The sequence below is a fragment of the Streptacidiphilus sp. MAP12-16 genome, assembly GCF_041262165.1.
Lineage (GTDB): Bacteria > Actinomycetota > Actinomycetes > Streptomycetales > Streptomycetaceae > Streptacidiphilus.
This window is the reverse complement of sequence record NZ_JBGCBY010000032.1, coordinates 55,710-99,184: the sequence shown is the minus strand read 5'-3', so window position 1 is coordinate 99,184 and position 43,475 is coordinate 55,710. Positions and strand designations below refer to the sequence as shown.

Annotated in this window: 34 protein-coding genes and 2 pseudogenes (1 of these 36 only partly in view); 22 read left to right on the top strand and 14 right to left on the bottom strand. The window is 69.9% G+C overall.

What is annotated here, in order from left to right; genetic code table 11:
• From ABIA33_RS31965 to ABIA33_RS31955, 3 genes and pseudogenes are all read right to left on the bottom strand, one after another.
• A pseudogene (locus ABIA33_RS31965) lies at window positions 1–419 on the bottom strand (hypothetical protein); the annotation flags it as partial.
• Between the two features lie 279 nt (window positions 420–698).
• Window positions 699–1,502 (bottom strand): maleylpyruvate isomerase family mycothiol-dependent enzyme, encoded by an 804-nt coding sequence (locus ABIA33_RS31960; protein WP_370086431.1) that lies wholly within the window; start codon window positions 1,500–1,502, stop codon window positions 699–701.
• 482 nt (window positions 1,503–1,984) lie between these two features.
• Window positions 1,985–2,281 (bottom strand): hypothetical protein, encoded by a 297-nt coding sequence (locus tag ABIA33_RS31955; protein WP_370086428.1) that lies wholly within the window; start codon window positions 2,279–2,281, stop codon window positions 1,985–1,987.
• Between the two features lie 597 nt (window positions 2,282–2,878).
• Here ABIA33_RS31955 and ABIA33_RS31950 point away from each other — a divergent pair.
• Both ABIA33_RS31950 and ABIA33_RS31945 read left to right on the top strand, forming a co-directional pair.
• Window positions 2,879–3,040, top strand: coding sequence for a hypothetical protein (locus ABIA33_RS31950; RefSeq protein WP_370086426.1), 162 nt, complete (start codon window positions 2,879–2,881; stop codon window positions 3,038–3,040).
• Window positions 3,037–4,161: a hypothetical protein gene (locus ABIA33_RS31945; RefSeq protein ID WP_370086424.1), complete on the top strand. Its 1,125-nt coding sequence runs from the start codon at window positions 3,037–3,039 to the stop codon at window positions 4,159–4,161. Before ABIA33_RS31950 ends, ABIA33_RS31945 begins: the two co-directional genes overlap by 4 nt.
• Before the next feature lie 514 nt (window positions 4,162–4,675).
• Here ABIA33_RS31945 and ABIA33_RS31940 read toward each other — a convergent pair.
• The 4 genes and pseudogenes from ABIA33_RS31940 to ABIA33_RS31925 all read right to left on the bottom strand — a co-directional run bounded on the left by ABIA33_RS31940 (window position 4,676) and on the right by ABIA33_RS31925 (window position 10,054).
• Window positions 4,676–5,500: an SDR family NAD(P)-dependent oxidoreductase gene (locus ABIA33_RS31940; RefSeq protein WP_370086422.1), complete on the bottom strand. Its 825-nt coding sequence runs from the start codon at window positions 5,498–5,500 to the stop codon at window positions 4,676–4,678.
• 240 nt (window positions 5,501–5,740) lie between these two features.
• The gene (locus ABIA33_RS31935; protein ID WP_370086420.1) at window positions 5,741–6,640 is read right to left on the bottom strand and encodes an alpha/beta hydrolase; all 900 of its coding nucleotides are present in this window, start codon (window positions 6,638–6,640) and stop codon (window positions 5,741–5,743) included.
• Between the two features lie 244 nt (window positions 6,641–6,884).
• Window positions 6,885–9,104 (bottom strand): annotated as a pseudogene (locus ABIA33_RS31930) (sulfatase-like hydrolase/transferase).
• Between the two features lie 278 nt (window positions 9,105–9,382).
• Window positions 9,383–10,054 carry a TetR/AcrR family transcriptional regulator gene (locus ABIA33_RS31925; RefSeq protein ID WP_370086418.1) on the bottom strand — a complete coding sequence of 224 codons (672 nt, stop codon included), beginning with the start codon at window positions 10,052–10,054 and terminating at the stop codon, window positions 9,383–9,385.
• Between the two features lie 51 nt (window positions 10,055–10,105).
• Between ABIA33_RS31925 and ABIA33_RS31920 the strand changes: the two genes are divergently transcribed.
• From ABIA33_RS31920 to ABIA33_RS31895, 6 genes are all read left to right on the top strand, one after another.
• The gene (locus ABIA33_RS31920; RefSeq protein ID WP_370086416.1) at window positions 10,106–11,602 is read left to right on the top strand and encodes a flavin-containing monooxygenase; all 1,497 of its coding nucleotides are present in this window, start codon (window positions 10,106–10,108) and stop codon (window positions 11,600–11,602) included.
• Window positions 11,603–11,645: 43 nt separating this feature from the next.
• Window positions 11,646–13,145 (top strand): long-chain fatty acid--CoA ligase, encoded by a 1,500-nt coding sequence (locus ABIA33_RS31915; protein ID WP_370086414.1) that lies wholly within the window; start codon window positions 11,646–11,648, stop codon window positions 13,143–13,145.
• Window positions 13,146–13,277: 132 nt separating this feature from the next.
• On the top strand, window positions 13,278–14,624 hold the full coding sequence (locus ABIA33_RS31910; protein WP_370086412.1) for an MFS transporter: 1,347 nt from the start codon (window positions 13,278–13,280) through the stop codon (window positions 14,622–14,624).
• Window positions 14,621–16,336, top strand: coding sequence for an aldehyde dehydrogenase family protein (locus ABIA33_RS31905; protein ID WP_370086410.1), 1,716 nt, complete (start codon window positions 14,621–14,623; stop codon window positions 16,334–16,336). The genes ABIA33_RS31910 and ABIA33_RS31905 overlap by 4 nt, the downstream gene beginning before the upstream one ends.
• Before the next feature lie 62 nt (window positions 16,337–16,398).
• Window positions 16,399–17,445 (top strand): formylglycine-generating enzyme family protein, encoded by a 1,047-nt coding sequence (locus ABIA33_RS31900; protein ID WP_370086408.1) that lies wholly within the window; start codon window positions 16,399–16,401, stop codon window positions 17,443–17,445.
• A gap of 154 nt (window positions 17,446–17,599) precedes the next feature.
• On the top strand, window positions 17,600–18,772 hold the full coding sequence (locus tag ABIA33_RS31895; RefSeq protein ID WP_370086406.1) for an NRAMP family divalent metal transporter: 1,173 nt from the start codon (window positions 17,600–17,602) through the stop codon (window positions 18,770–18,772).
• 95 nt (window positions 18,773–18,867) lie between these two features.
• Here ABIA33_RS31895 and ABIA33_RS31890 read toward each other — a convergent pair whose 3' ends face one another.
• The gene (locus ABIA33_RS31890; RefSeq protein ID WP_370086404.1) at window positions 18,868–20,949 is read right to left on the bottom strand and encodes a SpoIIE family protein phosphatase; all 2,082 of its coding nucleotides are present in this window, start codon (window positions 20,947–20,949) and stop codon (window positions 18,868–18,870) included.
• Window positions 20,950–22,139: 1,190 nt separating this feature from the next.
• Between ABIA33_RS31890 and ABIA33_RS31885 the strand changes: the two genes are divergently transcribed.
• From ABIA33_RS31885 to ABIA33_RS31875, 3 genes are all read left to right on the top strand, one after another.
• Window positions 22,140–23,522, top strand: a complete 1,383-nt coding sequence (locus ABIA33_RS31885; protein WP_370086402.1) for a helix-turn-helix domain-containing protein — start codon at window positions 22,140–22,142, stop codon at window positions 23,520–23,522.
• Entirely contained in the window at window positions 23,519–24,199 is a 681-nt protein-coding gene (locus tag ABIA33_RS31880) for a helix-turn-helix domain containing protein (protein ID WP_370086399.1), read from the top strand. Before ABIA33_RS31885 ends, ABIA33_RS31880 begins: the two co-directional genes overlap by 4 nt.
• A 181-nt stretch (window positions 24,200–24,380) precedes the next feature.
• On the top strand, window positions 24,381–24,785 hold the full coding sequence (locus ABIA33_RS31875) for a hypothetical protein (RefSeq protein ID WP_370086397.1): 405 nt from the start codon (window positions 24,381–24,383) through the stop codon (window positions 24,783–24,785).
• Between the two features lie 997 nt (window positions 24,786–25,782).
• Here ABIA33_RS31875 and ABIA33_RS31870 read toward each other — a convergent pair.
• Both ABIA33_RS31870 and ABIA33_RS31865 read right to left on the bottom strand, forming a co-directional pair.
• A complete protein-coding gene (locus tag ABIA33_RS31870) occupies window positions 25,783–26,169 on the bottom strand; it encodes a DUF742 domain-containing protein (RefSeq protein WP_370086395.1) in 387 nt (128 codons plus the stop codon).
• On the bottom strand, window positions 26,166–28,133 hold the full coding sequence (locus tag ABIA33_RS31865) for a nitrate- and nitrite sensing domain-containing protein (protein ID WP_370086393.1): 1,968 nt from the start codon (window positions 28,131–28,133) through the stop codon (window positions 26,166–26,168). Before ABIA33_RS31865 ends, ABIA33_RS31870 begins: the two co-directional genes overlap by 4 nt.
• Before the next feature lie 1,433 nt (window positions 28,134–29,566).
• Here ABIA33_RS31865 and ABIA33_RS31860 point away from each other — a divergent pair.
• From ABIA33_RS31860 to ABIA33_RS31840, 5 genes are all read left to right on the top strand, one after another.
• Window positions 29,567–30,847 carry a hypothetical protein gene (locus ABIA33_RS31860; protein ID WP_370086391.1) on the top strand — a complete coding sequence of 427 codons (1,281 nt, stop codon included), beginning with the start codon at window positions 29,567–29,569 and terminating at the stop codon, window positions 30,845–30,847.
• Between the two features lie 863 nt (window positions 30,848–31,710).
• Window positions 31,711–32,565 carry a hypothetical protein gene (locus ABIA33_RS31855; RefSeq protein WP_370086389.1) on the top strand — a complete coding sequence of 285 codons (855 nt, stop codon included), beginning with the start codon at window positions 31,711–31,713 and terminating at the stop codon, window positions 32,563–32,565.
• Between the two features lie 742 nt (window positions 32,566–33,307).
• Entirely contained in the window at window positions 33,308–35,983 is a 2,676-nt protein-coding gene (locus ABIA33_RS31850; protein ID WP_370086387.1) for a hypothetical protein, read from the top strand.
• A 142-nt stretch (window positions 35,984–36,125) separates the two neighbouring features.
• Window positions 36,126–36,464, top strand: a complete 339-nt coding sequence (locus tag ABIA33_RS31845; RefSeq protein WP_370086385.1) for a hypothetical protein — start codon at window positions 36,126–36,128, stop codon at window positions 36,462–36,464.
• Window positions 36,465–36,668: 204 nt separating this feature from the next.
• On the top strand, window positions 36,669–37,478 hold the full coding sequence (locus ABIA33_RS31840) for an aminoglycoside N(3)-acetyltransferase (protein ID WP_370086383.1): 810 nt from the start codon (window positions 36,669–36,671) through the stop codon (window positions 37,476–37,478).
• A 446-nt stretch (window positions 37,479–37,924) separates the two neighbouring features.
• On the opposite strand, the gene ABIA33_RS31835 is transcribed toward ABIA33_RS31840, so the two are convergent.
• Window positions 37,925–38,308: a hypothetical protein gene (locus ABIA33_RS31835; RefSeq protein ID WP_370086381.1), complete on the bottom strand. Its 384-nt coding sequence runs from the start codon at window positions 38,306–38,308 to the stop codon at window positions 37,925–37,927.
• 145 nt (window positions 38,309–38,453) lie between these two features.
• Between ABIA33_RS31835 and ABIA33_RS31830 the strand changes: the two genes are divergently transcribed.
• The 5 genes from ABIA33_RS31830 (at window position 38,454) to ABIA33_RS31810 (ending at window position 41,761) form a co-directional block, all read left to right on the top strand.
• Entirely contained in the window at window positions 38,454–38,705 is a 252-nt protein-coding gene (locus ABIA33_RS31830; protein ID WP_370086379.1) for a GntR family transcriptional regulator, read from the top strand.
• A gap of 1,099 nt (window positions 38,706–39,804) precedes the next feature.
• Window positions 39,805–40,581, top strand: a complete 777-nt coding sequence (locus ABIA33_RS31825; protein WP_370086377.1) for a conjugal transfer protein — start codon at window positions 39,805–39,807, stop codon at window positions 40,579–40,581.
• 103 nt (window positions 40,582–40,684) lie between these two features.
• Window positions 40,685–40,996: a hypothetical protein gene (locus tag ABIA33_RS31820; protein ID WP_370086375.1), complete on the top strand. Its 312-nt coding sequence runs from the start codon at window positions 40,685–40,687 to the stop codon at window positions 40,994–40,996.
• Window positions 40,996–41,619: a hypothetical protein gene (locus ABIA33_RS31815; RefSeq protein WP_370086373.1), complete on the top strand. Its 624-nt coding sequence runs from the start codon at window positions 40,996–40,998 to the stop codon at window positions 41,617–41,619. The genes ABIA33_RS31820 and ABIA33_RS31815 overlap by 1 nt, the downstream gene beginning before the upstream one ends.
• A complete protein-coding gene (locus tag ABIA33_RS31810) occupies window positions 41,531–41,761 on the top strand; it encodes a hypothetical protein (RefSeq protein ID WP_370086371.1) in 231 nt (76 codons plus the stop codon). The genes ABIA33_RS31815 and ABIA33_RS31810 overlap by 89 nt, the downstream gene beginning before the upstream one ends.
• A gap of 320 nt (window positions 41,762–42,081) precedes the next feature.
• Here ABIA33_RS31810 and ABIA33_RS31805 read toward each other — a convergent pair whose 3' ends face one another.
• Window positions 42,082–42,513, bottom strand: a complete 432-nt coding sequence (locus tag ABIA33_RS31805) for a hypothetical protein (RefSeq protein ID WP_370086369.1) — start codon at window positions 42,511–42,513, stop codon at window positions 42,082–42,084.
• A 126-nt stretch (window positions 42,514–42,639) separates the two neighbouring features.
• On the opposite strand from ABIA33_RS31805, the gene ABIA33_RS31800 reads away from it, so the two are divergent.
• Entirely contained in the window at window positions 42,640–42,822 is a 183-nt protein-coding gene (locus ABIA33_RS31800; protein WP_370086367.1) for a hypothetical protein, read from the top strand.
• 134 nt (window positions 42,823–42,956) lie between these two features.
• On the opposite strand, the gene ABIA33_RS31795 is transcribed toward ABIA33_RS31800, so the two are convergent.
• On the bottom strand, window positions 42,957–43,292 hold the full coding sequence (locus ABIA33_RS31795; protein ID WP_370086365.1) for a hypothetical protein: 336 nt from the start codon (window positions 43,290–43,292) through the stop codon (window positions 42,957–42,959).
• 73 nt (window positions 43,293–43,365) lie between these two features.
• On the bottom strand, window positions 43,366–43,475 hold the 3' portion of the coding sequence (locus ABIA33_RS31790; RefSeq protein ID WP_370086363.1) for a hypothetical protein. 64 nt of this gene lie beyond the right edge of the window; 110 of the gene's 174 nt are visible here — the last part of the coding sequence; the start codon falls outside the window, past its right edge; it ends in the stop codon at window positions 43,366–43,368.

Sequence of the window (43,475 nt, the reverse complement as noted above, 5' to 3'; positions counted from 1 at the left end):
CCGTTGGCCCCGACGAACCAGAGCTCCATGCTGGTGGGAATGCGCGACACCGCGGCGATACCGCCATTGGTTGACGCGCTTCCGGCGGGCGCAAGCTCATAGCGCCCCCACGGCTGCCCGTCGTACCAGAACGCACCCTGTACTGACCCGTCCGTGGCGATCCACCAGAACTCCATGCTTCCAGGGATCCGAGAGACGGCGGCGATCCGGCTTGACGGCGACGCGCTGCCGTCAGGCGACAGCGGGAATTGATTCCAAGTCATTTTTACTCTCCGGTAACTTGTGGTCAGAACGCTTAGGTGGATCTCGTCCCGAGCGAGCGAGCCCAGGATCGCCCCGCTGGGAATCCCCTTATCCGTTTCCGGATCGATCGTGGCCTGAGGCGCCCCGACCTCCGTGCTGGGGTGCGGGTTCTGCACTCCGACAGCACATCCCGCTTGCCGTGCACCCGCGACCCGTACTGACCCATACGGGTCACTGATCCCGCGGCGTGGAAGGTCGCGCGCGGGCAGTGGTCAACCCAGAATTCCAGTCGCGCTGTATACCGCGACCGAGGACCACACCGTCCACTTTCACCAGCTGCAGCGCGGCACCGCCGACCGGGTCCGCAACCTTGACGTTTAAGTGTTTGTGACGGTTCGTCGGGGTTTAGCGCGGAGGCGATGTTTTCGCGTCAGTACAGGCCGAAACCGCGAGGGTCAGAACAGGACCCGGGCCGCTGTGAGAGCCGCCGCGGCCTCCTCCTCGCCCTCGAACGTCAGCTCACCCAGCGGCGGCCGACCCGAGAGGTGCCGGGCGAAGACGACGGCATCGGCCCGCAGCGTGAGCACCGGTGGACCGCTGCCGAGCCGGTATCGGCCACCGGCCGGGCCCGAAAGCTCCAGCAGACAGGACGGGCCGGTCCAGCCGAGCGCCAGATCCAGCAGCACCTGGTTCATGATCTCGCGGTCGTGCGCGTCCAGGGCCAGCTCGGTACCGGTGGCGTCACTGATGTCGATGCGGTGCATCCAGGTGTCGCGGGCGAGGAGAACACTGTTCATGTACTCCATGGAGTCCTCGGGCAGCGACTTCGCCTCCGGGAAGATCATGCTCGTGCGTATCCGCCGGCGTACCGGAGCCGGCATACGAGCCAATGAGCGTGCTCCCCTCGGGGCGATCCGAGCGAATTCCTCGACCAGCCGCTCTCCTGGCGCTTCTCCGCGATCTTCGACCTGACTCGCGTTGTGGCCGTCGAGCGCGCCCAACTCAGGATGCGTACGCCGGGCGCGTCGAATTCGCGTGATCATGAGCCAGGGCTTGGGCAGCTCCTCGAACTGGCCGACCTCGTGGGCGGCCATGTCCCGGACGGTCCAGCCGGTGCACGCGGTCGGCCTCGACCACGCCTCGGTGTCCAACGAGCCCAGCATCGCGAGCGAGGCTCGTATCTCCGCCTCGTTGACCATGCGCGCCCGAGCTGCGGAAGTCCGGGGAATGTCCTGTGCGGAGACAGTAGGCGTGGCCATACCGCACCTCCTTGACCTCTCGGTTCAAGGCTACAAGGTCAAGTCGAGTTCGGGACCGGCTCCGGCTACTTCGGCGCCCTGCTCGCCGAGCTCGTCGGCACCAAGGGCACGGTCACCAGCCTGGACATCGACCGGTACCTGACGGAAGGGGTCAACCTGCCCTGCTCAACCCCGCCCGGGTCGCCGCGACGTTCGAGAACTGGGCGCGCGCGGGCGGCCCCGAGTTGAACCGAGTCCGCAGAGCCGACGACGTCACGGGCCAGGCCGGTTCGGTGGCGGCAGATCCTGCTGTGGCCGAGGATGGATAGTGATGCCGCGAACGGTTGCCGCCCCTGGGGGGCCTGGAGTGACCGCCTACGAGCAAGCCCGCGGGCGCTGAGGGCAAGCCCTGTCGGAGCAGGTCGCCGCGTCGTCCCTCTCCCACCTTCCGCCACTCGGCGGGGCCCGGCGGCCGAGCCGGTCGAGGAACCTTCTAGTCACGTCTAGTCGGTCACCACATTGAACGCCTGGTAGACGGTCGGTTCGCCCTGTGCCATTCCGGCCGCCTGCATCAGCGGCGCGAGCTTCTCCCCGAACTTCTGGAACGCCTCTTCGGACTCCCAGACGTCTGTCACAAACCACCCCGTGGGGCTGGGCCCGGCGGCGTGGGAGATCAGGCCGGGGACTGGCCAGTCCTTTCGGTTCCGCACCACGCCGTGTCCGCCGGTCATCTCATTGGTGACCTGCTCGTACTGGGCCTGTGTCGCGCCCGGGATGTCGAAGACAGTGATGATCGCCATGATGGACCTGCTCTCGTTTGGTTGCCGTGACTGACTGTTCTCAGCGGATCAGGGTGGGAAGCGGGTCGCTCGGGCGATGCGGCCATTCGGGCCCGTCAGTACAGCGTGTGGGCCGGTTCGGCCGTTCGGGTGACGGGCAGGGTGCAACGCCGGGGCGGTGGTGGCGGTCTCCCACGAACGTCACCGGTTCCTCATGGTCGCCAGCAGAGATGGGCTTCCCGGCGAGTGCCCTGGATCCGCCGCAGGCGAAGACGCGCATTCAGTGCTCGGCGTCGTCCACACCCGGCCGCGCCAGGCCCGGATCCGGCACCTCGGCGAGCAGTACACCGCCGACACCGGAGGCTCCACCCCCGCGGTCCACACCGTCCCGCAGACCGGACAGCGCACCACCACGTCAGCCCGGATCGCCGCCACCTGCACCCGAATCCGCTCAAGCCCGCGACGGTGGCGCGACCGGCACACCGACGAGCAGAACCGCGCCGACGCCCGAGCCCGCGCCGACAACGGCTCACCGCACTCCAGACACAACCGCGGACCTTCCGGCGGCCCGCGGTCCCAATCGCCCCGCACGAGCCTAAGCCGAGGGTCCGCCGCGCAGTGTTCGGGTGGAACGTCTTCACCACCACCATCCCCGGCCGGCAGCTCTATGCCCAGTCAATGCTCCACCCGGTCACCGCGGCAAAGGGCTCCGCCTACGACGAACTCGTCACCGAAATAACCGACCGCGGCCTCCTGCCCACGATCGGAGACCAGCGATGAGCCCCACCCCGGACCGCAGCGCAGCCCTGCGCAACCGCAACGCCGGGCAGACAGATACGGCAGTCTCCCGCGAGGGGGTGCGGTCGGGTCGGCCTGCCGACCTGGTGGTCACCTCCGAGATGGTCCCCGCCCCGGCGGTGACCGGTGCGAGCGGACCGCTCAGCCAGGTCGAGCAGCACGAACTGGGACTGTGCGAACGGGCGGTTGAGAACATGGCCACCGCCACCTGGCTCGCGGGCAAGGCCCTGCAGACCATCCGCGACGCCAAGCTCTACCGCCACACCCACACCCGCTTCGAGGACTACATCGAGGAACGCTGGGACATCAGCGAACGCACCGCCTACCTCATGATCGAGGAATGGGCCCTGGCCGAACGCCTCAACCAAGTCCTCGGCAAACCCGCCACCACCTCCCACATCCGGGCCCTGCTGCCCGTCGGCGACCGCTTCGGCCTGGACGCCGCCACCGAGATGTACCAGCAGCTCCAAACCGGCGCCCAAGCCGAGCAGGTGCGCCTGACCGCCGCGATAACCGCCCAGGTCGTCAAGGCCATCCTCAAGAACACCGGACGCCGAGCCGAGGAAGTCCAGTTCAAGCAAGCCGCCCACAAGCCGATCACCGTGGAAGCACTGCCCCTGGCACCACCGCCAGCCCCGGCCGCACCGTCCCGGGCCCGGCAGGTCGAAGCACCCGCACCCGCACCGGCACCGGCACCGGCACCGGCTGTTGATACTCCCGTCGCTCCAGCAGCCAGCGCGGGATCGGTGACGCCAGATCCGGACCAGGACATCCGGCTCCAGGCGGTCAGCGCGCCAGCGCCTGCCCTGCAAAATTTTGCAGGAAGTCACGAGCAGGTAACGGTGGTAGTTGCTGCCACAGCACCCCTCGCCTCCTCCGCTCAGGTGGCCGGGGAAGCCGCGGCGCTGGACACCAGCCCACAACCACGAGCCGTTGCCCTCTTCCGCGAAATTCTCAGCCATGTCAGCGCCATCGAGCGATGCCTCCGGTCCGAAGCCATCGGGCCGACAACCGCAGACGAGGAAGCCGAGTTCAACCACCTCGCGGACGACATCGTCAAACGGCTTCACGGCGCGGCCCACTCCTTGGAACACGACTCCTGATCCACCGCCCGCCAACCTCGCGGTGGCCGGGCTCGTCAACCGCAGAACCCTGCCACCACTCCCCCGTACCTTCGACGGGCGATGGCAGCGTCCCCGGGAGAACGGCGCCTGATCAACGAGGGCTGCGGTCGCCATGCTGCTCGGCGACGAAGGCGTGGTTGTCGCGCCCCCATTGCAGTGCACGGGCCGACGGGTAAACGACCGCGTCGTAGTCGGCGAACCGCCGCGCCAGCGGCACTGCCCCGCACCGGTAGCCAGAGTTGAAACGCGTCTGTCCGCAGCAGGTCTGCTGCGCGGGGAACAGCCGTCCACGCAGTGACGTTGGCGTCTGGGCGCACCTCCTTGTCGGCCCCTCCTGCGACACAGGACACGATGTCCAGCGAAGGGGAAGCGTGCCTACGCGGGCCTGGAGGTCCGCGTAGGTGAGCGGCAGGTTCTCGGGTACACCCGACAGGCCGCGCATCCAGGATCTCGAGCGCGAAATCGTCGAAATTCGGCGTCGCGTTCGGTGTGATCAGCTGAACATGAAGGCCATGCGGGCGGCGACCCAGCGCGCCAGGGGCGGCGCCACACGGGTCATCACGTACATGAGGTGGGCCTCAGGCGAGACCGGTGCGACAGCGCGGTTGCGTCCCGCCGCACGCAGAATGTTCTCTGCGGCGCGTTCGGGCGTGTAGTTGTGGCGCTCGTAGCGCTCGCTGATCCGGGCGGTGCGCGCGTCGGCATCGGCACCGCGGGCTACGGAGGTGCGCGTGATCGGCGTGTTGATGCGACCTGGGCAGATGTTGGTGACGCCGATCTTGTGCGGTCGCATCTCCATGCGCAGTCCTTCGCTGAAGCCGAACGCTGCGAACTTCGTGACGGAGTACGCGAACATGGCCGGCAGGAACAGGTATCCGCAGGAGGACGAGACGTTGACGACCTGTCCTCCGGCACCGCGCTCGATCATCCGGGGGATGAAGCGCTCGCAACTGTGCACCATCCCCTTGATGTTGACCGCGATCTGCCGGTCCCAGTCCTCGGGCTTGCTCTTGAGGAACTCCGCCAGGACGGCGATGCCGGCGTTGTTGATGAGCAGGTCGACCGCGGCGTACCGGGCGTGCACCGCGTCGGCGAAGGTGTCCATCGAGGCGGGGTCGGACACGTCGGCGGTCTTCGCGAGCACGTCGCAGCCGAGGGCACGGGCAGCCGCGGCGGTCTCGTTGAGTCCGGTCTCGTCGCGGTCGCAGAGGACGAGCGTCGCTCCGCGGCGGGCGCAGAGCATCGCCGTGGCGCGGCCGATGCCGCTGCCGGCGCCGGTGATGAGGACGACACGGTTTCTGAGGTCCTTGACCTTCATGGGTGACTCCGTTCTGGTGGTGAACGCGGTGCGGTGTGATGCGCCGGGTGATTGGGGGGTGGATATCGAGCTGATCGGCTGTGATTCGTCTGTTCGTGCTTGTCCGCGTCGGTCGTGCGCGAGCGCGCTGCGTGGGCACGGAGACCTGAGTGTCTCCGTGTTGTGTGTCGACGGCGGTGGAGTTCAGTTGCGGCGTGGTCGGGCTTGGGACTGCGACACTCGCGGTTGCTGCGGAGCCGCTCAGAGGGTGCGGCGCAGGAAGTCGAGCTGGTCGGCCAGGGCCTGCTCCTGCCCGGGGCTGAGGTAGACGTCCAGGTGGTCGAAGGGGTATTCCCGCAGCTCGGCTTTGGCTCCCGCCTTCATGACGGCGCGGCGGCCGGTGTGGGGCGGGGTGATGCTGTCGATCGACCCGATCTGTACGAGCCAGGGGCAGGTGACCCGGGAGGCTGACGTGATCGGTCGGTTGAACCCCGCCCCGAGGGCCGCGCGCGCACACACGTCGTTGCTCCAGGTCGGGCCTGCGATGACGCGGTACAACTCCAGCCCGCCCTCTTTGGGGATGATCGCGTTGGAGCCCGGCTCGCCGATCATCGGAACAAGGTGCGGTCTGCGGCCGGTGAGCGCTCTGGACGCGTCGCGCAGTCCGTGTACGGTCGCGCGGACCAGGTAGCCCAGGCCGCCGCCGGTGCGGGCGAGCTGCGCCAGTATCGCGATGCCGTCCATCGCCTGCGTCAGGGAGATCGTCGCCGCGATGCGCTTGTCCTGGGCGGTGACGGGGACCACGTGGCCGCCGGCGTAGGAAATACCCCAGAGCACGATGCGCTCAGGGTCGACGCCCGGCAGTCGGCGGGCGGCTGCGAGCGCGGCGTGGTAGTCCTGACGCTGGCGCCGCACGGACACCAGTTGACGGGGCGACCCGCCGGAGGCGCCGAACCCGCGGTAGTCGAAGAGCAGGGCGTCCATTCCTGCGGCGGCGAAGCCCTCGGCGTAGCCCAGCAGGCTGTTGTCACGAGTGCCGCCGAAGCCCGCCGCCATGATGACGCACGGCCGTCCGCCTGCGCCGGTGAACGCGTCGCTGGTTGCCGGGAGATGCCAGGCGGAGCATTGGTCGTTGCCGCTGGTGAAGGTGATCTCGTTCATGGTGTCGGTTCCTGTTGGGTCTGCGGTGGGGGATTGGGCTTCTGGGTGTGCCGGACACGCCGAGAGGTTGCGGGGGTCCGACCGTCTCGTCTGCGCGAGTGGATGGTCCTGGCGCTGGGAGGGTCGGCGCGGACCTGGGTCGGTCGGGCCCCCGGGCCGGTGTCAGGCCCCGGGGCCCAGGGCCCGGTGGGGTGGACTGCTCGCGGGCACGGGCAGCCCCACGTCCCACGTCAACGACGGTCCATTACTGCCGGGTCATGGCGATCCGCCAGCGCTCCTGGATAGGGATCAGGTGCTCCTGGTTGGCGGCGGCGGCGTCCACATCGATCTGGACCCATTGGATCTCGCCGGTGAATTCGTTGCCGCGCGCCGGGTATTCCGGAGTGACCGGCGCGCCGGACTCGCGTCCCACGTGGGTCGCCTCGTCGGCGGAGAACACGATCGCCTGGGTCATCGGCAGCTGTCCGCGGCCCACTTCGGCGCCGTCAAGGTAGAGCGTGACGGTGCCGCCCTTGGCCAGTCCCGGGCCGTCGTAGTCGAACTCCATCCGCACTTGGTGCTCACCGACCGGAAGCTTGTTGTCCGAGCCGACGTAGAAGTGCTGCAGGCCCACCAGGTTGTAGCAGTAGCGCAGTCGGCCGTCGCGGGCGTAGAGGCTCCAGCCGCCGGCCATGCCGCCCTGGGACAGGATGACGCCCTCGGCGCCGTCCTTCGGGACCACGACCTGTGCGGTGATGGCGTGGCTCTTGTTCTTGATGTTGATGACGGAGCTCTCGTTGAGGTGGCCCATGCCGGGGAAGAGCACCTGGGTGTTCCCGCGGATGAGCTGCGGCCGGCCGGCCAGGTCGGGGTTGAAGCGCTCGGCGGCCCGGTCGTCCAGCGGCAGCACACCGTGCTTGGCCGCCTCGATCAGCCACAGCCGCTGCAGCTTGTGGAGCATCTCGGGCTGCTCGGCCGCCAGGTTGCGGGACTGGGTCCAGTCGTCGGGGCCGTACAGCTCCCACACGTCGTCGTCGAAAGTGGCCAGCTTGGCTCCGAGCAGTTCCCAGGGCGTGCGGTGCTTGGTGACCGCGGTCCAGCCGCGGTGGTAGATGCCGCGGTTGCCGGCGATCTCGAAGTACTGCGTCTGGTGCCGCTCGGGCGCACCGGCGTCTTCGAAGGAGTAGCCCATGCTCACGCCTTCGATGGCGTCCTGGGTAACCCCGTGCACCGTGGTGGGCTCGGGCAGCCCGGCGGCCTCCAGGATGGTCGGTGCGATGTCGATGACGTGGGAGAACTGTTCGCGGATCTCGCCTTGGGCGGTGATGCCGGCGGGCCAGTGCACGATGGTGCCGTTGCGGGTGCCGCCCCAGTGCGAGGCCGCCTGCTTGGTCCACTGGTACGGCGTGCACATCGCGTGTGCCCAGCCGACCGCGTAGTGGTTGTAGGCGCTGGGCGAACCGAACTCCGCCGCCTTGGCGCGCAGGAACTCCGTCGTCTCCAAGGCGCTCAGGCCGTTGAAGTTGATCGCCTCGTTGAAGCTGCCGTGGTGGGTGCCCTCGGCCGAGGCGCCGTTGTCGCCGATGATGTAGTAGATCAGCGTGGTGTCGAGCACGTCCAGGTCGTCCAGGGTCTGCACCAGTCGGCCGATCTGGGCGTCGGTGTGGGCCAGGAACCCCGCGTAGACCTCCATTTGGCGGGTCAGCACCGGCTTGAGGTCCTAGGGCATCTCATCCCAATGCGGGATCTCCGGGTTGAACGCCGTCAACTCGGCGTCAGCCGGGACCACACCGAGCTGCTTCTGCTGCTCGAAGATCTCCTCGCGCAGCGCGTCCCAGCCTGCGTCGAAGCGGCCGGCGTACCGGTCGGACCACTCCTTGGGGGCATGGTGCGGGGCGTGGGTCGCGCCGGGTGCGAAGTAGAGGAAGAACGGGCGGTCGGGCTGCAGCGCGTGCTGGCGGCGGATCCAGTCCACGCTGCGGTCGGCGAGGTCCTCGGTCAGGTGGTAGCCCTCTTCCGGCGTGCGCTTCGGCTCCACCGGGTTGGTGCCCTCGTACAACGCCGGGTAGTACTGGTTGGTCTCCCCGCCGACGAAGCCATAGAAGTAGTCGAAGCCGCAGCCGGTCGGCCAGCGGTCGAACGGGCCGGCGGGGCTGGTCTCCCACACCGGCACCTCGTGGCACTTGCCGAACTGCGCGGTGGCGTAGCCGTTGAGCCGAAGCGTCTCGGGCAGCGTGGCCTTGGAGTTGGGCCGGATCGTGTTGTAGCCCGGTGCGGAGGTGGCCAGTTCGGTGATCGCGCCCATGCCGACCGAGTGGTGGTTGCGGCCGGTCAGCAGCGCCTGCCGGGTCGGCGAGCACAACGCGGTGGTGTGGAACCGGGAGTAGCGCAGCCCGCCGTCGGCCAGCCGCTGTGCTGCGGGGGTGTCGATCGGGCCGCCGAACACGCTGGAGGCGCCGAAGCCCACGTCGTCGAGCAGGATCACCACGACGTTCGGCGCGCCCGCCGGCGGCCGCAGCGGCGTGATGGGCTCGAACGACGTCTCCGGGTCGCGGGCGTCGTACGTGGTCAGCCCGGGCCGGGGCCGGTCGGGTATGGGCAGGGTGGTGCGGGGGAGATCGTCGTGGGTGGGCACGGGTGCTCCTGAGTGGGATCGGTGGCGACCCGGCGGCGCCGGCGGCCACGCGTGTGCGGTGACCGGCGCCGCCGGAGTCCGGTGGGTGCCGATGGTGCGGTGCCCGTCGTCCGGCGGGCGGTGTGCGCCTACGGCCGCAGCGCGGCCTCCAGGTAGGCGGTGAGTGCGATCCGGCCGTGGCGGATCACGTCGGGGTCGGGATCGCGGCGCTCCCGGAAGGCCAGGTCCAGGATCCTGTCGCCGAGCTCGACCACCATCACGAAAGCCAGCTGATCGGTCTGCGGGGCGACGAGGCCGGCCGCGACAGCCACGCCGTGCATGCGCTCGGCGGTGCGGCGGGTGGAGCGCCGCACCTCGGCCCGCACGGTGGGCGAGACGCGCCCGTCCAGCCACAGTCGGGCGGTGTTGGGGTTGGCCTGGAAGTAGGCGGCGTAGGAGTCGAGCTCGCGTCCGACGAACTCCGTCAGCGACGAGGGCGTCCAGCCCGCCTCTCGCTCGGCAAGGTAAGCGCTTTGCCGTTCGAGGTGCCGTTCGATCAGCGTGTCGAGGACCTGCTCGCGGTCGGCGAAGAAGCGGTAGAGCGAGGGCGCGGTGACGCCGGCTCGCTCGGCGATGGCCCGGGTGGTGGCGGCCTCGACGCCGCCCTCTTCGACGAGGGCGGCCGCGGCGTCGAGGATCCGTTCGACGGTCTCGCGGCTGCGTGCCTGGACCGGCTGTCCGCGGCGGCGATCACGCGCGGCTGGCTCCGGTCCGGAGCTGGGCTGTTCAGAGGGCTCTGGGCTCTTGACGACTGCTGCCATGGATGGGAGCGTAACGCGAATCGCGTTAGCTTTTCTAGAGGAGTTCCACATATGACCACTGAATTCGAGCCGCGGCATCTCCGCGTCGTCGTCGTGGGGGCGGGATTCGGTGGGCTGGCCGCGGCCCACGCGCTCAAACGACGGGGAGAGGACTTCGCCGTGCTGGAGCGCGAGCAGGAGGTGGGCGGGGTGTGGCGGGACAACAGCTACCCCGGCTGCGCCTGCGACATCCCCTCGAACCTGTACTCGCTGTCCTTCGCGCCCAATCCCCACTGGACTCGCGCCTTCTCCAAGCAGTCCGAGATACACGACTACCTGCGCCGAGTCGCTCGCGAGCACGCACTGCTCCCCCACATCCGCTTCGGCTGCAACCTGATCGAGGCCGCCTGGGACGACGCCGCACAGCACTGGCGCATCGAGACCAGCAGCGGACCGCTCACCGCCGAGGTGCTCATCGACGGCAGCGGCCCCATCGTCGAACCGTCGCTTCCGGACCTGCCAGGGCTGGAGGGCTTCGCCGGTGAGGTGTTCCACTCGGCGCGCTGGAACCACGACCTCGATCTGACCGGCCGCAACGTGGTGGTCATCGGCGCCGGTGCTTCGGCGATCCAGTTCGTGCCCGCGATCCAGCCGATCGTCGGGCGGATGACGGTGGTTCAGCGAACGGCGCCGTGGGTCACCCCGCGGATGGACCGTGCGACGACCCGGTTCGAGCGCCGCCTCTACGCGGCCGCTCCGTGGCTGCAGCGGCTGGTACGCCTGCGGCAGTACTGGATGCGTGAACTGGTGACGTGGAAGATCATGGTGTCTCCGCGGGTGCGCCGGATCGCCACCAAGGCCGCTCTGTCGCACATGCGCCGGCAGGTGGCCGACCCGGCGCTGCGCGAGCGGCTGACCCCGAACTGGGAGCTGGGCTGCAAGCGCATCCTGATCTCCAATGACTGGTATCCGGCCCTGTCGGCGCCCAATGTCGAGGCGGTCAGCGCAGGCGTCCGCGAGGTGCAGCCGAACTCGGTGGTCACCACCGACGGCCGCGAGCACCCCGCCGACGTGATCATCTTCGGCACCGGCTTCCACATCACCGAACCTCCGCTCGCGGAGCACCTACGCGGTCGCGACGGGCAGACCCTGGCCGAGTGCTGGAACGGCAGCCCGCACACCTACCTCGGCGTCACCGTGACCAACTTCCCCAACCTCTTCCGCCTCGGCGGCGCGGGCAGCGCGACCGGCCACAACTCCCATGTCTTCCAGGAGGAGAGCCAGGTGGCGTACGCGATGGACGCGCTGCGCCTGATGCGCGCACGCGGCATCACCAGTGTCGAGGTCCGCGCCGAGGAGCAGCGCGCCTACGTCGACGAGCACACGGCACGGCTGGCGGGCACGGTCTGGTCGGTCGGCGGCTGCACCAGCTGGTACCAGGGCGCCGACGGCGTGGCTTCGCTCAACTGGCCTGCCGAGACCTGGAAGTACCGCCGCGCGACGCGTCGCTTCGATCCCGCCCCCTACGAGCTGCGCACCCGCGCCGCAGTCGCATCCGCCGCGAACTGACCCTGCGTATCCCTTCCATCCCACCCGACAGGGAGACCTGGCCATGACCAACCTTGCGCACCACCTCGTCGCCTCGGCGACCCGCGACGGCGACGCCCCCGCGATCCGCCTGGGTGACGTGCTGCTGACCTATGCGGACCTTGACGAAGCCAGTGCCCGGGTGGCGGGGCTACTGCGCGACCGGGGCGTGCAACCCGGGGACCGGGTCGGCTGCATGCTGCCCAACGTGCCGCAATTCGCCGCGGTGTACTACGGCATCCTGCGCGCCGGCGCCGTGGTAGTGCCGATGAACGTGCTGCTCAAGGCGCGCGAGGTGGCGTTCTACCTGGGTGACTCGCAGGCCGGGCTGGTACTGGCCTGGCACGCCTTCGCCCAGGACGCCCTGGCCGGCGCGGCCACCGCCGGCACCGAGTGCCTGCTGGTGACGCCGGGCGAGTTCGAGTCCCTGCTCTCCGCCACCGCCCCGCAGACCGGGGTTGCCGAGCGGGACGCGTCGGACACCGCCGTCATCCTCTACACCTCGGGCACGACCGGCACGCCCAAGGGCGCAGAGCTCACCCACGCCAACCTGATCCGCAACGCCGAGATCTGCGTCGACCTGTTCTCGCTCACCGGCGATGACATGGTGCTCGGCGCGCTGCCGCTGTTCCACGCCTTCGGCCAGACCTCCGGTCTGAACGCCTCGATCACTGCCGGCGCCTGCCTGTCACTGGTACCCCGGTTCGACGCGCAGGCAGTGCTCGAGACAATCCGCCGTCACCGGGTGAACGTCTTCCTGGGCGTGCCCACGATGTACGTCGCGCTGCTGAACCACCCCGAGCGGGCGGCATTCGATGTGGACAGCCTGCGGCTGTGCGTCTCGGGCGGCTCGGCGCTGCCGGTGGAGGTGCTGCACGCCTTCGAAGCCGAGTTCGGCTGCATCGTCGTGGAAGGCTACGGGTTGTCGGAGACCTCGCCGGTGGCCTCGTTCAACCACCCCGACCGGGTGCGCAAGCCCGGGTCGATCGGCACGCCGATCGACGGGGTGGAGATGACGCTGCTGGACGTCTCGCACGGCGTCGGCGAGATCGCCATCCGCGGTCACAACATCATGAAGGGCTACTGGGAACGACCGGAGGCCACCGCCGCGGCGATCGACGCCGAGGGCTGGTTCCGCTCCGGTGACCTGGCCCGGGTCGACGAGGACGGCTACTACTTCATCGTCGACCGCAAGAAGGACCTGATCATCCGTGGCGGATACAACGTCTACCCGCGCGAGATCGAGGAACTGCTGTACACCCACCCGGCGGTGCGCGAGGCCGCCGTCGTCGGCATCCCGCATCCCGAACTCGGTGAGGAGGTCTGCGCCGCAGTCGCGCTCAAAGACGGCGCCACGGCCACCCCCGAGCAGCTGCGCGAGCACGTCAAGGCGCAGGCGGCGGCATACAAGTACCCGCGGCACGTGTGGATCGTCGCGGAGCTGCCCAAGACCTCCACCGGCAAGATCCTGCGGCGCAGCGTCGAAGCGCCTGCAAGCGCGGCCACGGCGAAGACCGCGAGCTGAAACACCCCCTGGAGCCCACCTCCTGTCCCTGCGGCAAGGGCAAAAGGCCGGCCCTGTCCCCCGGTACCGCGCAGCCCCGGTACCGGCCGTGCGCCGACAGTCGGCGCCCCGACAACGAGAGAACGACATCGAATGAATGAAGCGTCCACCGTGGCAATGCCGCCGCCCGCGGGCCAGCCGACCGCCGGGGCAGCCGGCGAACCGACCGTGACCCGCAGATACGCCTGGGGCGTCTTCGCGATGGCGTTCACGCTCATGACCTCCGACTACCTCTCCCGGCAGCTGGTCGTGTCGATGTTCCCGCACCTCAAACAGGAGTGGGGACTGTCCGACGCACAGCTCGGCGGTCTGGTCTCCGTCGTCTCGGTGACCGTCGCGCTCGGCACCTTTCCGGCCGCGCTGCTGGTCGACCGGTGGAGTCGGGTCAAGAGCATCGCGCTGATGGGGAGCATCTGGAGCCTTGCCACCTTCAGCGCGGCCTTCACCCACACCTACGGTCAGCTGTTCGCGGCCCGCGCCGGGGTGGGTCTCGGCGAGGCCGGGTACACACCCGCCGCCAGCGTGCTACTGAGCCGACTGTTCCCCAAGGGTCTGCGGGCCACCGTCTTCGGCGCACTCCTGTCGGCCGGGTCACTGGGCTCGGTGCTCGGTGTCGTGCTCGGCGGAGTCATCACCGAGCAGTGGGGCTGGCGGGCCGCGTTCGCCGCCGCCGGGATCCCCGGCCTGCTCGTGGCGCTGCTCTTCCTGCGGGTACGCGACTATCCCACGGTTCGGCTGCCCGCCAGCACGGCGGCCGTGCCGAAGCTGGGCCTGCGCAAGCTGCTGGCCGAGCTGCTGCGGCCGCGTTCCGCCGTCGGGGCCTACCTCGGGGGGGCGACCCAGATCGTGGTGATGTCGGCGCTGTACGCCTGGCTGCCCAGCTACTTCAGCCGCTACCTGGGACTGTCCACCGCCCAGGCCGCGGCCCGGACGGCATTGGTCGTCGCCGCCGGTTTCCTCGGCCAGATCGTGCTGTCGTTCGCCGCCGACCGCCTCGCCCGCCGTGACCGGCGCCGCCGGCTGCTGCTGCCCGCCGCTCTGTCGCTGGTCAGCCTCGTCCTGCTGGTGGCCGCGTTCGCCGTCATGCCGCCGGGCAACGCACAGCTGCTCGTCATCCTGGTCGCAGGATTCACCATCACCGCCCCGTTCGGCGTGGTCGGCTCCGTTTCCGTGGACGTCGCGCACCCCGCGCTGCAGGCCACCGCCGTGTCCATGGCCGCAGTGGCGCAGAACTTGTTCGGCTTCGCCGTCGGCCCGCTCGTGGTCGGCGTGGTTTCCGACACCTACGGTCTGCGGGCCGCTCTTGCGGTGATCCCCGTGTTCTGCGGGTTCGCCGCGACCTTCTTCTGGTTCGCCTCCCGCCACTACGACAAAGACCTGCGCCGGGCCGCAGCCGGCACCGACGCGAGCATCTCCCCCGACAAGGACGTCATCCGATGAGATTCGACACCGCCACCGCACAGCAACTGGACCAGATGATCGCCGCACTGCGCGACGGCGAGCAGCGCTGGGCCGCCGAGCCGCTCGCCTCGCGCCGCCAACTGCTGCTGCAATTCCACGCCAACGTCGGCGCCCACGCCGCGGAATGGGCGCGCGTCGCCGGCGGCATCAAGCAGCTACCCGCCGACTCGCCGCTGCTCGGCGAGGAGTGGATCAGCGGCCCATGGGCCGTGCTCGGCTACGCCGAGGCGCTGGCCGACACCCTCGGCCGCCTCGCCGACGGCCGTGGCCTGCTGGCCGGCTACCCGGTCAGGACCGCCCCCGGTGGCCGCGTGGCGGTCGACGTGCTCCCCCAGAACGTCTTCGAGCGGCTGCTGCTCAGCGGCTTCAGGGCCGAGGTGTGGATGGAGCCCGGGGTGACCGAGCGGGAGACCCGGGAGCAGGCCGGACTGGGCCAACGCACGCCCGAGCAGACCGACGGCATCGCCGTGGTCATGGGCGCCGGGAACGTCACCTCGATCGCGCCGTTGGACGTGCTCTACCAGCTGTACGCGTACAACCGGGTGGTCCTGCTCAAGCTCAACCCGATCACCGACCCGCTGCTCCCGGTGCTGGAGCAGGCGTTCGCCCCGTTCATCAACCGCGGCTACCTGCGCATCGTCACCGGTGACGCGCGGATCGGCGACCACCTGGTAACGCACCCGGGCGTCGACGCAGTACACATCACCGGCAGCGCGGCCACCCACGACGCGATCGTCTGGGGCGTCGGCCCAACCGGTGCGGCGGCGAAGGCCACCGGTACGCCGCGTCTGACCAAGCCGATCACCAGCGAGCTCGGCGGTGTGGCGCCGACCATCGTGGTGCCGGGCCGCTGGTCAGCGGCGGACATCCGCTTCCAGGCCGAGCACATCGCCACCCAGCGCCTGCACAACAGCGCATTCAACTGCATCGCCGCGCAGATCGTCATCATCAGCGCACACTGGCCGCAGAAGCAGGAGTTCCTCGCCGCGCTGCGGGCGGCGCTCGCAGACGCGCCCACCCGACCGGCGTGGTATCCGGGCTGTGACACCCGCGTGGCCGACGCCCGGCGGCTGCACCCGCAGTTCGAGGCGGTCGGCGGCACCGCCGAGCGCACCGCCCTCTGGGGACTGGACCTCGCCGACCACACCGAAACGGCATTCACCACCGAGTACTTCGGTCCGGTCCTGGGCATCGCCGAGCTGCCCGGCACCGGCCTGGAGTTCCTAAGTGCCGCCGTGGACGCCGCCAACGACCGTCTCCACGGCACGCTGGGCGCCAACCTGGTGCTCGACAACAAGACGATGCGAGCACTCGGCTCCGGGCTGCGCGAGTGCATCGCGCAGCTGCGGTACGGCACCGTCGGCGTCAACGCCTGGACCGGGGTGGGATATCTGACCGCCCGCGCCACCTGGGGTGCCTACCCCGGCCACGAGCTCCACGACATCGCCAGCGGCCGAGGCGCGGTGCACAACGCACTGCTGCTGCACCGCCCCGAGCGCACGGTCGTGTACGGGCCGTTCCGGCCGGCGCCGCGCTCGGTGCTCACCGGCGAGTTCAGCCTCACACCCAAGCCGCCGTGGTTCGTCACCAACCGGACCGCAGCGACCACCGGGCGACGGCTGACCGCATTCGCCGCCCGACCCCGCTGGTCAGCGCTACCCGGCATCTTCGCCTCAGCCCTGCGCGGATAGCCGAGCCCGACAGCCGCAGCTGTTCCCGCTCAACTGCGCCACCCACGAAAGCGAACGACACCATGGCCGACCTCCTGCCGCTGCTCTCTGCCTCCTCCGCCCCGCTCTCTGCCTCCTGCGCCCCGCAGGACCGACCCGACGGCATGGTCTGGATTCCCGGCGGCGAGTTCACCATGGGGTCGGACCGCCACTACCCCGAGGAGGCCCCGGCCCACGCCGTGAGCGTCGACGGCTTCTGGATCGACCCGCATCCCGTCACCAACGTCGAGTTCCAGGCATTCATCGATGCCACCGGGTACCGGACGCTCGCCGAGCGTCCGGCCGACCCGGCCCAGTACCCCGGCGCCGACCCGGCCATGCTGGCCCCGGCCTCGGCGGTCTTCACCCCGCCCGCGCATCCGGTCGACCTCAGCGAGCCCTACCAGTGGTGGTCGTACCTGCCCGGTGCGGACTGGCGCCACCCCGGTGGTCCAGGCACCTCGCTGCACGACCGGCTCGACCATCCTGTGACCCACGTGGCGTGGCCGGACGCGCTCGCCTACGCGCAATGGGCCGGCAAGCAGATCCCCACCGAGGCCGAATGGGAGTACGCCTCGCGCGCAGGCCTGCACGACAGCGAGTTCGCCTGGGGCGACGAGCTCAACCCGGGCGGCCGGTACATGGCCAACACCTGGCACGGCGAATTCCCGCACCAGAACCTGCAGTTGGACGGCTATGCCGCCACCTCGCCGATCGGGGCGTTCCCGGCCAACGGCTACGGCCTGTACGACATGATCGGCAACGTCTGGGAGTGGACATCGGACTGGTACGCCGAACACCAGCGCCTCACGACAAACACCCCTGCCTGCTGCGGCGGCACACGGCCACGCGACAACCCCATCGGCGGCCAGGAGCAGGGCAGCATCGAACCCGGTCAACTCGAATTCCGCATCCCCCGCAAAGTGATGAAGGGCGGCTCGCACCTATGCGCGCCGAACTACTGCCGCCGCTACCGACCCGCCGCACGGCTGCCCCAGCCCATCGACACCTCGACCTGCCACCTGGGCTTCCGCTGCATCGTCCGCCCGGCCGCGAGTGTCGGAGGCGGGGACGATGACCTACGGCGTTGACGAGATGACAGCGGCTCAGCTGGAAGCGCGGCATACCCCCGTCGGCGCCTGGGCATCGGACGGCTCCACCACGCGCCCGGCACCCCGGCGGCCCCGCCCGTCCGGTCGCCCCAGGCTGGGCATTCTGGCGGTGTGGGGGTCCGGGTTGGTGGTGATGCTGGCTGATACCGACGCCGGGTCACTGGTCACCGCAGCGCAGTCCGGCGCCCAGTGGGGATACCGGATGATCCTGCCCCAGGTGGTACTCATCCCGGTCCTCTACGTAGTGCAGGAGATCACACTACGGCTCGGGATCGTCACCGGCCAGCCTCATGGCGCGCTGATCCGGGCCCGGTTCGGCCGATGGTGGGCGACGCTCTCGGTCGGCCTGCTCTTCATCTCCGTAATCGGTGCGCTGCTCACCGAGTTCGCCGCCGTGGCGGGCGTGGGCGAGTGCTTCGGGATTCCCCCATGGGCCACCGTCCCCCTCTCCACAGCCTTTCTGCTGGCGATCACACTGACCGGCAGCCACAGGCACGTCGAGAGGATCGCGGTCGCCGTCGGCATGGCCGAACTCGCCTTGCTCGTTGTGATGCTGATGAGCCACCCGCGGATCGGCCCGCTAGTCCAAGGGCTGGGCTCGATGCCGCTGGGCAACTGCTCCTACCTGACGCTGGTCGCGGCGAACGTCGGCACTGCGATCATGCCGTGGCTGGTCCACTACCAGCAGAGTGCCGTGATCGACAAGAAGCTGTCGACCGCTGCGATCCGCGAGGCGCGCCAGGAGACCGCCGTAGGCGCGGTGCTCACGCAGTCCATCACTGTCGCGATGGTGATCACGGTTGCCGCCACCGTCGGCATGCACAGACCCGGCAGCCCACTCGACAGCGTCGGCCAGATCGCCGACGCGCTCACCCCGTACCTCGGACACACCGTCGGCACCGTACTCCTCGGTCTCGGCATGACCGGCGCGGCCCTGGTAGCCGCCATCGTCTCCTCGACAGCCGGCGCCTGGGGCCTGGCAGAGGCCTTCGGTCGGAAACCCACCCTCGCAGAGCGCACCAACCGCCGACCCGCCACCTTCTACCTCGCCTACGCCCTCGCCCCCATCGTCGCTGCCGTCCTGGTTCTAACCGGCCCCGACCTGATCGGCCTTAGCGTGGGCGTGGGAGTGCTGAACACCATGCTTCTGCCGATCGTGCTGGGTCTGCTGCTAGCACTGGAGGCCAAGGCACTGCCCAAGCAGTGGCGGATGCGCGGCCCGCGAAAGCACCTGACCCGGGCGCTGTGCCTGCTGGTGAGCAGCTTCGGTGTCTATACGACCCTCGCGGCACTCGGACGGATCTGACCCGCGCGCTTGCCGGCCTCGGGGACGAAATGGATCTTCTCGCCGATGAGTCGCGAAGGAACGGTGCTCGCGCTCGCGGCGCCGGGGCGAAGGAATCATGCCCCCTTGGTGGGGATGTCCTGTTCGGCCCAGATGGTCTTGGAGTTGTGCTCGTAACGGGTGCCCCAGCGGCTGCTGCAGTGCAGGACGAGGAAGAGTCCGCGGCCTCCTTCGTCGTTCTCGTGTGCGCGGCGCAGGTGGGGCGCGGTCTTTCCGGCGTCCGACACCTCGCAGGTGAGGTTCTGGTCGTGGATCAGGCGCACGGTGACCGGGCCGGTTCCGTAGCGGATGGCGTTGGTGACCAGCTCACTGATGATCAGTTCCGTGGCGTCCTGGAGCTCTTCCAGGTGCCACGCGTCCAGTTGGCGACGTGCAAGGCCGCGCGCGGTCGATACCACCGAGGGGTCGGGTGGGAGCGTCCACAGAGCGATGTGGTCGGGGCCGAGGACATGGGTACGGGCCAGCAGGAGGCTGCGATCCTCGGCGGGAACAGGCGGGAGCAGCGCACTGGCCGCTTCGCACAGCTGTTCCAGGGAGGGGCCGGGGTAGGTCAGCACGCTTAGCAGTCGCTGCCTGTTGCTGCTCGCCCGGGTGCCGGCGGCGGAGTAGAGGCCGGTGGTGTGCAGCGCGAGGAGGGTGTCAGGCGGCAGTTCGGTCGTGGAGCTTTCGAAGGGACCTCCCTCGCCCAGGAAGGGGCCGATCGGGACCGCGAAGGCAATCGGTCGACCGTCGGGCCCCAGGGCGATCGGGCGGGGGTGGCCCGCGCTGGCAGCGGTGCAGCGGCCCGTCGTCGGGTCGTAGAGCAGATAGAGGCACGACGCGGTCGACCCCGATGGCCTCCCAGCGCCCGGACCGTCCCCAAGGCTCTCGGCCAGCCGATCGGTGGCCTCGTCCAAACGGGTGAGCAGTTCCTCCGGCGGGAGGTCCTGGGCGGCAAGGGTCTGCACCGCGGTGCGCAGCTGTCCCATGGCCGCCGCCGTCTCGATGCCGCGGCCGGCGACGGTGCCCATGACCAGCGCCACCCGGGCTCCGGACAGGGGGATGACATCGAACCAGTCGGCGGCTTCGGCGCCGTGGTGGTGGACGTGCGCGCACTCGACGGCGGAGAGCCGGGGCGGAACGCGGGGCAGCAAGTGGCGCTGCAACCCCGTTGCCACGTCGCGCTCGCGCCTGTAGGCGAGCGCCTTGTCCAGGCTGAGCGCCGTACGCCCCGCGAGCGACACCGCCAGGTCCAGGTCTGCCGCCGCGAACGCATCCGGGCGGTCGGCGCGGACGAACGTGGCCAGCCCGAGCAACTGTCCCTGGACCAGCAACGGCGCGACAAGAGCGGAGCGCCCCCCGGGCGACAGCGTGGGCTCCTTCGACGGGCCCTCCACGAGCACGGGGGCCAGCGAGACCATCGCCTCCGTGTAGGCCGACGCATATGGCTGCGCCAAGGCGGAGGTGCCTGGGGCAGTGTCCTGCTGGTCAGGGCGGCCAGGTTCGGCGTGATCAATCACCCGGAACAGCACCGCTTGGTCGGCGCGCGGACCTGCCGGCGGCCGGTCTCCACGGATGACCTCTTCGACAAGATCGACCAACACACCGTCGGCGAATCGAGGGACGGCCACTTGAGCGAGCTCTCGGGCGGTCGTGGCGGCGTCGAGGCTGGATCCGATGAGGCGGTTGGCGTCGTTGTGAATGTCGAGCCGCTCCAGGGCAGCCTCGCGTTCGGTGACGTCCTGGACGACCGCGGCGAGTCCCAATACCCGCCCGGAGGGATCGCTGAGCCGGAAGGCGGTCACCGACACCGCCATGCGCCGGTCGGGATCGTGCACCGGGAAGCCGTGGAACAGCCGGTCCCGCACGGTTTCGCCGCTGGCCAGCACCTGTGCGGCCGTCTCGGCGAGCTCCTGGCTGTCCATGCCGGCGGTGAATTCCGCGACCGTGCGCCCCAGGACGGCGTCCTCGGCCAGTCCGCGGACACCCGCCCCCGCCCGGTTGAAACGGACTACTCGAAGGTCCCGGTCGAACACGAAGAGACCCACCGGCGCCTGGGTGAACAACGCCTCCAGGAAGGCGTCGCCGACCCCGCCACGGTCTTCGCCAGACACCGCCACCTCCAGAACGACCAGCATCTCCACGATCGCACGCGGCACTCCGGCTGCAACTCCTCAACCACGCCGCCGCGTCGCTTCGACGGAAAGGAGGACCGCCGACACGGACCGCCCCCACGCTGCCATCGCTGGTGTCGCTGGGGACGGAGAAGAAGATGTGGATGGTCCTGCGGACAACTGATCAGCTCATCGGTGCGTGGAACTGCTGCATGCATCCTTCTAACGACCTCTGGTCGGGTGACTCATTGTTCTGTCAGTTCAGTCTCCTTCGTCCACGAACCCCTGCTGCAGGGCCGGCGTGGTCATGAGCTCCGCGTTGAAGTGTCCCCGTCGAGCTACCCGGCCAGGACGTTTTCCCGATCTGTGGCCTTGTCGGCCCACCGCGAGTCGGACGACTTCCTTTGGCCCGTTCATCCATCGTTGGTGGACCAAGAATGGGGCTCGTTGGCCCCGAATTGGCCCCGAGCTTTCCTGAACGCTCAGATGTGCGGTCTGACCTGCACGGATACAGACGGCGGACGAGCGGGCCTGTACGCCGGGTTTATCTGCCCCACCGTACCTGACCTGGGCTTATGTGAATCGGACCCGCTCTGACCTCCTCTTCGAGGCAGTCAGAGGCAGTCAAAGGCGCTCGGAGGCAGTCGGAGGCAATCAAGGGCAGTCAGAGCCAATCACTCTGATTCGACCCGGATTCGACCCCGAAAGTTTTGTCTCCAATGGTCGGCGACGGCTCCACGCCGTTGATCGTCCGGGTCGAATTCGACCCCGCTTCGACTTGGTCGTCCTGGAGGCAGTCACCGGTAAAGCCAGCCATGCTGGCCCGCCGCCGACGGCTTCCTGCCCCGCCGCGAGAGTGACGCCTGCCTCTGACCCGGGCCCCAGCAGTACGAAAGCCCCCAGGACGGGAATCCTGGAGGCTTCGCTGGCACCGATCGGAGGTCGGTTCCGGACACCACCCGCGCTTTTGACCGGGCAGTGGTGGCGCTCACGTCCTTGCGAGACATCACCAGAATGCCACACGGCAGCTCCCGATCGCAGTCCTTATCCGATGCTGCTCTGCCGTCTCCGAGGCAGTCAGAGGCAATCACCCCCCGTTCCTCGGCTTCGACCGACTCCCCCCTTCAGCGGTCGACCTGATCCTGCTGGGCGACCTCACCGGCCGCTACGCGACCGGCAGCTACACCCGGCGCAGCTCCAGCGGGGCCCTGGCCCTGCGCGAGGACCGCCAGGGCGTGGCGGACCACGGCCACCGGATCACCGCGGCCATCGCCTGCCATGTGGCCCGCGCTGGGGGAACCGTCGACCAGCTGACCCGGCTGCTGCTGCACCCCGACCACGAGGGCGGCAGGCACGCCCAGATCATCGAACTGCGCTCCGGGCAGGCCCGCGTCCGCGCCTACATCGAACGGGTCTGGGCCAGCGCCAGCGCCGAGGTCGCCGCCACCGTCGCCGTCGGGTCGCGCCACGGCGCGCACGAAGACCTCGTCGTCCTGCGCGAGCAGATCGAGACCACCTCCTGGCGCGGCGAGCGCGGCCGCACCGCGCTGCGGGTGCTGCGGGCCCACCTGAACTTCGCCGAGACCGCCGGCGGGCGCCTGCACGCCGCCAGCGAGCGGCAGGCCGCCGAGGAGGCCGGGATCTCCCGGCAGACCCTGCGCAACGCCTACGAGGCCGTCCTCAAGCCCGGCGGCTGGCTGCGCCGCCTGCGAGTCGGCCACGGCACCGAGGGCTCCACCTGGTACCTGGGCAACGGCCTCACTCCCCCATCGCCGTCTCGTACCGGCACCAGTCAGTGCCCCCCCGACGAGGCCCTTGGGGAGTGGTCCACCCCTGAGACCGATGTGGCTCCCGAGACCGAAGGTGAATCGCAGGCCGGTAACAGCCCAGCGGAGAACGCCACCCAAGTGGCTGCTCCGGGGCAGTGGTCCACCGCTGAGACAGAGGCTTCCCCGGACGTCGACTCCAGGGTCATCGGCCGCCTGATGGCCAACGACGCCTTCGCCCGCGCTGCTCTGGGCAGCTCCGCCCTGATGGTCATCGGTGCCCTGCACGCCAACCCCGGGCAGAGCGCGGCAGAGCTGGTCACCTCCTCCTCGGTGTCCCGGGCAACGGTCTACCGGACGCTGCAACGGCTGCACCGTCACGGTCTGGTCCAGCGAGACGACTCCGCCTGGACGCTGACGCCCCGCGCCCTGGAGGGCACCGGCGTGCCCGGTCCGCAGGCTGTTACCGAGCCGGGGCCCGGGTGGGACGGCCTGGCCGCCGCCTACAGGACCACCGGCATTGCGAAGGCCCGCAAAGCCTTCCACGCAGCCGAACGCGCCGCCTACCGGGCCGCACTCGCGGCCCTGGCCGAGCACCGCACCCCCGCGCTGACGATCGTCCGCGACGGCGTGACCGTCCTGGTCCCCGCCCAGCGCGCCGACGAGATCCCCGCCCACTGGCACGCCCCCGACGGCAGCGTCCTGGACCCGGTCACCCACCGCCCCGTGCCCGGCTGGCGCATCGCCACCGACGGCCGACTGATCCTGCACAGCCCCGGCGACCAGCTCACCTACGAGGAACTGGTCGCCGCCAACACCCTCGCCCTTCAATCCTGGGAGACAGCCGCATGACCCCGACACGGTCCACGACCTGGTCCGCAGCCCGCCAGCGGCAGGCACTGGACCTGTCCGCCCGCTACCGCCACGGCGCCAGCATCCCCGAACTCGCCCGCGACACCGGGCTGTCCAAGGGCACCGTCATCAACCGGCTACGGCAGGTCGGCACTCCGATGCGGACCCCGCAGCAGACCCGGCTCCTGCAGGCCGACCCCGAGCAGACCGCAGCCCGCAGCGAGCTCGCCACCACGATGCGGCGCTGGTACGAGTCAGGGACCTCCGTCCCCGCCCTGGCGGCGGTCTTCGAGTGCTCCCAGCGCACGGTGCGACGACGGCTCGCCCAGGCCGGAACCACCCTGCGCACCCCCGGCCAGACCCGCGCCCTGGGCACCGACGGGCAAGCCCGCCGCAAACTCATGCGCTCCCTTCGGGCCCGCTACGAAGCAGGGGCCCCGGTGCAACTGCTGGCGACCGGCTGCGGCTACTCGACCAGCACGGTCTACCGGCTGCTGCACCAGGCCGGAACCGCGATGCGGCCCCAAAACCAGCCGAACCCCCGCACCCGCGGCGACCGCTCCCCGCGAGCACCCCTGAACCCCACCCCACCGCCCCTGGGCACGGAGACACCTCCGGGCACCGCGAGCAGCCGCAATACCTCACACCCCATCAACCGGATCGGAACCACATCATGATCATCGCTCACATAAGTCCCCGCACCGGCGGCAAGACAACCTCCGCCGGATGGCAGGCCCACGCGCTGCACGAGCGCGGCTACAACATCGTGGCGTTCGAGGCCGACTACAGCAGGCAGCTCACCGAATGGGACACCCGCTCCGGCGGGTTCCCCTTCCCCGTCCAGCAGCAGGCGTCCCCATGTTCCACAAGAACGTCCCCCCAACGCTTGCCCCCGGGCAGATCGGCGTCGTGGACTGCGGCCACGCCGAAGACCACCGCGGCATCGTCCACTCCGTCCTGCGCGTCGCCGACCTCGCCATCCTCAACACCGCCCCGACCACCGCCGACATCGACCGCATCGAACGCCTGCCCATGCGCACCCTGATCGACGACATCGCCACCCTGCGCCCCGACAACACCCCACCGCCCACCTGGGTCCTACTCAACCGCACCGCCAACGGCGCCAAGGCCACCAAGCAGTACAAGGACTACCTGCGCGAGCGCGGCTGGAACGTCTTCACCACCACCATCCCCAGCACCCAGGTCTACGCCGGGTTTTGTCTTGTTCGGGCCTCACAACCTTGCCGCCGGACAAGTGGGTAGGAGTACTTGGCGCGGGGGCGACCTCACCGTCACATCGCACGCGGCCTCGCGTGCCAGGAGCGCCAGGGCCGTATTGACTGGCCCGGATCCCGTCGGCCCACCCGCCACCGTGGCCTACGGACCGTCGACCAGCACCCGCTCCACCATTCTTGCTCGCGCAACTCCACCGCTCTGGGAGCGGCACGCACTCTCTCTGGCATCCAACGCGGACATCAACGACCCCACCCCACCACCCGCCGTCACCCGGCACCGGCAACTCCACGGCGGGCTCACGTCGCGAGAGTAGGGACCGCTGCGCTCCGTCACTCAAGATCTGCAGCCTTGCCCCCAGCGGCCGAACGCCCAGCAGGCACTGGCCACCCTGACCCGAGCGGCACTTACCAGAGATCACTTTGCTGAGCGAGTGCACCAGACTGCCCATCGCCCACCGCGACATCGTCCACGCGTGCCCTGGCTTGGCCCGCACCGTCCTGTGAAGACACCGACCGGCAAGGGACGATGCAGGGCCTTGACTGTGAACAAATAGGGAGGAAACTGTTCCACATACCAGACAACCAGAGAGAGCCGCACCGTCGACGAAGACGTTCGTCGGCACGAGTGACCCGTATCTCGGCTCTGGCTAGGCCCCCGGCAGCTCGTCTCGATATCGGAGTCGTCAGCGACGACTGAGACTCCTGACATCGATGCCGAACACCGGGGGCCGGTCTGTGCCCGGGCAACGGTTCCCAGCCGTCCTCAGTCAGTGCAGGTGGGCAGACTGCGCGTGGTACCCGTCCTGCCGGGCGTGCCCCAGATGAACGCGATCGCCGAGCGCTGGATTGGTTCCTGCAGACGCGAGGCCACCACAGACCGCATCCTGATCACCGGCGAACGCCACCTTCGCCTGGTCGTCAACGAGTCCATCGGCGGGTCACGATCTGACGATCGCCGCGCGTCGAGGGCGCCCCGATCCGGTGCGGGGCGCGTGTGCGTCGGCGGCTCGGTTCGGCCGCTCGGCTCAAAGGCGCAGTAGACCGTCGCGGATTCGCTCCAGCAGGGCCACTGTCGGGCCGCCGACCGGATCCGCGAGGTGCCGGTGCACTTGCACGTATCGTTCCGCCGAGAGGTCGCCGACCAGCACCCTTGCCACTCCCAGCGGCACCGGCAGCAAGGCGGAGATCTCCGCCACCGAGCGCGGGTACTGGCACAGCTCGACGATGCGGAGCCGTTCGAAGCTCAGCGGGGCGGTCAACGCGGCAGGCAGGGCCGAGACCAGGGTCTCCAGGCGCAGCTCCTCGCGCAGCGGACGGGTCCGGCCCGAGGTGACGATGAACGGGCGGACGACCTCCCCGGTCTCGTACTCGTAGCCGTCCGCCCCGCCGCCCCCGCCGATCGCTGCGCTCACCGCGCGGCGCCGCTGTGGGCCAGCCCCGGGGAGGGTGCGCCGAAGAGCAGCCCGGGCAGCAGCACCGAGGCCGTCACCCCCGCCACCGGGGACGGGGCCAGTCGTACCCGGGCTCCCAGCCGGTCCGCCAGTCGGCCGACGACGTAGTGTCCGAGCAGCTTCGTCCGTCCGACCAGGAAGCTCTCCGCCCCCGAGAGCCGCAGGTTCGCCGCCGCCAGCTCCTGTTCTGTCAGACCGTGCCCGTGGTCGACGATCGCCACCAGGTAGTCCGGGCCCTGGGCCCGGGCGTACAGTTCCACGTCCGTGTCCGGTGCCGAGGCGGCCAGGGCGTTCTCGATCAGCTCCGCGAGCAGGTGCGCGACCTCGGCCACCGCGCCGCCGTCCACCAGTGCCTCGTCGACCTGCCTGAGCGCGACCCGCCGGTAGTCCTCCACCTCGCCCAGGGCGGCCCGGATCACGTCGCCCATCGCGATCGGCCGGGCCCAGCGGCGCGGGCTGCGCTCGCCGACCAGGACCAGGATGCTCTCCGCATTGCGGCGCATCCGGGTGGCCAGATGATCAAGCTCGAACAGGTTGGCGAGCACCCCCGGGTCGTGCTCGCCGCGCTCCAGGGAGCTGAGAAAGCCCAGCTGACGAGTCACCAGGTTCTGGTTGCGGCGGCCGAGATTGGCGAGCGACTCGGTGCTGTTGCGCTGGAGCACCGTCTGCTCGACAGCGAGCCGCAGCGCGGTGCCGGCGACCCGGTTGAGCGCGGTGGCGACCTGCGCGATCTCGTCCCGCCGACCCGGCAGCGGGGACCCCGCCAGGGCGGAACCGGCCAACGCCGCACCGGACACGGAGGAGGCGATCTCGGCCGGGTCCTCCCCCGCCGCCGCGTCGCGGACCCGGGCCACCGACTCCGGCAGTGTCCGGTCCGCCAGCTCGTCCGCCTCCCGGCTCAGCTCCCCAAGCGGACGGGTGATCGACCGGGTGGCGGCAACCCCGAGCAGTATGGCGCCGCAGATCGCGAGGAGGGCCAGGGCGGCGTCGAGGGCGAGCTGCCGTTCGGCGGCCGAGCGCAGTTCCGCCGTGTGCGACCGGCTGTCGGCGGCCACGGCCGTCTGCACCGCATGCAGCGAGTCGACCAAGGTGCTCGCGGCATTCCACCAGTCCGCCGCCTTCACCGGCAGCCGGGTCGCCCGGTAGGCGGAGAGCACCTGCTGCTCGGTGTCCGACACCGACGTGGCCGCCTGGGTGCGTAGCGCTGCGTCGAGCGCGGCCTGCTGGGAGCCGGAGGCCGTGCGGCCGACCTGCGTGAGGGCGTTGCTCTTCGCGGCGAGGATACGGACGAAGGAGGGATAGTCCTCGCCACGGAACGTGCCTGCCGCCAGGACGCCGTTCAGCGTGCCCCGTTCCAGCGCCGCGGCCTCGGTCGCGTCACCGAGTGAGCGCAGGGTGGCCAGGTCGGCCCGCAGCTGGTCGTCGGAGACCGCAGCGTTCGAACCGGCGAAGGCGGCGTCGGTCAGGGCGGTGACAGCGTCGGTGTAGAAGGCGAGTTCCTCGGTCGTTCCGATCGTCGCGGTGTCGGCGCGGCCACGCACCGAGCTGAGCCCGCTGAGCTTGCCGAGCGCGGTCCTGACGGCGTCGGCGCCCGGCGTATTGCCTTCGAGCTGCCGGTCGAGCGTGGCCCGGGCGCTGTCCGCCTGAACACGCTGCGCGGCGACCTTGGCTCGGAAGCCCTCCTCGCCGCCGAGCAGACCGGCGGTCAGTCCGCGCTCGCGTTGCAGCTCGCCGACGAACGCGTGGGTGTCGGTGATCACCGCGACCTGGTCGCTGATGTGGCCTGCCGCGGCCGAGCGCCCGGCCTGCGACGCCGTCCCCAGGCCGGCCAGCACGACCAGGGCCCCGGTCGGCAGAGCGAGGATCACGGCGAGCTTGTGGCGGATCGTGCGCAGTCCGGACAGAGGCCGGAAGGCAGTGGGCACAGAGGTAGTGGGCACAGTGGAGTGTTCCCCTTGGCAGTGGCCCGGCGGGGTGGACGCTCGGGGAAGGACGTGTACGCGCAAGGCTAGGAGGCGGGGGTTGCCTCCACGTTGCGGACGACTCAGGCCCGCACCCGTACCTGCTTTGAGGAGTACGCAATCCAGAAGTCAACTCGTCCGAACGTTGCCGACACACGGTCGACTCCTCCAAATGGCATTTCATACCGCAACCATGACGTGGCATCAGTTCCCTCACCAGCTCTGACGCAACTCATCGACAAAGCCCGTGGCGTCAACCGCCGAGCTCTGGACACTGTCCGCGTCGGCCAGAGCTGCGTCCTTCGAGCCCAGCCTTCGAGCCCGTCGCACAGCCCACCCTCACCCAGGATGGCAGGAGGGCCCCGGCCCTGAGGTTCGGCGACCCCCGGGTCATGGCCCTGGCTGGCGCCCTGTGCCTGGGGCTGTTCGCAGCGACCGCCAACACCAACAAAGCCTGCACCCATTGATCGTCCGATCACTCGGCACCCCCTACAGCGCCAGCCAGATGACCTACGACCTACGTCGCCTACGCCCCAAAGACCTGATCCGCAAGATCAACCGCACCGGCACCTACGCCCTGACCCCCGACGGACAACGCAGCGCCGTCTCCTACCCCGCAGCGCCAACGCTCGTCAAGGACGAGCACGTCATCAGCGCGGACGAGACGACCTCGATCCAGGCCCGCCGCCGCTGCCACCCTCGCGCCCGGAGGCCCGGGCGATGCGCGTCCACCACACATTCGGCCGCGGGGGCGCTCCCGCATACTCGACCGCCTACGACGTCCAGCAGGCTGGGGCGTTCGGGCGCACCGAGCCGCGCACCAGCAAGGCATCGCCGCGCGCACACCACGAACCAGCCCGCGCAGCCACCCATCAAGCCACCCCCGCGCCCACCCCGCCGCCTTACCCAACCCCACCCACCATCCATCACCACAACACAGGACAACAGGAAGAGTGCGCGCACGGGGGGTTGTCAGAGCTTGAATGGTACCTTGCAGGAGCTGTGAGCTGGTGTGATGCCGAGCCGGCCGACAGAAGGTGACCGCCCTACGGCCCCCCTGACGGCCCCCTCTACACACTGCTATGCGGCCCTGGATACGGCCCGAACGACGCGCCAGCGTGCGAGGGTGCGCAATCCAGATCGAGGAGTCCCCCATGCTGCTGGGAACTTCCATTGATGGCCAACGGAGTGGGTCAAGGATGCCCTGCGGTCCGTAGCGAAAACGGGACGAATTCTGCTGATGATGACGGAGTGCTCATCCACCGCGTCCGGATCGTCGAGCGTCCCGGGCCGCGGGAGGGACAGCGGTCGGCCGGTGCTGTTGCCTGACAGGGGTCGTTACCCCGGCTGCCCGCAAGCAGACTGACCGGGAGCCCGGATGTGACAGGCTTATGGGTATGCCCAAGAGTCGTGGCCGCCGCACGTCCTCCGGCGGTAAGAAGCAGCGCAAGCCGGTCCGCCGTTCACCGATGCCTCTGCAGCTGGCGGACCAGGTGATCCGCGATGCCCGGCAGCACCTCGACAGCAGCGGTGAGGTGCTGATCGCGGAGGCGTGGGCGAGCGGCTGGCTCGGCCAGGCATGGCTGGATGCTCCGCTCGCGGAGCGCGAGGCCGAGCATCACCTGTGCATGCAAGTGGTGGGCCGTGCCTCAACCACCCCGTCCCCGGCGGGCCTTGCCGCCGTGGCGGCGCTGCAACGGGTGGCCCCTGTCGACAGCAAGCCGATGTTGGCGGGCACCGTGGCAATCCTCACCGAGACCCAGCCGCTGCCCAGCTGGCACAAGGCCTCGGGCCACCACCCGGTGCGGGCCTGGCAGGCGGTGGATGTCTGGGACAGCAAACGCGTGCTCTTCATCGCCTACGACGAGCCCACCGCGCACACCCTGATGGCCCAGATCACCCAGACCGCAGGCACCATGGTCGAGAAACTCGGCCTTCTCACCCCGAGCGCGGCCGCAGCCTGGTCCGCCATCCGCGAAGAGGACGACGTCCCGATGCCCCTGGCCGACCATGACGTGCCTGCCGCCTTGGCCGATCTCGCCGCGGCCCTGCGCATGACGGACATGACCTGGCCCCGCAACGACGACGAGGACTTCGTCGCACTGCGGGCCCTGGCCTGGGCACGCTGCCGCCACCACCTGCCCGACTGGCCCGAACATACGTCGCTGTCCGACCTCGAACGAGACTGCCTCCTCGACGCATTCACCGCCACCCACGCCGACGAACCGCAAACGGCCGAGGTGATCCGGTCCCTGGCCGAGCTGTTCCTCGGCTACGGCGAGGACTACATCGCCACGGGCCCTTTGTCCTGGAGTCCCGGGCAAGCAGCGGTCTTCCTGGTTGACTGGCTGCCCCGCAAAGCCGTCCTGGACCGCGAGCAACGCACCCTCCTGCCGGACACGCTCAAGCGATGGGTCCACTTCGCCCTGACCGAACGCGGCGTCGAACCGCGCTGGATCGCCCCTGTCACCGACGCCATCGAGGCCCATCTGCCGGACTTCTACACTGCCTTCGACGACCAGACCACCTGGGGCCCGGCAAAACAGATCGCCGCCCTCCTCACGGAGCGCGGCATCGACCCCACCGACCACGACGCGGTCAACTCCGCGATGCGCACACTCAACGCCGAGCGGCTCGCTCACCAACTCACCCAGCCCCCTCCCCGCCACGACTCTTGACCATTCCTCCCCTCGTGGCTGGTCGCAGCGACAACGGGAACACTCCAGCGCCACGGGGTCAGGCTGAGCTGCCACCGCTGCCCGACGCCGAGGGCGACGTGTACGAGCTCCTCGCCCCAGAGGGTGCCGCACCTTGTCAGATGCCCAGTGCGGCCAGCTTCATGACCAAGTCGCCGGGGTTGCGCGCCCTGCGGCGGAGGTGGCCGCGCAGCCGCGTTCCGCGGGTAGCCGCGTCGCGCCCGCGCCTACGCGAAGCAGGGTGACGGCGCTCGTGTGCGGCTCGACGCGACCGCGCCCGAGGCGCAGGAGGTCACGATCGTGCGGCGTGGCTGGTGGACGTGGTGGCGCGAGTGGCGCGGACCAGCGCGTTGACCCGGGCGCGGCGGCGCGCGACCGAGCCTGGCCGGCGAGCAGTGTAGCGGCGCAGTGCAGGCCTGGGATTGCCGCGACGGCCAGTCCGCGCGCTCGGGGTGCGGGTGGTTGATTGCCTCCTGCCGGGCTGCCGGTCGGCTGTCGGGACGGCCTGGGGATCCCGGGGCCGCCGGTGGGAGCAGCACAAGCTGCGGCTGAATGCCCGCTCTCGCTGGAGCGGGCGTAGGTCGGGCGCCCGAGGGGTCTGGCGGGGTTCCTTGCAGGCAAGCCGGTGGACGTTGTGGCCGCGCGCGAACCCTTGGATGCCGTCTCCTGACAGGCTCTGTGACCCGTGTCGGGAGGGGCCTTGGTATCGATTCGTGATCTTCGGGGTGGCTGTCTGTAAGTCGGTCGGTGAGCGGTGTGGGCTTGCCTTCGGCGAGATTCGATTCTCTCTGCGGAGGCGCGCGATGCCGATCCCTGTCCTTCTCCTTCCTTTTCGTTGCCCGTCCTTGGACGGTGCACAGCGCCTGGCCGTGGGCGCGGTGGTGCTCTATCTGTTCGCCGGGGTGCTGTGTGCGGCGCTGGGCGCCGGCCCGGATCAGCCGAGTGGAGTCGAAGACTGCACGGGGCTCGGCCGCTCGCGCGCACGGGTGCTGGTCGAGTACCTGCGGTGGGCGGGCTGGCTGTTGGCATGGCCGGCCGCACTGGCCCGGCCGCAGGCCCAGCGGGTCCGGCCACAGGCCCAGCGGGTGTGGTCGGTTGCCCGGGCCTGGACCACGCGCGAGGTCGCATGGCTCGTGCTCCGCTACTGGGTCAAATGCCACGGGCGGGCCAAGGAACGGGCCATCGGTCAGCCGCAAGTTCCAGCACGGGTGCCCGCTACGAACGCGCTGCCGGATACGAGGATCCGCGCGGACGAGGCGATGGCCCGGTTTCGGCCCGCCATTGCCCGAGTGCAGGATGCGTGCCGTCAGGAACGGCTGGTAGACGCGGTGTTCGCGGCTACCGCTCTGCTCGACCAGGTGACCTTGCTGTACGGGCCGGGGCATCCGTGCACCCTGCAGGCCGTGGAGCTCTTGGCACATGTCTGTCATCTGGTGGGTGACCATGCGCGGGGAGTGCAGTTGTACGTGCATGCCGCTGTGGGGTGGTCGGCGCAGGGGAAGCGTTCCCGGGCCGTGCGGCTGGTCCGCAACGCGTACACGCTGTGGCAGCTGTCCTCGGACGGGCAGGCGCTGCGGACCGGGATCCTGCTGCTGCCCTATCTGCGGGAATACGCCGGGAGCGACTCGCCGACGGTGGCCCGTGCGCAGGAGCGGTTGCGTCACCTGCAGCGGGAGCGGGGCGTGTCCTGGGCTCGGTGATCTCACGTGTTTGTGTTCGCCCCGGCGCCCCTTACAGACGCCCTACTGGGAGAGCAACCGCGCCCTACCGTCCCCGTCGACGCCAAGCCGTGATCTTCCGGCTGGTGATCAGTAAGCCGCGCGGTAAGGGCAGGTGGGTTGTCTCGGTCCAGAACCCGTCCTCCCCTACGAAAGGCTCGCGATGCCCACCACACCCTGGCTACCCCCTGGTTCCCGCACACTGACCTGCCGGCCGCTCGCGCGCGCGACGTCACTGACCAGGGCGGGAAGCCGATGAGCGCGGAGTTCGCTGACGTGCTGCCCACGGTGCTGGGTGGCGCGATCGACACGGTGATCGCCGCCTGCCGCCTCGCGCGGTGGGGCGCGGCGCATCTGGTGCTCACCGGCGGTTGCAGCCTGGTGCTCACCGGGGCGGCGAAGGTCGCCGGTGACCGGCTCGCCCGCCGGGCCGTATCGGAGCGGGTCCGCTTCCAGCTCGCGGCGACCCGCCGGTTCGACCCGAGCCCGGAGGAGATCTGGCGTTACGCCGCCGTGCTGATGCGGGCGTGCGGTGCCGGGCACTGGTGGATCCCGCAGCGCGCCCGTTCGGTGCGGCTGCGCCTGCGCGCGGACGGCAGCGAGCCGCTGGGCTGGAGCGTGGAGGGACCGGCATCGGCGCGGCACCTGCTGGCTAGCTCCCCCTACGACCAGGTGCAGGTCACCCGGGTCGCCCCGGTCCACGACAAGCCGCGTACCCACTACGGTGCGCGCCGAGTTCACCGTCCACGGCAACCCCGCCCGCTACCTGCGCGAGGTGCCCTTGGAGCCGGACCCACTGCAACCGGTGGTCGACGCCGTGGCCGACCTGCGCGCCGACCTGGGCGACCTGGCCGAGATCGTCCTGGACCTGCAGCCCGTCCCCCGCTGGCGCCTTCGGCTTCGCCGCGGGCAAATTCTGGCCGACGCACGCACGCGCTCGCGCGCCGAGGCCCGCCGCGAATCACGGCTGGGCTGGAGTAACGCCGCCGACGTCGAAGACTCCTGGCGCTACCAGTTGTCCCAGCTCCTGGAGCCTTCCTCCACCGGCGGCTCCCCGGCGCGGCGTCTGCAGCTGTCGGCCCGCCCTCGGCCGGTCAACCGTGCGGCCACGCTCGGGCGGATCGGTAAGGACACCGCACTGGTGCGCATCCAACTGCTGGTGCGCTGCTGTTCGAACGCCGAAGGCCGCGCGGAGCGGCGCCTGCAGCAGCTGGCGGCGGCTCTGGACATCTTCGCCGAGGACAACCGGCTGCGCATGGACGGGCGGCGGCTGGGCCCGTGGCACTGGGGCGCGAACCACCGCCTGCGGCGCGGCTCCTTCGACCGGCGCTGGAGCAGCGGCCTGGTGGTGCCGCGCGGCGAGAGCTGGGTGCGCATCGACGAGCTGGCCGGGTTCCTCAAACCGGTCACCGTGCACTGCCGGCTGCCGCTGCTGGCCACCCAGGTGCCCACCTACGAGCTCGGCAGCCAGGAGTTGCTGCCGCACGGCTGGTACACCGCGGCGGACGGCCGCACCCGGCTGATCGCCAGTCCGCTGCACGAGAGCCTGTTCTCGCTGTCGGTGGGCAAGTCCACCTACGGCAAGACCGAGAAGGCGGTCGTGCAGGCCCTGGCCCTGGCGCACGGCGGCCACGGCGTGACGTTCATCGACCCGCACGCGGACTCCTGGGCGCTTGCCGCCCCCTATCTGGCCCACGACAGCATCCGTGACCGGGTCTGGCACCTGGACCTGACCGGGCGCCCCGATACTGCCGTAGCTTCCTGGAACCCGCTGGGCTTGGAGCACGGACAGGTGCCCGCGGAGGTGGTGCGCGCGGTCGTGGACGGCTTCGCCTCCGTGCTGGGTTGGAGCGACCTGAACGCGCCCCGCGCTCTGACCGTCTTGACCAAATGCGCCGAGGCCCTGGTCGCGGTCAACACCCGGGCGGTGGCCACCGGATACCCGCAGTGCCAGGCCACGCTGTTCCAGATCCGGCCCCTGCTGAGCGACCCCGCCTGGCGCGCCGCGCTCCTGGCCCGCCTCGAGCAGCTGGACCCGCAGGCATGGCGTTGGTGGAACACCAGCTTCCCGGCCCTGGCCGCGGACGCCCTGCCGGTGGTGACCAACCCGATCGACCGGCTCGCCGCCGACCCCACCGCCCTGGCGTTCCTCGGCTCACCGGCGCGGGCCCGACCGCGCTGCGGCACCGCATCGAGGACCTGCAGGCGATGGCCCAGGAACCCAGCGTCGCGCGCCTGGTACGCCAAGTCCCCGTCGGTGCGGCCGTCCTGGAGGACCTCGAGGCACACGGTCCCACGGCGCCCGTGTGGACCTCGCTCACCGCCCGCACCGGCACCTGCGGCTGGATCGACCTGTAGATGCGGCGGTCGGCGACCAGAGGGCCGACGCATCCTGAGCCGGACCGCCTCCGCGACGCCACCGGGGACGCCTCATAGCGAACAGCGGCCAACGAGGCAGCCCAGCGCCCCCAGCCACCGATGTCACACCGCACGCCTGCATCTGACATCGCGCCACCTTCATCCATCCGCTCGTCCAGCCCGATACGCAGGCGGGAGAACCACCCATGCCTCACGAGCAGCGCCACCGCACCGCACACCACCCAGCGCTCGGGAGCGCCAGACGCCAAGTCGCCTACCCCCACCGGTGGCAGCAACGGCGGGACGTCGAGCCAGGCTGCGGCACCAGAGGGCTGGCGGGAACCAGGTGAACGATCTCGACAGCGGCGACGGAGTGGCGTTCTACGGCACCGTCCACGACTACTGGTCCCACACACAGGTCCGCGACTGGGTCATGCTCCATCCTCAGATGACCCGAACCGCCTACCTCTTGTACTGCCTGCTGCGCTCGATGGTCGCGGAGAAGCAGCCCGGCTCACTACGCCGGATGTCGCTGGACCAATTGTGCTGGCTCCTGCCCGGGATCAACGGGAAACCGACCGGGGTGTCCACGATCACCGACGCCCTTCGCCTGCTGGCCGGGCTCGGCCTGGTCACCAACCCGGACGGACAGCGGACAGTCACCTCCACCGGCAGGGGCGGCATCCAGAACACCTTCCGCCGCTACGAAGTCCACGACCTTCCCCCGCAGGCCCACCGCGGTTGGCGGAACGCATGGGACAAGCTGGACGCCTACCGCCCCGACTGGCGTCAGAACCCGCCGGAACCGCCCGCCGTCCGCAGCGCCCACAACGGCCTCGATGGCCGCAATTCCGGCACTCGACGTGACCAGGCACGCAACGATGAACCCGCAGGTGGCTTCGATAGCCGGATTTCCGGTCCCGCCCGCCGGAATTCCGGCGGGACTGACCGGAAATCCGGCGGCAGCACGCGCCTGACCAGCGCGAACGCCGCCCCCAAAGAAGTCTCTCAAAGAAGTTCTTCTCTCCCGGTCCCGCGCTGAAGCTGCACCCGTCGCCGGCGAGAGAGAGAAGCAGCCAGCGTCCCCACCCGCGAGAAGCGCACCGCCGCAGCAGCCGGTGTCGCCAGCCGAGCAGATCGCCGCCGCCTGGGCCGCAGGGCTCCGTGCCAGCGGCAGTGCGCGCATGCCGCGGCGTCAGGCCCAGGTGCGCGCCCAGGCCGCCGAGATCCTTGGTGCGGGTGAGCAGGACATGGCATTCCTGCTCGCTCGCGCCGAGTGGATGGGCCGGATGAAACCCACCTGGTCCCGCTTCGAGGACGCCTTGACGTTCGAGGGTCAGGGGGCGCCGGCTCGCCGCGCGGCCACGCGCGCTGGAAGCACCCCGGCCCCACGCTGCGGCGACTGCGACGACGGCTGGCGCTACACAGACCCCGACAACGCCCTTGGCCCCTACCGCTGCCCCGCCTGCTCCGACCTCGCCCAGGCCACCCACCATCCCCAGCGAACCGAGGCAGGGCCGTGAGTGGCGTTCCGTGGGCCTTCGGCACCGGGGCATTGCTGGCCCCCCGGTGTCGGGGCCTGTGCAAGACGGGTGACCGTGCCCTATTGATTCTCGCCCAAGACCCGTATGAGCTGCGTCTGGTGCGCGGGGGCGCCGCTAGGACTGGGGGGTGGCTGTCGAAATCCGGTGGAAGGCGGATGCCGGGTCGGGGCACACTCACCGACTATGTCCACAATGCCTGCGACCGGCCCGATGTGTACGCGTGAATCACTCGCCTCCGAGCTGCGTGCCTTTGGCCTACGCGCTGGTGAGACCGTCCTCGTGCACTCTTCTCTCAGCTCGCTCGGCTGGGTGTGCGGCGGTCCCGGCGTCGTTGTCCTGGCTCTGCTCGATGCCCTTGGCGCACAGGGGACGTTGGTTGTGCCGACGCACTCCGGTGACAACTCCGATCCAGCGAGCTGGGCCAATCCTCCCGTGCCCAAAGCATGGTGGGCGACAATCCGGGCATCAACGCCGCCCTACGACGCCCGCACCACACCCAGCCTCGGCGTCGGTGTCATCCCGGAGACCGTCCGCAACTGGCCGGGCGCCCTCCGCAGCTCCCATCCCCAGACCTCCTTCGCGGCCCTGGGTCCACGCGCCGCCGCGATCGTGGACGGCCACGCGCTGGACTGCCGGCTCGGCGAGCGCAGCCCACTCGCCCGGCTGGAAGAAGCCGAGGCCCGGATCCTGCTCCTGGGCGCGGGCTTCGAATCCTGCACTGCATTCCACCTGGCCGAGTACCGGGTACCCACGCCCCAGGTCGACAACTCCTTCGCAGTCATGACCCCGCAGGGCCGCCGCTGGACCACCGTGCGAGACACTTCGATCTCTGAGGACCGCTTCGATGAGCTGGGCGCGGCCTTCGAGCAAGAATGCCCAGTGCTGCAGGGCAAGGTCGGCGCCGCCCAGGCCCGGCTGTTCTCGCTGGCTGACGCCGTCGCCTATGCCCAGGTCTGGCTGGTCAAGCACCGGCCGCGTACAACTTCGATCTGACAAGTGCACTGTTCTGCTTCCGGGTCCGGCTGAGCCATTGCAACCGCCGGCCCTCCTCCATACTCACCGACCGCACGAACGCTCAGGACGACACACCACGACCACCTCCAGGATCAGAATCTGCAGGCAGCGGGGTCCAGGAGCACAGCGGCTTCAACTCTTCACAGGCGGGGCGGTGTTGTCGGGCCCTGCCGCCCAGGGCCGCTCGCCGACCTCGCAGTTGTAGCACCTGGCCACGTGACCGTCATGGTTGTACCACTCATTCTCCCCGCAGTCCTGGGTGACCTTGCCAAGGAAACCCCGTTCTACAAGGCACCAGGGCAGAAGCCTTCGCAAACGAGTGCGCCTCCGATACCCGCACATCCTGGTCACCCCCGGAGGCTAGCGTGACCGGGCAAGCCGTAGAGATCCATTTTGCCGGCCTCCGAGCAACGCCATTAGACCGGTCAGACGCGAAGTGAGCTGTGCGGCTGTGCCCACAAGATCGATCCGGGCTCGATGGAGCGGGTCGGCATCGGTTCCGGGTCGATCCCGTGTGCGGCAGTAGCGTGGCGCCGCCACAGGACCCGGACGTCGGTGCGCCGGGAGCGATCCCCGGTCAGGGCAGCCGCCCGCTCCTGCTCTGCCAGTCGGGAGCACTCGCGACAGTCGGGCCACGCCGGTCCCAGCCCATCGCGGTGCGCGTCGCGGTCCTGGCTGGCGGACAGGTATCGGCCGAGATCCGGTCCGTCCTCCCGGCCCGGGCTCGTCGCCCCACGGGCGGGGATGACGGCTGCTGCCTCGTGGCCAGCTCCGCTGTCGCCTTCGACCCAGTACGTGGAATCGGTCATATCGTCGCTCCCTTGAAGCGTCGTCACCCCCCGGGGCCGTCTCAATCGGTCGCCGGGCTTGAGCGAGCCGTACTACCCACGACTAGCCACGGCTATCTACGTGGCTAGCTATGGCGGGCCCGGCCTGGTCGCCTAGCGTTCGATCATGAGCATCGACCGGGAAGGCCCTGTGCCGCCGTACGTACAGATCGCCGACGCACTGCGCGGGCGCATCGCCTCCGGCGAGATCGCGCCCGGCAAGGCCATCCCCTCGCTGGTCGATATGGAGCAGGAGTTCGGCGTGGCCCGGGACACCCTGCGCAAGGCCGTGAAAGTACTCAAGGACGCAGGACTCGTGCACACGGTCAGCGGTCTTGGAACCTTCGTAGTGGACAAGCCTCCGACGCCAGGGAGCTGAGAGGCAGAGGACAGCGAGCTGAGGCTCCTACTCGGCCGGTGCCTCGCGCCGCAGCGCCGTGCAGCCGCATCCTGAGCGGCAGTCGCCTCTCGATTGCTCAGGCACTGTCCCGCGCATTCTCAGACCCTAGAGCGCCCTGGACTTTGGAGTCGCACACTCGCCCGCCTTTGCGGCGTGCGTAGGGACACGGCGCTCCCTCGGCCAGATGCCGGTCCACAACCCCCCAGCATGCCAGAGGGGATCTGGAGGCGCTGGGGCGCCGGCGGAGCGATCGCCTGTGCTCAGCCGTGGTCGAGCTGGGGGACGACGTCCATACCTTGCGCGTAGACCTCGACAGCGGCGCGCATGGTGCCCTGTTGGGCGCAAACCTGGTCTGCCACAGCAGCGCCGCGCTGAGCGAGGCCGGCACGACGCAGCCGCCCATGGATGCATCGGTGGGCGCGCTCTCTCGCTGCGACTGGTCTCCTTTGGCCGCCCGCGCCGTCCCGCCTGGTTGGTGAGCTACCCGTGGTGGGCAACGTGGACCCCGGCATGCTCTCAGGGTGTCGGAGAGCAGCTGGCTAAACACGACTCTCCTGGGCGCGCCGACGGACGTGGCCTTACAGGCCGGGCGCCGCTTGGGTTGTGACTATCTGCGGCCCCTGGTCGGACACTGTTCCGCGGCGGCGGTAAAGGGTGGTTGTAAGGCGGGGCGGACCTTACAGGGCCGTGATCTTGGCTCCTTGCAGCCGCAGCGTTATCGGGTCGTGATCGGAGCACCCGAAGCCTGTAAGGATCTTGGTTAGGTGGCGGGGTTGGTTGAGGGCAGATTCCCATCCGCTCCCGGAAGGACCCGCCGATGCCCGCCCCCACCTCCACTCCCCGCCCACCGGGCGCGGCCGAGCCGCCGGATCCTAGTCCCGTCGCCACTGCTGATGGTCTGCAGCGTGCGCAGCGTCGTGCCCGCCTGGCGCGGATCGGGGTGTGGGCTGCGCTGTGCGCAGGGCCGCTTGCGCTGGCGGCATCGTGCGGATCCGGGCAGCCCGTGCAGCGCCCCGCTGTACGCACTGCGACCGCTGCCGCTAGCCCTGCGGCGGCGGATCCGGCTGGCTATGCGCAGATGTTCATCGACCTGTGGCTGCGCAGCGACAGCTCCTCACCCGGCAGTGATGCGCGTGCGCAGCCGGTGCGCGCCATGGCGCCCGGAGTGGATCTGCTGACGGGCAGCCAGACCACGCGCAGTGTCGAGGCGTCCGCAGCGGTGCGCAGTTGGCAGGTCCGGCCCGGCTCCTGGTCGGTGGTGGTCGCGGTGGAACTCGTCTCGACGGACAGCGCGGGCAAGAGCGCTGCGCAGTTGCGCTACTTCGCAGTGCCGGTCGCCTGGTCTGTCAGTGCCCCGTCGCTGGGCGCGCCGGGGTCGTTGATCGTGACCGGTGATCCGGCCGAGGTTGCTGCGCCGGGGACGGGCACGGTACCGGCGTCGGTGTATCCGGCGTCGGTCGGATCGGGGTCGGCGTTGGCGGGCTCGGTGTCCGCGTGGGCGCAGGCGTATCTGACGGGCTCGGGCGAGGTGGCGCCGTTGCTCGCCCCGGGGACAGTGCTGGCCACTTTGGCGAGTCCCCCGTACGCGCAGGTGCAGGTCGGTCAGGTCAGTGCGGAGCGGCCGGGGATGGACGGGGCGGTGCCGGCCGACGGGACCACGGTCGAGGTGCTGGTGCGCGTCAGTGCGCAGGACGGCACCGGTGCGCAGTGGCCGCTGCAATACGCGCTGCGCATGCGCGCACGGGCCGGCCGCTGGGAGGTCGCCGCGCTGGAGCCCGGACCGCTGATCGCCTCGAGCAGCGCGCAACCCTACCCAGCCACCACGAGTGCGCAGAGCACTGAACTTCCTGCGTAATAACGCCGCGCCGTCTTCAAGTGCTGCGCACCTCGCGCAGCGCTGAGTCCCGCGCGCTGTGACCGCGCAATTGATCACCCTTCAGAACGACGCGGAGGACGCGATGTCCCATCCCTCTGTCCAGCTCGCCGGTCCGCTCCAGGATCTGGGCAACCACTTCATCTCCATGCTCACCGGCTGGGCCGCCCCCTGCCTGCTGGTGGTGGGCGCGATCATCGTCATCGTCACGATGATCCGGCGCTTCAGCCTGAAGGCCGGGATCGGGGCCCTGCTCGCGCTGATCGTGTGCCTGGGGATGTACCAGTCCCGCGACCGGCTCGCGACGATGTTCTCCAACGAGGTCAACTCGGTGCCGGGCGGCGCCGCCTACCTGCCGGGCCCGGTCGTGGCCCCGCTGCCCCCGAACGTGCAGTAGTGACGGGCACAGCGGGCGACCGCCTGCCGTTCAGCTTCCTGACCATCGACGAGCTGCAGGAGGCATTCCTCGCCCTGGAGGACAAGGATCGCGAGGAGGTCGTCGATGACCTCGCGCGCATCGCCCGCCGGGGTCCGGCTGCCGGCTTCATCTCCAACTACGCCTCGCAGCGCCCGGACGCGAAGTCGGTGCCGACGAAGCTGCGCGAGATCATCACGATCCGCTGCTGCACGCAGGTGTCGGACAAGACCAGCTCGGACATGGTGCTGGGCTCTGGCAAGGCCGCCATGGGTGCCGATGCCTCGCTGCTCTCGGAGGACCCCGTGGGCGCCACCGTTCTGGTCACCGGGCCGGCCAGCTTCGCGACGGTGAAGAACGACATGCTCACCACGGCCGAGTTCAACGCCATGTGCACCAAGGGCCGGGCCCTGCGCCAGGCCCTCGACCAGCTGTCCGGGGACGCCGTCGGCGACGTCAGCAGCACCGCCGCGGACCAGGGCGTCACCATCGCGGCGGTGCTGTCGGACTGCCTGGATGCGATGCGGCACAGCCCGAAGATGCACCGCCGACCTGCTCGCCCGCCTGGTCAACCTCGACGAGGAGTACGGCGACTGGGACCGTGAGCGGCTCGCCCGGGAACTGGAGCTGGCCGGTGTGGTCCGCACGACGAAGCAGGTGAACATCGGCGGTACGAACCTCGCCGGCTACCGCCGCGAGGACCTGGAGCAGGCCGTGCCCGCCGAGCTACTCGCCGCCCGCCCATGACCGCGTAGAGGGGGAGGCCGCTACCTTCCCCTCTATCGGCGACCCTTCTGCGAGGCCACTACCCGGCGTGTGGATCTAGAGGGGGCCCACTACCGGCGTAGAGGGGCCGACTTGGGCTGCGACCTGCGAAGTAGTGGCCCTAGAGGGGTATGGAACGTGCCCGTGAAACCCGCTTCGGGGCGACTGTGAGGCCGCTCAGCACCAGGCTGTCCCCGGAGCCCGATCCGCCGATCGGAGGGACAGCATGGCAGCGGCAAGGGGTGAGCGGAGGTCGTGCAGCGTGGCCCTAACCTGCTGCCAGGAGGTCGAGGCCGCACGCGTCACCTCGCGACGCCGATTGAGGAGATCACGGTCTTCCCGGACTCCGTCATCTTCGCGGCCATGGCACAGCTGGAGTAGCCGCCATCGGGTTGGTAGAGGTTCGGCACGCGGGACTCCCCGAAGTACAGGTGGACGCTGTCGCTGTAACTGTTACCAGGGCATTCGATGGTGAAGTACACACGGACGTCCGTACTGTTCGACGCCGAGGACGTGTCAACCCAGCCGTGAGCCTCCCCGGGGGAGTGCTCCATGCAGACATTCATTCCCCAGCCGTGGCCACCGCCGGAGTTCGAGGCGTAGCGCCAGCCGGTGCAGACGGTGGATCCGTAGGCGTGGGCGGTACTCGCGGTGGTGATGGTCGCGCCGCCGGCGAGGGCCAAGCTGGCGGCGGCCATGGCGATGGCGCGTCGGGTGTTTCGGAGCTTGAGCATGGGTGGCCGGGTCTCCTGATTGTTGGGGGTGGCTGGCTCCGCCGTTGCGGCTCCAGGAGCGATCCTTCGGGCTCAGCGGAGTGTCCAGCCATGGGTTCGGACGACCCTGGACAACCTCGGACGGGCTTGGACGAACCTGGACGGGGCGCAACTACCGATCCCCGGGACAAAGCCCCTCGACGGCGCACCCGCGTCCAGCGATCGCAGCAGGCCGTCATTGTCCTGGCCGCGCTGCGCACGATGCGCGGCATGCGCAAGGACCAGGCCAAGGCGGCGAGGGCGGAGCGCGGCAGCAAGGGGAAGCACTGAACCTGCCACTGCCTGATGGGACAGTGCACCGTGGCGTGTCGGGCGTAGCAACCGAAGCAGGCCGTTCCTACGATGATCAGCTGAAGGCCCTCGCTGTGCCCCCGTGCAGTTGGGGCCTTCACCATGCCCGGGCGTCAGGCCGGCGGCCGGTCGCTGACGACGAGCTCGCAGTTGGCCTCATCGTCCATCACGCGGAATCCGGCTTCGATCAACACCACCGTCAGCGCGAGATACATGGCGGTGCGCACCCGCGCAATGGCCGCTAACGTCTCCGCCGCGGTGGTGTGCCCGTGCGTCTGGACGGTTACCGCTGCAAGTTCCTCGCTCGGATTCCGGCGCACAACCACCGAGGAGCCCTCGGCGCGTATCCGGAGTACCGCACCGCCCTCGCTGGACGCCTCCGGGTCGAACCCGGCCGGCCGCAGTGCGCGGGACATGCGACCGGGCAACGCCTCCTCTTCGGTTGTCATGGCCAGCATGGTAGAGCGCGGAGATTGCGGGTCATGACGCCCGTCGGCGGGTGCTCAGCCGCGCCGTGACTGCTCACACCCACACGTCGGGGCCGCCGAGGCGCCAGAGGAGCTGCTCCGGGTCGTACGGGTCAAGGTCTTCCAGTCCGGCGCGGCGCGCGAACCCGACCACGTCGTCCAGGG

Bases quoted from the DNA above. Each gene is read 5' to 3' on its own strand.
- ABIA33_RS31810 (WP_370086371.1), top strand. From the start codon at position 41,531: ATGCGATGCGGCACAGCCCGAAGATGCACCGCCGACCTGCTCGCCCGC.
- ABIA33_RS31925 (WP_370086418.1), bottom strand. From the start codon at position 10,054: ATGGCAGCAGTCGTCAAGAGCCCAGAGCCCTCTGAACAGCCCAGCTCC.
- ABIA33_RS31830 (WP_370086379.1), top strand. From the start codon at position 38,454: ATGAGCATCGACCGGGAAGGCCCTGTGCCGCCGTACGTACAGATCGCC.
- ABIA33_RS31945 (WP_370086424.1), top strand. From the start codon at position 3,037: ATGAGCCCCACCCCGGACCGCAGCGCAGCCCTGCGCAACCGCAACGCC.
- ABIA33_RS31915 (WP_370086414.1), top strand. From the start codon at position 11,646: ATGACCAACCTTGCGCACCACCTCGTCGCCTCGGCGACCCGCGACGGC.
- ABIA33_RS31920 (WP_370086416.1), top strand. From the start codon at position 10,106: ATGACCACTGAATTCGAGCCGCGGCATCTCCGCGTCGTCGTCGTGGGG.
- ABIA33_RS31910 (WP_370086412.1), top strand. From the start codon at position 13,278: ATGAATGAAGCGTCCACCGTGGCAATGCCGCCGCCCGCGGGCCAGCCG.
- ABIA33_RS31895 (WP_370086406.1), top strand. From the start codon at position 17,600: ATGCTGGCTGATACCGACGCCGGGTCACTGGTCACCGCAGCGCAGTCC.
- ABIA33_RS31955 (WP_370086428.1), bottom strand. From the start codon at position 2,281: ATGGCGATCATCACTGTCTTCGACATCCCGGGCGCGACACAGGCCCAG.
- ABIA33_RS31805 (WP_370086369.1), bottom strand. From the start codon at position 42,513: ATGCTCAAGCTCCGAAACACCCGACGCGCCATCGCCATGGCCGCCGCC.
- ABIA33_RS31960 (WP_370086431.1), bottom strand. From the start codon at position 1,502: ATGGCCACGCCTACTGTCTCCGCACAGGACATTCCCCGGACTTCCGCA.
- ABIA33_RS31840 (WP_370086383.1), top strand. From the start codon at position 36,669: ATGTCCACAATGCCTGCGACCGGCCCGATGTGTACGCGTGAATCACTC.
- ABIA33_RS31835 (WP_370086381.1), bottom strand. From the start codon at position 38,308: ATGACCGATTCCACGTACTGGGTCGAAGGCGACAGCGGAGCTGGCCAC.
- ABIA33_RS31825 (WP_370086377.1), top strand. From the start codon at position 39,805: ATGTTCATCGACCTGTGGCTGCGCAGCGACAGCTCCTCACCCGGCAGT.
- ABIA33_RS31900 (WP_370086408.1), top strand. From the start codon at position 16,399: ATGGCCGACCTCCTGCCGCTGCTCTCTGCCTCCTCCGCCCCGCTCTCT.
- ABIA33_RS31880 (WP_370086399.1), top strand. From the start codon at position 23,519: ATGACCCCGACACGGTCCACGACCTGGTCCGCAGCCCGCCAGCGGCAG.
- ABIA33_RS31820 (WP_370086375.1), top strand. From the start codon at position 40,685: ATGTCCCATCCCTCTGTCCAGCTCGCCGGTCCGCTCCAGGATCTGGGC.
- ABIA33_RS31845 (WP_370086385.1), top strand. From the start codon at position 36,126: ATGCCGCGGCGTCAGGCCCAGGTGCGCGCCCAGGCCGCCGAGATCCTT.
- ABIA33_RS31875 (WP_370086397.1), top strand. From the start codon at position 24,381: ATGTTCCACAAGAACGTCCCCCCAACGCTTGCCCCCGGGCAGATCGGC.
- ABIA33_RS31905 (WP_370086410.1), top strand. From the start codon at position 14,621: ATGAGATTCGACACCGCCACCGCACAGCAACTGGACCAGATGATCGCC.
- ABIA33_RS31860 (WP_370086391.1), top strand. From the start codon at position 29,567: ATGCCCAAGAGTCGTGGCCGCCGCACGTCCTCCGGCGGTAAGAAGCAG.
- ABIA33_RS31940 (WP_370086422.1), bottom strand. From the start codon at position 5,500: ATGAAGGTCAAGGACCTCAGAAACCGTGTCGTCCTCATCACCGGCGCC.
- ABIA33_RS31935 (WP_370086420.1), bottom strand. From the start codon at position 6,640: ATGAACGAGATCACCTTCACCAGCGGCAACGACCAATGCTCCGCCTGG.
- ABIA33_RS31795 (WP_370086365.1), bottom strand. From the start codon at position 43,292: ATGACAACCGAAGAGGAGGCGTTGCCCGGTCGCATGTCCCGCGCACTG.